Origin of the sequence: Morococcus cerebrosus, assembly GCF_022749515.1 — a bacterium.
GTDB classification, from domain to species: Bacteria; Pseudomonadota; Gammaproteobacteria; order Burkholderiales; family Neisseriaceae; genus Neisseria; species Neisseria cerebrosa.
In genome coordinates, this window is record NZ_CP094242.1 from 2,247,132 (window position 1) to 2,304,165 (window position 57,034).

At 52.2% G+C, this 57,034-nt stretch carries 56 protein-coding genes and 1 pseudogene (2 of these 57 only partly in view); 20 read left to right on the plus strand and 37 right to left on the minus strand.

Annotated features, from left to right (window positions below; translation table 11 throughout):
* A protein-coding gene (locus tag MON37_RS10590) for a tetratricopeptide repeat protein (protein ID WP_242883666.1) crosses the window boundary here: on the plus strand, positions 1 to 184 show its 3' portion. 1,100 nt of this gene lie to the left of the window's left edge; the window shows 184 of its 1,284 coding nt (coding positions 1,101–1,284); its start codon lies off the left edge, out of view; its stop codon occupies positions 182 to 184.
* Between the two features lie 89 nt (positions 185 to 273).
* Here MON37_RS10590 and MON37_RS10595 read toward each other — a convergent pair whose 3' ends face one another.
* From MON37_RS10595 to MON37_RS10715, 25 genes are all read right to left on the minus strand, one after another.
* Entirely contained in the window at positions 274 to 1,233 is a 960-nt protein-coding gene (locus MON37_RS10595; protein WP_039410597.1) for a bile acid:sodium symporter family protein, read from the minus strand.
* A gap of 198 nt (positions 1,234 to 1,431) precedes the next feature.
* A complete protein-coding gene (gene rnhB / locus MON37_RS10600; RefSeq protein ID WP_039410594.1) occupies positions 1,432 to 2,022 on the minus strand; it encodes a ribonuclease HII in 591 nt (196 codons plus the stop codon).
* A 549-nt stretch (positions 2,023 to 2,571) separates the two neighbouring features.
* Positions 2,572 to 3,720 (minus strand): lipid-A-disaccharide synthase, encoded by a 1,149-nt coding sequence (lpxB, locus tag MON37_RS10605; protein ID WP_372338597.1) that lies wholly within the window; start codon positions 3,718 to 3,720, stop codon positions 2,572 to 2,574.
* A 60-nt stretch (positions 3,721 to 3,780) separates the two neighbouring features.
* Positions 3,781 to 4,581: an MlaA family lipoprotein gene (locus MON37_RS10610; RefSeq protein ID WP_039410588.1), complete on the minus strand. Its 801-nt coding sequence runs from the start codon at positions 4,579 to 4,581 to the stop codon at positions 3,781 to 3,783.
* Positions 4,578 to 4,856 carry an STAS domain-containing protein gene (locus tag MON37_RS10615; protein WP_039410585.1) on the minus strand — a complete coding sequence of 93 codons (279 nt, stop codon included), beginning with the start codon at positions 4,854 to 4,856 and terminating at the stop codon, positions 4,578 to 4,580. The genes MON37_RS10610 and MON37_RS10615 overlap by 4 nt, the downstream gene beginning before the upstream one ends.
* 98 nt (positions 4,857 to 4,954) lie before the next feature.
* Positions 4,955 to 5,545: an MlaC/ttg2D family ABC transporter substrate-binding protein gene (locus MON37_RS10620; RefSeq protein WP_039410581.1), complete on the minus strand. Its 591-nt coding sequence runs from the start codon at positions 5,543 to 5,545 to the stop codon at positions 4,955 to 4,957.
* Positions 5,546 to 5,581: 36 nt separating this feature from the next.
* A complete protein-coding gene (gene mlaD, locus MON37_RS10625; protein WP_039410577.1) occupies positions 5,582 to 6,079 on the minus strand; it encodes an outer membrane lipid asymmetry maintenance protein MlaD in 498 nt (165 codons plus the stop codon).
* A gap of 50 nt (positions 6,080 to 6,129) precedes the next feature.
* Positions 6,130 to 6,906, minus strand: coding sequence for a lipid asymmetry maintenance ABC transporter permease subunit MlaE (gene mlaE / locus MON37_RS10630; RefSeq protein ID WP_003760565.1), 777 nt, complete (start codon positions 6,904 to 6,906; stop codon positions 6,130 to 6,132).
* A gap of 139 nt (positions 6,907 to 7,045) precedes the next feature.
* On the minus strand, positions 7,046 to 7,846 hold the full coding sequence (locus tag MON37_RS10635) for an ABC transporter ATP-binding protein (protein WP_039410574.1): 801 nt from the start codon (positions 7,844 to 7,846) through the stop codon (positions 7,046 to 7,048).
* 413 nt (positions 7,847 to 8,259) lie between these two features.
* Positions 8,260 to 8,715 carry a four-helix bundle copper-binding protein gene (locus tag MON37_RS10640; RefSeq protein ID WP_039410569.1) on the minus strand — a complete coding sequence of 152 codons (456 nt, stop codon included), beginning with the start codon at positions 8,713 to 8,715 and terminating at the stop codon, positions 8,260 to 8,262.
* 412 nt (positions 8,716 to 9,127) lie between these two features.
* A complete protein-coding gene (locus MON37_RS10645; RefSeq protein ID WP_242883552.1) occupies positions 9,128 to 10,135 on the minus strand; it encodes an IS5 family transposase in 1,008 nt (335 codons plus the stop codon).
* Between the two features lie 199 nt (positions 10,136 to 10,334).
* Positions 10,335 to 11,528 (minus strand): cell division protein FtsZ, encoded by a 1,194-nt coding sequence (ftsZ, locus tag MON37_RS10650; protein ID WP_039410425.1) that lies wholly within the window; start codon positions 11,526 to 11,528, stop codon positions 10,335 to 10,337.
* A gap of 228 nt (positions 11,529 to 11,756) precedes the next feature.
* Positions 11,757 to 13,001, minus strand: a complete 1,245-nt coding sequence (gene ftsA / locus MON37_RS10655) for a cell division protein FtsA (protein ID WP_039410422.1) — start codon at positions 12,999 to 13,001, stop codon at positions 11,757 to 11,759.
* 80 nt (positions 13,002 to 13,081) lie between these two features.
* Positions 13,082 to 13,807 (minus strand): cell division protein FtsQ/DivIB, encoded by a 726-nt coding sequence (locus MON37_RS10660; RefSeq protein WP_039410419.1) that lies wholly within the window; start codon positions 13,805 to 13,807, stop codon positions 13,082 to 13,084.
* Positions 13,797 to 14,711 (minus strand): D-alanine--D-alanine ligase, encoded by a 915-nt coding sequence (locus MON37_RS10665; RefSeq protein ID WP_039410416.1) that lies wholly within the window; start codon positions 14,709 to 14,711, stop codon positions 13,797 to 13,799. The genes MON37_RS10660 and MON37_RS10665 overlap by 11 nt, the downstream gene beginning before the upstream one ends.
* Before the next feature lie 149 nt (positions 14,712 to 14,860).
* Entirely contained in the window at positions 14,861 to 16,270 is a 1,410-nt protein-coding gene (gene murC, locus MON37_RS10670; RefSeq protein WP_039410413.1) for a UDP-N-acetylmuramate--L-alanine ligase, read from the minus strand.
* Between the two features lie 254 nt (positions 16,271 to 16,524).
* Complete coding sequence (locus MON37_RS10675; RefSeq protein WP_209323775.1) at positions 16,525 to 17,352, minus strand: class I SAM-dependent methyltransferase; 828 nt, start codon at positions 17,350 to 17,352, stop codon at positions 16,525 to 16,527.
* Between the two features lie 134 nt (positions 17,353 to 17,486).
* A complete protein-coding gene (gene murG, locus MON37_RS10680) occupies positions 17,487 to 18,554 on the minus strand; it encodes an undecaprenyldiphospho-muramoylpentapeptide beta-N-acetylglucosaminyltransferase (RefSeq protein ID WP_039410407.1) in 1,068 nt (355 codons plus the stop codon).
* 3 nt (positions 18,555 to 18,557) lie between these two features.
* Complete coding sequence (ftsW, locus tag MON37_RS10685) at positions 18,558 to 19,715, minus strand: putative lipid II flippase FtsW (protein WP_003742829.1); 1,158 nt, start codon at positions 19,713 to 19,715, stop codon at positions 18,558 to 18,560.
* 276 nt (positions 19,716 to 19,991) lie between these two features.
* Positions 19,992 to 21,488, minus strand: coding sequence for an amidase (locus tag MON37_RS10690; protein WP_039410404.1), 1,497 nt, complete (start codon positions 21,486 to 21,488; stop codon positions 19,992 to 19,994).
* Between the two features lie 249 nt (positions 21,489 to 21,737).
* Positions 21,738 to 23,075 carry a UDP-N-acetylmuramoyl-L-alanine--D-glutamate ligase gene (gene murD / locus MON37_RS10695; protein ID WP_039410401.1) on the minus strand — a complete coding sequence of 446 codons (1,338 nt, stop codon included), beginning with the start codon at positions 23,073 to 23,075 and terminating at the stop codon, positions 21,738 to 21,740.
* A gap of 34 nt (positions 23,076 to 23,109) precedes the next feature.
* Entirely contained in the window at positions 23,110 to 23,634 is a 525-nt protein-coding gene (locus MON37_RS10700; RefSeq protein WP_039410398.1) for a hypothetical protein, read from the minus strand.
* Positions 23,635 to 23,659: 25 nt separating this feature from the next.
* A complete protein-coding gene (locus MON37_RS10705; RefSeq protein ID WP_039410396.1) occupies positions 23,660 to 24,742 on the minus strand; it encodes a hypothetical protein in 1,083 nt (360 codons plus the stop codon).
* A gap of 22 nt (positions 24,743 to 24,764) precedes the next feature.
* Positions 24,765 to 25,364 carry a hypothetical protein gene (locus MON37_RS10710; protein WP_039410393.1) on the minus strand — a complete coding sequence of 200 codons (600 nt, stop codon included), beginning with the start codon at positions 25,362 to 25,364 and terminating at the stop codon, positions 24,765 to 24,767.
* Between the two features lie 262 nt (positions 25,365 to 25,626).
* Positions 25,627 to 26,106: a group II truncated hemoglobin gene (locus tag MON37_RS10715; protein ID WP_039410391.1), complete on the minus strand. Its 480-nt coding sequence runs from the start codon at positions 26,104 to 26,106 to the stop codon at positions 25,627 to 25,629.
* Positions 26,107 to 26,326: 220 nt separating this feature from the next.
* Here MON37_RS10715 and MON37_RS10720 point away from each other — a divergent pair, with 220 nt between their 5' ends.
* The 4 genes and pseudogenes from MON37_RS10720 (at position 26,327) to MON37_RS10735 (ending at position 30,023) form a co-directional block, all read left to right on the plus strand.
* Positions 26,327 to 26,671: a CidA/LrgA family protein gene (locus MON37_RS10720; RefSeq protein WP_003765612.1), complete on the plus strand. Its 345-nt coding sequence runs from the start codon at positions 26,327 to 26,329 to the stop codon at positions 26,669 to 26,671.
* Complete coding sequence (locus MON37_RS10725; protein WP_039410431.1) at positions 26,671 to 27,372, plus strand: LrgB family protein; 702 nt, start codon at positions 26,671 to 26,673, stop codon at positions 27,370 to 27,372. The genes MON37_RS10720 and MON37_RS10725 overlap by 1 nt, the downstream gene beginning before the upstream one ends.
* An 81-nt stretch (positions 27,373 to 27,453) precedes the next feature.
* Complete coding sequence (gene argJ, locus MON37_RS10730) at positions 27,454 to 28,674, plus strand: bifunctional glutamate N-acetyltransferase/amino-acid acetyltransferase ArgJ (RefSeq protein WP_039410386.1); 1,221 nt, start codon at positions 27,454 to 27,456, stop codon at positions 28,672 to 28,674.
* Between the two features lie 488 nt (positions 28,675 to 29,162).
* Positions 29,163 to 30,023 (plus strand): annotated as a pseudogene (locus tag MON37_RS10735) (IS630 family transposase).
* 366 nt (positions 30,024 to 30,389) lie between these two features.
* Here the strand turns inward: MON37_RS10735 and MON37_RS10740 are convergent.
* Genes MON37_RS10740 through tsaB form a run of 3 tightly spaced genes read right to left on the minus strand, consistent with a single transcriptional unit; the run spans position 30,390 to position 32,340 of the window.
* The gene (locus MON37_RS10740; RefSeq protein WP_039407785.1) at positions 30,390 to 31,229 is read right to left on the minus strand and encodes a uracil-DNA glycosylase family protein; all 840 of its coding nucleotides are present in this window, start codon (positions 31,227 to 31,229) and stop codon (positions 30,390 to 30,392) included.
* The gene (gene rimI, locus MON37_RS10745) at positions 31,223 to 31,666 is read right to left on the minus strand and encodes a ribosomal protein S18-alanine N-acetyltransferase (protein ID WP_039407784.1); all 444 of its coding nucleotides are present in this window, start codon (positions 31,664 to 31,666) and stop codon (positions 31,223 to 31,225) included. The genes MON37_RS10740 and rimI overlap by 7 nt, the downstream gene beginning before the upstream one ends.
* Positions 31,663 to 32,340, minus strand: a complete 678-nt coding sequence (gene tsaB, locus MON37_RS10750; protein ID WP_039407782.1) for a tRNA (adenosine(37)-N6)-threonylcarbamoyltransferase complex dimerization subunit type 1 TsaB — start codon at positions 32,338 to 32,340, stop codon at positions 31,663 to 31,665. Before tsaB ends, rimI begins: the two co-directional genes overlap by 4 nt.
* Positions 32,341 to 32,531: 191 nt before the next feature.
* On the opposite strand from tsaB, the gene gluQRS reads away from it, so the two are divergent.
* Positions 32,532 to 33,437, plus strand: a complete 906-nt coding sequence (gene gluQRS, locus MON37_RS10755; protein WP_039407780.1) for a tRNA glutamyl-Q(34) synthetase GluQRS — start codon at positions 32,532 to 32,534, stop codon at positions 33,435 to 33,437.
* A 185-nt stretch (positions 33,438 to 33,622) separates the two neighbouring features.
* Positions 33,623 to 34,351, plus strand: coding sequence for a LytR/AlgR family response regulator transcription factor (locus tag MON37_RS10760; protein WP_039407778.1), 729 nt, complete (start codon positions 33,623 to 33,625; stop codon positions 34,349 to 34,351).
* Positions 34,352 to 34,538: 187 nt separating this feature from the next.
* Here the strand turns inward: MON37_RS10760 and MON37_RS10765 are convergent.
* Together MON37_RS10765 and fba are read right to left on the minus strand one after the other, a co-directional pair.
* A protein-coding gene (locus MON37_RS10765; protein ID WP_242883669.1) for an IS5 family transposase occupies positions 34,539 to 35,331 on the minus strand; the annotation gives its coding sequence in 2 pieces (ribosomal slippage) (positions 34,539 to 35,066 and positions 35,068 to 35,331; 792 coding nt in all).
* 326 nt (positions 35,332 to 35,657) lie between these two features.
* Positions 35,658 to 36,722 (minus strand): class II fructose-bisphosphate aldolase, encoded by a 1,065-nt coding sequence (gene fba / locus MON37_RS10770; RefSeq protein WP_003761919.1) that lies wholly within the window; start codon positions 36,720 to 36,722, stop codon positions 35,658 to 35,660.
* Positions 36,723 to 36,933: 211 nt separating this feature from the next.
* Between fba and MON37_RS10775 the strand changes: the two genes are divergently transcribed.
* The 5 genes from MON37_RS10775 (at position 36,934) to MON37_RS10795 (ending at position 43,145) form a co-directional block, all read left to right on the plus strand.
* Positions 36,934 to 37,362 (plus strand): acyl-CoA thioesterase, encoded by a 429-nt coding sequence (locus MON37_RS10775; RefSeq protein ID WP_039410628.1) that lies wholly within the window; start codon positions 36,934 to 36,936, stop codon positions 37,360 to 37,362.
* Positions 37,363 to 37,364: 2 nt separating this feature from the next.
* Positions 37,365 to 38,264 carry a tyrosine recombinase XerC gene (gene xerC, locus MON37_RS10780; protein ID WP_039410631.1) on the plus strand — a complete coding sequence of 300 codons (900 nt, stop codon included), beginning with the start codon at positions 37,365 to 37,367 and terminating at the stop codon, positions 38,262 to 38,264.
* 25 nt (positions 38,265 to 38,289) lie between these two features.
* On the plus strand, positions 38,290 to 39,687 hold the full coding sequence (locus MON37_RS10785) for an L-serine ammonia-lyase (protein ID WP_039410634.1): 1,398 nt from the start codon (positions 38,290 to 38,292) through the stop codon (positions 39,685 to 39,687).
* Positions 39,688 to 39,904: 217 nt separating this feature from the next.
* Positions 39,905 to 42,295: a DNA topoisomerase (ATP-hydrolyzing) subunit B gene (gene gyrB / locus MON37_RS10790; RefSeq protein WP_039410637.1), complete on the plus strand. Its 2,391-nt coding sequence runs from the start codon at positions 39,905 to 39,907 to the stop codon at positions 42,293 to 42,295.
* Positions 42,296 to 42,701: 406 nt separating this feature from the next.
* A complete protein-coding gene (locus tag MON37_RS10795; protein ID WP_039410640.1) occupies positions 42,702 to 43,145 on the plus strand; it encodes an RpiB/LacA/LacB family sugar-phosphate isomerase in 444 nt (147 codons plus the stop codon).
* A 90-nt stretch (positions 43,146 to 43,235) separates the two neighbouring features.
* On the opposite strand, the gene MON37_RS10800 is transcribed toward MON37_RS10795, so the two are convergent.
* Positions 43,236 to 43,475 (minus strand): hypothetical protein, encoded by a 240-nt coding sequence (locus tag MON37_RS10800; RefSeq protein WP_039410642.1) that lies wholly within the window; start codon positions 43,473 to 43,475, stop codon positions 43,236 to 43,238.
* Positions 43,476 to 43,752: 277 nt separating this feature from the next.
* The gene (porB, locus tag MON37_RS10805) at positions 43,753 to 44,838 is read right to left on the minus strand and encodes a trimeric porin PorB (protein WP_039410646.1); all 1,086 of its coding nucleotides are present in this window, start codon (positions 44,836 to 44,838) and stop codon (positions 43,753 to 43,755) included.
* 357 nt (positions 44,839 to 45,195) lie between these two features.
* Here porB and MON37_RS10810 point away from each other — a divergent pair, with 357 nt between their 5' ends.
* Positions 45,196 to 46,203 carry an IS5 family transposase gene (locus tag MON37_RS10810; protein WP_242883552.1) on the plus strand — a complete coding sequence of 336 codons (1,008 nt, stop codon included), beginning with the start codon at positions 45,196 to 45,198 and terminating at the stop codon, positions 46,201 to 46,203.
* Between the two features lie 559 nt (positions 46,204 to 46,762).
* On the opposite strand, the gene truA is transcribed toward MON37_RS10810, so the two are convergent.
* Together truA and MON37_RS10820 are read right to left on the minus strand one after the other, a co-directional pair.
* Positions 46,763 to 47,575 carry a tRNA pseudouridine(38-40) synthase TruA gene (truA, locus tag MON37_RS10815; RefSeq protein ID WP_052242813.1) on the minus strand — a complete coding sequence of 271 codons (813 nt, stop codon included), beginning with the start codon at positions 47,573 to 47,575 and terminating at the stop codon, positions 46,763 to 46,765.
* A 131-nt stretch (positions 47,576 to 47,706) separates the two neighbouring features.
* Positions 47,707 to 50,172: a FimV/HubP family polar landmark protein gene (locus MON37_RS10820; protein WP_039406029.1), complete on the minus strand. Its 2,466-nt coding sequence runs from the start codon at positions 50,170 to 50,172 to the stop codon at positions 47,707 to 47,709.
* 344 nt (positions 50,173 to 50,516) lie between these two features.
* On the opposite strand from MON37_RS10820, the gene MON37_RS10825 reads away from it, so the two are divergent.
* The 5 genes from MON37_RS10825 (at position 50,517) to dtd (ending at position 53,175) form a co-directional block, all read left to right on the plus strand.
* Entirely contained in the window at positions 50,517 to 51,047 is a 531-nt protein-coding gene (locus MON37_RS10825; RefSeq protein WP_039406027.1) for a septation protein A, read from the plus strand.
* Between the two features lie 3 nt (positions 51,048 to 51,050).
* A complete protein-coding gene (locus MON37_RS10830) occupies positions 51,051 to 51,341 on the plus strand; it encodes a YciI family protein (protein ID WP_016686941.1) in 291 nt (96 codons plus the stop codon).
* Complete coding sequence (locus MON37_RS10835; RefSeq protein ID WP_003742784.1) at positions 51,341 to 51,610, plus strand: BolA family protein; 270 nt, start codon at positions 51,341 to 51,343, stop codon at positions 51,608 to 51,610. The genes MON37_RS10830 and MON37_RS10835 overlap by 1 nt, the downstream gene beginning before the upstream one ends.
* A 34-nt stretch (positions 51,611 to 51,644) precedes the next feature.
* Complete coding sequence (locus MON37_RS10840) at positions 51,645 to 52,517, plus strand: peptidyl-prolyl cis-trans isomerase (RefSeq protein ID WP_039406024.1); 873 nt, start codon at positions 51,645 to 51,647, stop codon at positions 52,515 to 52,517.
* A gap of 196 nt (positions 52,518 to 52,713) precedes the next feature.
* Positions 52,714 to 53,175, plus strand: a complete 462-nt coding sequence (gene dtd / locus MON37_RS10845; protein ID WP_039406022.1) for a D-aminoacyl-tRNA deacylase — start codon at positions 52,714 to 52,716, stop codon at positions 53,173 to 53,175.
* A 245-nt stretch (positions 53,176 to 53,420) separates the two neighbouring features.
* Here the strand turns inward: dtd and aat are convergent, their stop codons facing one another.
* Positions 53,421 to 54,146 carry a leucyl/phenylalanyl-tRNA--protein transferase gene (gene aat / locus MON37_RS10850; protein WP_039406020.1) on the minus strand — a complete coding sequence of 242 codons (726 nt, stop codon included), beginning with the start codon at positions 54,144 to 54,146 and terminating at the stop codon, positions 53,421 to 53,423.
* A gap of 192 nt (positions 54,147 to 54,338) precedes the next feature.
* Positions 54,339 to 54,836 carry a ferric iron uptake transcriptional regulator gene (gene fur, locus MON37_RS10855; protein WP_003766333.1) on the minus strand — a complete coding sequence of 166 codons (498 nt, stop codon included), beginning with the start codon at positions 54,834 to 54,836 and terminating at the stop codon, positions 54,339 to 54,341.
* 158 nt (positions 54,837 to 54,994) lie between these two features.
* On the opposite strand from fur, the gene MON37_RS10860 reads away from it, so the two are divergent.
* Positions 54,995 to 55,378 (plus strand): outer membrane protein assembly factor BamE, encoded by a 384-nt coding sequence (locus MON37_RS10860; protein ID WP_003757199.1) that lies wholly within the window; start codon positions 54,995 to 54,997, stop codon positions 55,376 to 55,378.
* 15 nt (positions 55,379 to 55,393) lie between these two features.
* Entirely contained in the window at positions 55,394 to 56,203 is an 810-nt protein-coding gene (gene dapB, locus MON37_RS10865) for a 4-hydroxy-tetrahydrodipicolinate reductase (protein WP_039406016.1), read from the plus strand.
* 105 nt (positions 56,204 to 56,308) lie between these two features.
* Here the strand turns inward: dapB and MON37_RS10870 are convergent, their stop codons facing one another.
* Positions 56,309 to 57,034: the 3' portion of a hydrogen peroxide-inducible genes activator gene (locus tag MON37_RS10870; RefSeq protein WP_003742769.1), read on the minus strand. Its footprint extends 195 nt past the window's final position; the window shows 726 of its 921 coding nt (coding positions 196–921); its start codon lies off the right edge, out of view; it ends in the stop codon at positions 56,309 to 56,311.

Genomic DNA, 57,034 nt, shown 5'->3' on the forward strand with positions numbered 1-57,034 from the left:
CATAGCGGCGGAACAAAACCATCCTGAAGCGCAATATTATTCTGCATTCCTCCTCTACCACGGACAAGGTACCGCCATGAATGTTCCCGCCGCCTACGATTACCTTCAGGCGGCAGCAGACAACGGATATGGCAACCCGCAGGAACTCAGGGCAATATTGGAGCAATGGCAGTGCGAACGTTGAAGATAAGCCGCCGTTGATTTCCATCCGGGAATAATAAAAGGTCGTCTGAAAAAGTTTTCAGACGACCTTTTGTCTTTTGCCGAACTCTTTTAATCGGATAATTCCGCTTTCGATTCTTTATCTGCTTTCGCCGACCAATAAGATGCAAGCAGCGAGCCGGAAATGTTGTGCCACACGCTGAACAGCGCGCTAGGTACGGCGACGACAGGGGCAGCGGCAAAATGCGCGGCCGCCAATGCCGCACCCAAACCGGAATTCTGCATACCGACTTCGATAGCGAGCGTTTTTTGCGCATCGTACGGCAGCTTGCAGATTTTGGCTGCAAAGAAGCCGAGCAGGTAGCCGATGCCGTTGTGCAATACCACGACACCGAAAATCAACAGCCCGCTCTCAATAATTTTACCTTTGCTCGCGCCGACGACCGCACCGATAATCAACACAATGGCAACCACAGAAACCAAAGGCAAGGCAGCGGCAGCGCGTTCGGTCTGTTTGCGGAACACAGTATGTGCAACCACGCCGAGCGCGATGGGCAACAACACCATTTGAACAATGGAAACAAACATCGCCTGCGCATTGATGTCGAGCATTTTACCTGCCAAAAGCAGGAAAATAGCAGGCGTCAGCAGCGGAGCCAGCAAGGTGGAAGCCGATGTAACTGCGACGGACAAGGCAACGTTGCCGCGCGCCAAAAAAGTCATCACATTGGAGGCCGTACCACCCGGACAGCAGCCGACCAAAATCACGCCCACGGCAACTTCAGCAGGCAAATTTAACAACTTGACCAAAAAATAGGCAGTCAGCGGCATAATGATAAACTGCGCTGCCACGCCGATAAGGACGGCTTTTGGATGACTGGCGACAATTTTAAAATCTGACGGCGTCAGCGTCAGCCCCATGCCGAACATAATGATGCCCAAAAGCCAAGTGATGTAAGGCAGTACCCACTTGAACAATTCGGGATCGAAGAAAGCAACGGCGGCGCACAATGCCGCCCAAAATGAGAAGGTTTTGCCGACAAAGTGGCTGATTCGTGCAATAGTGTTCATAAATAGTATGTGCGGTACGGTTGATAAGATTATTGATAAGGAGAACAGTGAAATAAAGCAACACACAAACATCAAAATCTGTTTGGCCGTTGATATTTGTTTCACATCCGTCTAAACGCGAAGCATACACGGCTTTGTAACGGGATGTAAAGAAAAGGTCGTCTGAAACGTTTCAGACGACCTTTAATCCATTCTGCCTCACTCAAACAACCTGCCCTGCGCCAGCAACGCCTTCACGGGTGCGAAATCGCGTCGGTGTTCAGGCAATACGCCGTATCGCTGCAAGGCTTCGAGGTGTTGCGCCGTGCCGTAGCCTTTGTGTTTGTCGAAACCGTATTGCGGATAACGTTCCGCCAACGCATACATCTCGGCATCGCGCGCGGTTTTGGCGAGGACGGAGGCGGCGGAGATTTCGATGATTTTGCTGTCGCCCTTGACGACGGCTTCGGCGGAAATGCCCAAATCTTTCGGAACGCGGTTGCCGTCTATCAATACCTTATCCGGCACGACCGCCAACCCGTGTACGGCACGGCTCATTGCCAGCATGGTGGCGTGCAGGATATTGAGTTCGGCGATTTCTTCGGGCGACGCGGAGGCGACGCTCCACGAAACGGCTTGTTCTTTGATCAACACCGCCAAAGCATCGCGCTTTTTCTCGCTGAGTTTTTTCGAATCGGTCAGGCCGGGCAAGTCGTAACGTTCGGGCAGGATGACGGCGGCGGCGAACACGCTGCCGACCAGCGGTCCGCGCCCTGCTTCGTCCACGCCCGCAAGGAGGATGGGAGACATATAGTTTCAGTGATACGGTTCGGTTAACGGGAGAGGTCGTCTGAAAAGGTTTTCAGACGACCTTTTAAATGATATGGCGGGTTCGAATAAAAAATAATGTCGGGTTTACTGCCATTATTTTTATCTGTACGGGAGCAGCGACAGTTTTGCATGGAACCAAAGCCCGCCCTGCCCTATTTTTATGCGGTGAAACGGTTTTCGTGGGCAAAGCCCACGCTACAAAAATGGGCCTGTCAGTTTCGGTCGGACAGACAAGCCATATAGCCAATTCACTTCATCTTTGATACGGCACCTATCGCCCGCCGTCATTCCCGCACAGGCGGGAATCCAGTCCTCAACTATTCAGAACTATTTAAAGATTGTCATCATTTCAAACTTCTAGATTCCCGCCTGTGCGGGAATGACGGCGCGTGGTTTTCTGATTTGAATTTACTGCAAAACCATCAGATTCAGCCCGCAGGTCGGACATGCTCTTTATCAGGCAATAAGTATCAGAGGTCGTCTGAAAGCGTAGCTTCAACGAAGTGAAAACGAGTGCAGCGGGTTTCGCTAAAAGCCTGCTTCGGACAATACGGCTTCTGCCGCCAACGCATCGGTATCCTTGCGCAGCAGCAAATGCAGTTCGCGAAAATCCTGTTTCAGGGCGGCGGCGGCTTCGGGGTGGTCGTACCAATAGGCAACGGCGGCGGCGAGTTTTTCCGGCTCAGCATCGTGTTGCAAAAGTTCCGGCACGGCGGCTTTGTCCAACAGGATATTGGGCAGGCCGACATGCGGCACTTTGACTTTACGTTTCACATAAAAATAGGTCAGCGGCGAAATTTTGTAGCTGATGACCATCGGCCGTTTGCACAAGGCGACTTCGAGGGTGGCGGTACCGCTGGTTACCAACACGACATCGGCGGCGGTGCAGACGGTATCGGACTGTTTGTCGGTGATGTTAACGGGAATGGCGGAAAATTCGGGCTGCGCCAAAATTTCACCGATGCGCCTGCGAGTAGCGGCGGTGGCGGCGGGAAGCAGGAATTGCGCCTGCGGATAGCGTTTGAGCAGCAATAAGGCCGTCTGAAAAAACAAAGGAGCCATATAGTCGATTTCGCTGACACGGCTGCCCGGCAGCAAGGCGAACACGACAGCTTCGGTTGCAACGCCCAACTTGGCGCGCGCGGCGGCACGGTCGTCGTCCAGCGGCATGGTTTGCGCCATCGGATGACCGACAAACTCGGCTCTGCCGCCCGCATCAAGGTAAAGCTGCGGCTCCATTGGGAACAGACACAGCACGCGGTTGACCTGATGCACGATTTTATTTACCCGTTCGCGCCGCCACGCCCACACCGACGGGCTGACATAATGGACGGTGGGGATGCCCGCCTTTTTGAGTTTTTCCGCCACGCCCAGATTGAAATCGGGCGCGTCGATGCCGACAAAGACATCAGGTTTGATGCGGATAAGGTCGTTCACCAGCCCTTTGCGGATTTTCAGGATTTCAGGCAGGCGTTTGACCACTTCGACAAAGCCGCGCACCGCCAGTTTTTCCTGGTCGTACAGGCTCTCAAATCCTTCCGCCTTCATGCGTTCGCCGCCGATGCCGATGAATTTCGCATCGGGGCGGCGTTGTTTGATAGCGCGGATAAGGTGCGCGCCGAGCAGGTCGCCGGATGCTTCGCCGACGCTAATGGCGATAAGTGGGGAATGGTTCATCATCGTTACAGGAAAATAGATTGAGGTCGTCTGAAAGGTTTTCAGACGACCTTATGGAGATTATTCGGCAGGAATCGGCTCAAATTCGGCAGCGGATTGCGGGAACGGTTCGGCAAAATCGGTTGCCGCGGGCGCATCGCTGTCCACCAGTTCGTCGATGTCGATATTGTCATCTTCGCCTTGCGGTAATGTCCCGCCGGTTTGGCGGCTGCGCACTTTCATGTAGAGGTCGCGGGTGTAGCTGTATTTGTCGATGGCGGCGTCTTCCAAACCGTCGGTCAGGTCAAGCAGGGCTTCGCGGGTGTTGACGATGTTCAAGCCGGTGGTGCTCCAGCGGCCTGCAGGGGTGTGGAACACGGCGCTTTTGACGGGATAGACGGTGGTAATGGCGTTGCCTGCGGTGTCGCGGACGGTGGAGGGGTCGAGCAGCGGGACGACGAAGTAGTTGCTGTTTTTCCAACCCCATGTAGCGAAGGTGTCGCCGAGGGTGTTTTTGTTGTCGGGAACGCCGCCTGCGCCTGCGACGTCAATCAGGCCGCCGAGTCCGAAGGTGGTGTTGATGCCGACGCGGACGAGGTCTTCGCTGGCGCGTTTGACATCGAGGCGCAAGACGTTGCTGCCGAAGCTGACGACGTCGCGCAGGTTGTTGAAGAAGTTGCTCACGCCGGTGCGGACGGGCTTGGGCGTTATTTTGCGGTAGCCGCGTGCGACGGGGGCGAGGACGTATTGGTCGGCCTTGTCGTTGAATTTGAAGACGGCGCGGTTGTAGCCTTCGTAGGGGTCGGCGGGGTTGTTCTCGGCAAATGCGGGGGGTGAGGTCAGGCCGATGAGGAATAGGAGTGAAGCGGTGGTTTTTTTCATGGGTTCAACCAGTCTTTGATTTCGTAAAGCTCGGACAGGGTGCGCACGGATTCGGGTATGCCTTGCAGGGTGACTTTCCCGTCCGGGCGGCGAAGTGCGTCAAGCAGCAGGGACACGCAGGCGGAATCGGCGCGTCCGACGCCGCTCAAATCGACCGCGCGGGTGTCTTTCAGACGACATTGCTGTCTGAAGCGGGTAAAGGCGGCGGCGGTCAGGGTTTTGACGGTTACGTCGCCGCTGATGTGCAGCGTACCGTCGCGGAGTTCGGTTTGCATGGCTGTCTTGTCAACTTAATCTTGGATGATAAAACCTGAAGGTCATGGTGTGCGAAAGCCATGTCGTCTGAAAACGGACGGCATGGCTTGTCTTTGCATTATTTGCTGCCGTTTTTGGCTTTCAGCTCGGCAATCAGTCCGTCTATGCCTTTGGCTTTGATGGTTTCGCCGAATTGGTTGCGGTACACGGTTACCAGGCTCGCGCCTTCGATGGCGACGTTGTAGGCACGGTATTTGTTGCCGCTTTGGTAGGTGGTGAAGTCCATGTTGACGGGTTTTTGACCGGGTACGCTAACTTCGGCGCGGACGATGATTTCTTTGCCGCCTTTATTGACAACGGGGTTGTCTTTGACGTTGACGCTGGCGTTTTTGAATTTCAACATAGTGCCGGAGTAGGTGCGGATCAGCAGTGTTTGAAATTCTTTGGTCAACGCTTGTTTTTGCGCGTCAGACGCGATACGCCAAGGGTTGCCGACTGCCAGCGCGGTCATGCGTTGGAAATCGAAATAGGGAATCGCGTAGGCTTCGGCTTTGTGGCGGGCGGTGTTGGCATCGCCGCTTTTTAAGATGCTCAATACTTGAGTGGCGTTTTGACGGATTTGGTTCACTGCGTCGGCAGGGGCGGCAACCGCCATGCTGATGCTCAAGATGCCGATGCTCAGTGCGCTGATGAAAGAGGTTTTTTTCATGATTAAGTGTCCTAGTATCAATATGATGGTGTACGTTTATTCGGTGGTTTTTGCTGCATCGTTGCCGCCCGCCGCGTTTTTCTCGGCGAAGCTGGTCATGAATTTACCGATCAGGTTTTCCAGAACCATGGCGGAGCTGGTAACGGAAATGGTATCGCCTGCGGCGAGGGGTTCAGTATCGCCGCCTTGTTGCAGGCCGATATATTGTTCGCCCAACAGGCCGGAAGTCAGGATTTGCGCGGAAACGTCGCTGCTGAACTGATATTTGCTGTCCAAATCGAGGCGGACTTTCGCCTGATAGGATTTCGGATCAAGCTCGATGGAACCGACGCGTCCGACCAATACGCCCGCGGATTTGATCGGCGCGTCGGCCTTCAAACCGCCGATGTCGCTGAAATCAGCATATACGGTATAAGTCTTGCCGGAATTGCCGAACGCCGCGCCGCCCGCCACGCGGAAAGCGAGAAAGCCGACCGCTGCCACGCCGAGCAGGACAAACAGTCCGACCCAAAATTCCAATACATTCTTTTTCATTAAAGTTCCTTGAATATCCAATGTTCTTTGTTTCGTTTTCAGACGACCTGTCAATCCGTAAACATCAATGCGGTCAACACAAAGTCAATCGCCAAAATCGTCAGGGCGGACGAAACCACCGTACGCGTGCTGGCGCGCAAAATACCTTCCGAGGTCGGTACGCAGTGGAAGCCCTGATGTACGGCAATCAGCGTTACCGCCACGCCGAACGCGGCGGATTTGATCAGACCGTTGATTACATCGTAATGGATCGTGATGTTGTTCTGCATTTGCGACCAGAAAATGCCGCTGTCCAAGCCCAGCCAGGTTACGCCGACCAAATACGCGCCGTAAATCCCCGCCACGTTGAAAATCGAAGCCAAAAGCGGCATGGAAAACACGCCTGCCCAAAAGCGCGGCGCAACCACGCGGGCGACAGGATTTACCGCCATCACGTTCATCGCTTCGAGCTGTTCGGTCGTTTTCATCAAACCGATTTCGCTGGTCATCGCACCGCCCGCGCTACTGGCAAACAGAATCGCCGCCAATACCGGACCCAGTTCGCGCAACAGCGAAGCCGCAACCATATAGCCCAAAATATCGGCGGATTTGAATTTCGACAACTGCGTATAGCCCTGCAAACCCAAAACCATGCCGACGAACAGCCCTGAAACGGCAACAATCAACACCGACAGCACGCCGGCAAAATACACTTGGCGCACGCTCAGGCGCGGACGGACGAAAGCCGTACCGGATTTCGCCAGAATGTTCAGCAGAAACAGCGTAATACTGCCGAGAGATTGAATAAAGCCGAGGGTTTTCGCCCCGACGGAACGGATAAAATTCATAGGTTTCCATTACGGATTAACGGGTTTCAGACGACCTTGTAGGATGATAGTGATGGGTCGTCTGAAAAATGATTTCGGCTTCAGGCAACAACGGTTCAAACGTTTCAGACGACGTCTGCAAACCGAGGTCGTCTGAAAACTACCCAAGCAAATCTTGCTGCAACGACGTTTGCGCGGGATAACGGTATGCGACGGGGCCGTCTGCCAAGCCGCCGACAAACTGGCGTACCCAAGGTGAATCCAGTTCGCGCATTTCCTGCGGCGAGCCGGAGAACATAATTTCGCCGTGTGCCAAGAAAATCACTTGATCGACGATTTCCAAAGATTTTTCAATGTCGTGTGTCACCATAATGCTGGTCGAACGCAAAGCCTTATTGACGCGGCTGATCAAGTGGGCAATCACGCCCAAGGAAATCGGATCGAGGCCGGTAAACGGCTCGTCATACAACATGATTTCAGGGTCGAGCGCAATCGTGCGGGCAAGCGCGACGCGGCGCGACATCCCGCCGGAGAGTTCGGACGGCATCAGGTTTTCCACACCGCGCAGACCGACTGCGTTCAATTTCAACAAAACCAAATCGCGGATAACTGCTTCCGGCAGGCGCGTCAGTTCTCGCATCGGAAAAGCGATATTGTCGAATACTGACAAATCGGTAAACAGCGCGCCATGCTGGAACAACACGCCCATGCGGCGGCGGTGTTCGTACAGTTCGTCAGCCGAAAAGCCCGCCAAATCACGTCCTTCAATCAAAACCCTACCCGACTGCGGATGAATCTGACCCGTAATCAGCCGCATCAGCGTGGTTTTGCCGCTGCCCGAACCGCCCATCACGGCGGCGAAGTTTCCTTGGGGAATGCTGAAATTGATATTGTTCAGAATCGGACGGTCGCCATACGCGAAGGCAACGTCTTTTATTTCGATGAAGGGTACGGAACTCATGAAAGGGAAGATAAGGCGGGATGTATTTTAATTACTTGCATTGTAAAGCTTATCAAGGTGTCGGGCAATTTTCAGACGACCTTATCAAGAAAACGTCTGTTAAGAAGCGTGAAAATCATGTGTTTGGCAGAAATTTTAAGACCATTGGAATGGTTAAGATTGAAGTCTTGCAACCTGTTGTCTTCATTTCAGAACGGGGCGCGTTACAGAACTTAATAATCCTAAACATACCGTTTTTCGCCAGCGCGTGAAATTTTAAATTTATGGCAAGATTTTGTAGGCAAAGACACAACATTCTACAAACAAAACTTACATTTCAAATAATTTTGTGAAAGTCCTCCCATTTAAAACAAACCGGTCTGCCTGCAAAACAAAGTTTGTTTCACAGGCAGACCGATAATTGACTGCGTCAATTAAGCAGCGATTTTTTCGCACTCTTTGATGCAGGCAAGGCAAGACTCATAGCATTGTTTGCATTCTGCGTGGTGGCCTGCGTGTTGTTTGCACGCTGCGGCACATTGTTTGCACGCCTCAACACAGACTTTTGCCAAAGATGGGGTCAGCGGAGAGTTTTGGGCGGCAAGGTTTTGCAGCGCGCCGCACAATGCCAGCATTTGGTTGACACCTGTTGCGCAATCTTTCATGGAAGTATCGCCTTGGCTCAGCAGTCTGATGCAGTGTGCCAAACAGATTTGACCTGCTTCAACACAGTGGGCAGCCGCTTTTCTGGCTGCTTCATAGGTTTTGGACGCAGCAGCAGGGGCAGCGTGGGAATGGCCTTTATGGTCATGATGTCCGTGGGCGCGGGCGAATGAAGCGGCGGCTGCCAAAGAAACGGCTGTACCACCCAAGAATTGACGACGGTTCATACTGTATTTCCTTATGTAATCATTGATATGAAGTGAAACATAACGAATCGCTAAAAATTGGATACGGCAGTTTTCTATACATCATTGATGTCGTCTGAAATCAGCCGTTTATGAAATTTTAAGCGATTGCACTACACTTACCGCCGCAATCCTATCACTCAACGGTTCGACAGACAATAAATCGAAAGTCGAGAATATACTTAATGAAGTATAGTGGATTAACTTTAAACCAGTACGGCGTTGCCTCGCCTTGCCGTACTATCTGAGACCTTTGCAAAAAAGCCCTTCCCCCCGACAGCCGAAACCCAAACACAGGTTTTCGTCTATTTCCGCCCCTAATTGCTCCTGATTTTACCCAAATATCCCCTTAATCCTCCCCGAATACCCGATAATCAGGCATCCGGGCCGCCTTTTAGGCGGCAACAGGCACACTTAGCCTGTTAGCCGCTTTCAACAGGTTTAAACACATCGCCTTCAGATGGCTTTGCGCACTCACTTTGAGCAGACCAAAATAGGCTGCCCGGGCGTAGCGGAATTTACGGTGCAGCGTACCAAAGCTTTGCTCGACCACATAACGGGTCTTCGACAAATATCGGTTGCGTTTGGTTTGCGCTTCCGTCAGCGGACGGTTGCGGTGGGCTTTGCGCATAATGCCGTCCAGCAACCGATGTTCTTTCAGATGTTGCCGGTTTTCCGCACTGTCGTAGCCTTTATCGGCATAGACGGTCGTACCTTCGGCAATGCCTTCCAGCAAAGGCGACAGGTGGTTGCACTCATGGGTATTGGCGGGGGTGATGTGCAGTTTCTCGATATAGCCTTCCTCATCGGTACGGGTATGTTGTTTGTAACCGAGTTTGTAGAGACCGTTTTTCTTTGTCCAGCGGGCATCTTTGTCTTTACTCGGTGTGGTTTGGCCGCTGACTTGTCCTTCTTCATCGACTTCTATGGCCTGACGCTGTTTGCTGCCGGCGGTCTGAATAATGGTGGCGTCAATGACGGCGGCGGATGCTTTCTCTACTTTTAGGTTTTTTTCGGTCAGTTGGCGGTTAATCAGTTCCAGCAATTCGGACAGGGTGTCGTCTTGCGCCAGCCAGTTGCGGTAGCGGCATAAGGTGCTGTAATCGGGGATGCTCAGTTCGTCAAAACGGCAAAATAGGTTGAAATCGATGCGGGTGATGAGACTGTGTTCGAGTTCGGGATCGGAGAGGCTGTGCCATTGTCCGAGCAGGACGGCTTTGAACATGGACAACAGTGGATAGGCGGGACGGCCGCGGTGGTCTCGAAGGTAACGGGCTCTTTGACGATTCAGGTATTGTTCGATCGGTTGCCAATCAATCACCTGATCCAACTTCAATAATGGGAAGCGGTCGATGTGTTTGGCGATCATGGCTTGTGCGGTTTGCCGGAAGAAGGTGCTCATGGAAAATCCCCTAAATGTCTTGGTGTGAATTTAGGGGATTTTGGGGAATTTTGCAAAGGTCTCTATCTGTACTGTCTGCGGCTTCGTCGCCTTGTCCTGATTTAAATTTAATCCACTATATAAAAATGTGAAGCCTCCATATATTCCAAACTATAAAAAAACCCGCCAACGATGTGGCAGGCTTTTTTAATAGAATGAATTATTTGTCCGAATTATTTTGACGACGTAAAATAGCCGGAATTTCAAAATCGTCCAAAACAGATTGATTACTGAAATCTGCGGCAGTCAAATTCATTGAGCGGATGCCTCTGTTGGTACGAACCAAGCCATCCACATTACCAGCTTGCGCAGACTGAACGGCTTCGGTATTTCCGCTAACCAATTTTTGTGTACGGACTGCCGCACGCATTTGGTTTTCGCTGCCGTTTTCTTTCAAACCGGTCGCAATAATGGTTACGCGGATAGCGTCTTCGCCCATATTGTCGTCTTCGGCAGTACCGTATTTGCATTCTGCTTCAGGATGCGCATTCTCGTTAACCACTTTCATGATTTCACGATATTCGGACATTTTCAGGCAATCCGGAGCGGTAGTGATGTTCACCAATACGCCGCGCGCGCCATCCAAAGTCACATTATCCAGCAATGGGCTGGAAATCGCTTGTTCGGTTGCCAAACGGGCGCGGTCGATGCCTTGAGCAAAACCGGAACCCATCATGGCGATACCTTTGATACCCATTACGTTTTTAACGTCGGCGAAGTCAAGGTTGATGAACCCGGGACGGGTAACTACTTCGGAAATACCGGCTACGGCATCGCGCAGGACGTTGTCCGCCGCACGGAACGCTTCACGCATAGTGACGTCTTCGCCCAATGCAGTCATCAGCTTGTCGTTCGGGATGATGATCAATGAATCGACCTGGCCTTTGAGCTGTTCCAAACCTTCTTGGGCGATGTGTACGCGTTTGCCTTCGTAGCCGAACGGACGGGTAACGACCGCAACGGTCAGGATACCCATTTCTTTGGCAATCTCGGCAACCACAGGAGCCGCACCGGTACCGGTACCGCCACCCATACCGGTGGTGATGAACAACATATTCGCGCCGCGAATAGCATCTTCGATGGCTTCGCGATCTTCTTGTGCCGCAGCACGGCCGATTTCAGGATTGGCACCCGCGCCCAAACCACGGGTCAGATTAGTACCCAATTGGATGCGTTTGGCCGCATTATTTTTACCTAAAGATTGCGCATCAGTATTGGCACTAATAAATTCAACACCTTGGATGATGTTGGCAATCATGTTATTGATAGCGTTGCAACCGCCGCCACCCAAGCCGATTACTTTAATGACCGCAGGGCTTGCGGCTGATTCAGCTACGTCGTAAACAAATTCCATTCAAATGACTCCTGCGCGCCCTGCATCGAGGACGGTCCAAAAATTAAATATTATCCGTATTATATAAGAAGTCTTCAGACACTGGCAAAATACTTCTTATTCATTCACCATTACCGTTATTTTTTTACTACATTTTTTAACGAAAGCATACAGGTTCTTAATTGTTGCAAGTAGTTTCATTCCGACCCAACAGCAACTCATTTTCCCTGTAAGCAAGTAACGGAACAATCAGAAATTGTCTTTAACGAATTTCATCAATCTTGCCCACAAACTGATTTTTTCAGCCTGGTCATGAACTACGATAGCGCCGGTCACCGGTGCGCCGTCTTCCTCTCCCCTTGCCGCCTGCAAAAGACCGATGGCGGTTGAGTAGCGCGGATTGCGGATCCGTTCGGATACGCCGCCCATTTCCTGAGGTACGCCGATGCGTGCAGGCAGGCCGAACACTTCTTCGGCAAGCTCAACAATGCCGGTCAGCATAGATGCGCCGCCAGTCAGAACGATACCTGATGTGAGGACTTCTTCAGGGAAGCCGGAACGGCGCAATTCGTTAAGGGTCAGCTCTAAGATTTCTTCGACGCGCGGACCGATGACGCTTGCCAAAACACGGCGGGAAATCTGACGGGGCTGGCGGTCGCCGACGCTGGGAACTTCAACCATTTCGTCCAAGCCGTCCATATCGGGAATCGCTACGCCGTAGTGGATTTTGATGTATTCGGCAGCGCTGTGCGGGGTGCGCAGTGCTTGTGCCAAGTCTTTGGTAATCAAATCGCCCGCCACGGGAATCACGGCAGTATGGCGGATGGCGCCGTTGGTATAAACGGCAATATCGGTCGTACCGCCGCCGATGTCGATGACGCATACGCCCAAATCTTTTTCGTCTTCAGTCAAAACGGCCTGACCGCTCGCTAAAGGCTGAAGCATGATTTGGTCCATTTGCAAACCGCAACGATGGATACATTTTTGGATGTTTTGCAGGGCGGTATTGGCACCGGTAATAATATGTACGCGGGTATCGAGTCGGACGCCGCTCATACCGATAGGTTCTTTGACGCCGGGCTGGTTGTCGATGATGTATTCTTGCACCACGGTATGCAGGATATTGTGATCCGGCGGGATGTTGATGGCTTTGGCGGTTTCGATGGCGCGGTCGATGTCGGCTTGCGAAACTTCGCCGTCTTTGATTTTGACAACCCCTTGCGAATTCAAGCTGCGGATATGGTTACCCGCGATACCGGTCGTAACGTGGCTGATTTTGGTGTCCGCCATCAATTCGGCTTCATTGACTGCCTGCTGAATGGCTTGGGCCGTCGCGTCAATGTTGGTTACCATGCCTGCTTTAAGGCCGCGAGACGGTGCCTGTCCGAGTCCGACGATGTGGATTTCGTTGTCGTCTTGTACTTCGCCAATCAGGGCGATGACTTTGGATGTGCCGATATCGAGGGCACTGATATATTTACCTTGTTGTTCCATTATATTTGCTCGTTATTTCGCTGGAGTTATAACTATTTGTCTGTATTGGCAATAGTTTGCTTCACGCCGTTTGCTTGGCTTTAGTCGTCTGAAACATTTTCAGATGGCGTCTCTGATGTGTAACGCACGGAAAATCCGTCTTTATACCGCATATCAACGTAGGATAACCGATTTTGATTTTTACGCAACAGCGTCGGCCAAATTTCGGCGAAAAGTTGTAAGCGTTTGATTTCGTTTTCCCTTCCCAGTCTGACGGTAATCCCGTTATCCAAGACCACCAACCAGGCGGAGCGCGGCGTATAAATCAGTTCTTTAATCGCCAGATTTTGCCGGCGGAGGATGCCGGAAAATTCTTCGTAGTGTTTGACCATGTCTTTGCCCGTACCCGGCTGTCCTTCAAAGACGGGCAGCTTGGCTTTGAGCTGGGCGTCAAACACATTGCCTTTGGAATCGACCAAACCGCCGCTGCGCCAATGGGCAACAGGCACGCGCTCGGTCAAATGGATTTCGACGGTATCGGGGAAGCGGCGGCGCACCATGGCAGAATCCACCCACGGCAGCTTTTGAAAGGCTGCCTGAATACCGTCCAAATCGGCACGGAAAATATTGCTGTGCGTGTGCTGTTGAGCGGCGCGCTGAAGTTCCTTCCCGTCCGAATAGGTCAGTTTGCCCTGTATGGACACTTGTTTGACGGGAAAATGATTGGAGTTGTATAGCCAGGCTATGCAGGTGCCGATGAGCAGCAATGCCATCAGCAGCAACAGCCAGCGGGTCAGCCGACCCAATGCGCTTGCGTCATCCCACATGTGCGGTTTTCAGAATTTCAATGCATAAATCGGCAAAATCCACGCCGGTATGGGCGGCGGATTTCGGTACTAAACTGTGGCTCGTCATGCCGGGCAGCGTGTTGATTTCCAAGAGGTACAGCTTACCGTCGGTATCTTTGAGGAAATCGACGCGCACACACCCATCTGCCCCAATTGCCTGCGCCCCGCGGACTGCCAGAAAGCGCATCAGGTTTTCTTCAGCCTCACTCAAGTCTTCGGACGGACATTGATAAACAGTGTCGTCGCGGTTGTATTTGGCTTCGTAGTCGTAAAACTCGGTCGCGGGGATGATGTGTATGCTGGGCAGGCCTTTGCCGTTCAACACGGGGCAGGAATATTCGCCGCCACCGATGAATCGCTCGGCAATGATTTCGCCTTGAAGGTGTTTCAATTCTTCGTAAACGCTTTTCAGACGACCTTTTTCTTTCACTTTTACAACACCGACGCTGCTGCCCTCCGCTGCCGGTTTGACGAACATGGGCAAGCCGAGTTGCTGTTCGACGGCATCGAAATCGGAATCTTCGTGCAAAACGGTAAACTCGGGAACGGGCAACCCCAAGGCTTGCCAAATCAGTTTGCAGCGGTATTTGTCCATGCCGATGGCTGAAGCGGCGACACCGCTGCCGGTATAAGGAATGCCCAACAATTCCAACGCGCCCTGAACGGCACCGTCTTCGCCGTAAGTACCGTGGAGGATATTAAAAGCAGTTTGGAAACCTTGGGTTTTCAATTCCGCCAAGGGCGTTTCTTTAGGATCGAAGGCGTGTGCGTCTATGCCTTTGCTTTTTAAGGCATTCAAAATGGCAGCACCGCTATCCAGCGAAATTTCGCGTTCGCTGGAAAAACCGCCCATCAATACGGCTACTTTGCCAAAATTCTGCATTGTTTTTGTGCTTTCTTGATTACTTCATTTTTTGATACAGGTCGTCTGAAAACGAATCGGGTTTTCAGACGACCTTAATCTTGCTTGCCCACCCGATGGGACATCGCTTCATCGGGCAGCTATCGCGGCATCACGATAAAATTTCCGCCTCAGGCTTTTTTCGACAACTCCAGCATCGCGGCAGGAACGCGGTTGATGCTGCCTGCGCCCATATTCAACACGATGTCGCCGTCCTGTAAAACGTTCAACAGCATTTCAGGCAAGTCGGCGACGTTTTCGCAGTAAATCGGCTCGAGTTTGCCCAATACGCGGATAGCGCGGGCAAGGGCGCGGGAGTCGGCGGCGGCAATCGGCTCTTCGCCGGCGGCATAAACTTCGGTCAACACCAGCGCGTCAACAGTATTGAGGACTTTGGTGAAGTCTTCGAACAAATCGCGCGTGCGGGTATATCGGTGCGGCTGGAAGGCGAGCACCAAACGTTTTTCCGGATACGCGCCGCGTGCGGCGGAGAGGGTCGCCGCCATTTCGACAGGATGGTGTCCGTAGTCGTCCACCAACAGCGCGGTTCCGCCGTTGGGCAGCTTGATGTCGCCGTATTTTTGGAAGCGGCGACCGACACCTTCAAAACCGAGCAAGCCGCGCTGAATCGCTTCGACGGATGCGCCGACTTCCAGCGCCACACCGATGGCTGCCAAGGCATTAAGGACGTTGTGTCTGCCGGGCATGTTCAACACGACTTCAAACGGCGCCTGCTCATGTCCTTTCATTTGGACATGAACGGTAAACTTCATTTGCGCGCCGACGCTTTCGATGTCGGTCGCGTAAATATCGGCGGCATCGTCCAAGCCGTAAGTCGCGTAGGGTTTGCTCACTTTGGGCAAAATCGCGCGGACGTGTTCGCTGTCGATACACAAAAACGCTTTGCCGTAGAACGGCATACGGTGGATAAAATCGACAAACGCCTGATGCAGTTTTTCGACGCTGTGTCCGTAAGTATCCATGTGGTCTTCGTCGATATTGGTGACGACGGACATAATCGGGGTCAAATGTAGGAAGGACGCATCGGACTCGTCGGCTTCGGCGACGATGTATTCGCCTTTGCCCAAGCGGGCGTTGGTACCTGCGGCATTGAGTTTGCCGCCGATAACGAAAGTGGGGTCTAGACCTGCCGCGCCGAGGATAGAGGCGGTCAGACTGGTGGTCGTGGTTTTGCCGTGCGTACCGGCAATGGCGATGCCGTCACGGAAGCGCATTAGTTCCGCCAGCATCAGGGCGCGCGGAATGACGGGGATTTGCTGCTCCAGCGCAGCGACGACTTCGGGATTGTCTTTTTTGACGGCGGTAGAGGTAACGACGACATCCGCGCCGTTGACGTGTTCGGCGGTATGGCCGGGATAAACTTGAATACCCAAGCTGCTCAAATGCTCGGTAACCGCATTTCGTGCCTGATCCGAACCGGAAACTTTAAAGCCCAAATTGTGTAAGACTTCGGCGATACCGCTCATGCCGACGCCGCCGATACCGACAAAATGGATGTTGGTAACTCGATTTTTCATCATGATGTTGCGTTCCGGTGGATTTTCGATGCGTAAAGGCGTTATTTTAAAGGGCTATCCGCTTCTGCGCCATAGTTTTCTTGTAAATTAAAGATGTTTCGGCATACAGGATTTCACATTGGTGGCAATACGGGTGAAAAAGAGGTTTCGTTCAGCGGCGAATTACCCATTTTTAAACTCGACTTCAGCTACCAAAATACCAGCAAAAACATAATATAAGGTCGTCTGAAAACCGTTTTCAGACGACCTCTCGTTTATCAACTTGACGGCACTTGTATCCTCATCAAGCGCATATCCAATTTGCACCGTCCCCACGCGGTCGCATATACAAGGCGCAAGAGCCACGGATAACGCGGTTTGCAGACGCTGCTCAAGCCCGCTTCTTCAATGATTTCCACACCCGATATCAGGCGTCGGATGTCGTCCGTTCCGCTTATCGCCCAGCGGAACTCGGGCGGCTTGTCCATTTTGCCGAGCGCGTCGTGGCGTTTGCTTTGTCCGATGTAGACTTTGGGAATGGTGTCGAAGGCAAGTTGGACGTTCGGCAGACGGCGGGCAACCTGTTTGAAAAAGTCCTGCACCTGCGCTTCTTCAAAATACATCAACACGCCTTCGATCACGAGCAACACGGGTTTGCCGTGCGCGGCAACGGTGTTCATCCACGCTTCGTCGAACATGGACGCGCCCAGATAATGATTGTTCGACTCGGGCAGCAGCATACGCCGCACTTCAATCACTTCCGGCAAATCCAAATCATACCAAGCGGTAATGCGCGGCTTGCCCAAGCGTTCGTAACGCGCATCCAGCCCCGCGCCGATTTGCACGACGACGGCATCGGGATGTTCGGCGATAAAGTGCCGGGTCATATCGTCCAACAGCTTCGCCCGCCCGCAACAGCCGACCTGCGATGCTTTGGCTTTGGCAAACTTGCCGAAGTCGTAGTCAATCTTGTCCAACATCCGCACGGCTTCGTCATCGCGCAAAAGCGGCTGCGCCCTACTCTGCTCCACCGCCTTCGCCCACAGGGGAATCAGCATGGTACTGGACAAGACGGAAACGGTTTCGGGAGAGATTTTTTCGGACATGGCAGCCTCCATTGAGAGAGATTCCTATTTACATCATACTCCCGCACAATACGGCTGCCAAGTTGCAAAAAGGTCGTCTGAAACCTGTTTCTTGGTTTTCAGACGACCTCTGTTTCATTCATCACATCATGTCATCATGCCGTACACGCAATGGCGGCTTCTGCCACATCGTCCGCGCTGTGCGGCAGTGCCAATGTGCGGGCGTTTTCCGCCCATTTGAGGCATTTTTCGCGGTTTAAGCCGCCGAGGATTTCGGCGAGCTTTTCCGCTGTCAACTGGGTTTGCGGCAACAGCAGCCCTGCCTCCGCCTGCACCATAAAACGCGCGTTGGCAGTTTGGTGGTCATCGACGGCGTAAGGATACGGCACCAGCAGCGCGCCCAGCCCCGCTGCCGTCAACTCGGCAATTGTCAGCGCGCCGGCACGGCAAATCACCAAGTCGGCATCGCGGTAAGCGGACACCATGTCGGTAATAAATTCCACGCATTCGGCTTTCACGCCCAGCGCGTCGTAATCCGCCTGCAAGCTGCCCAGCTTGCCCCGACCCGATTGGTGATACATCTGCGGGCGCGTATCGTCAGGCAGCAAAGCCAATGCCTGCGGAACGGTTTTGTTCAATACGTCCGCCCCCAAACTGCCGCCGACCACCAAGATTTTCAGATGGCCTTCGCGCTCTGCAAAACGTTCGGCAGGCGCGGGCAGGTTGGCAATATCGGCGCGGACGGGGTTGCCGACCAAACCGCCTTCGTGGCTGAACGCTTTCGGAAAAGCGTACAACACCCGCTTCGCCCAGCGCGACAGTTGGCGGTTGGACAAACCAGCCACGGCGTTTTGTTCGTGAATCACAATCGGCACGCCCAAGAGCTTCGCCGCCAAGCCGCCGGGGAAGGTAACGAAGCCGCCGAAACCGATGACACACTCGACGCGGTGTTTCCGGATAATCCGCTGCGCTTCGCGGACGGTTTTATACAAAGTAAACGGCAGCATCAGCTTGCGTTTGATACCGTTGCCGCGCACGCCTTTAATCGCCAGCGTTTCGAGCAGGATGTCGTATTGCGGCACGATGCGTTCTTCCATCGAGCCTTCGCTGCCCAGCCAAATCACATGATGGCCGCGCGCGCGCAATGAGTCCGCCACCGCCAGCGCAGGGAAAATATGGCCGCCGGTACCGCCCGCCATCAACATGAAAGTTTTACCGCCCATGATTTACTCCACTTGGTAACCGCGCATTTTTTTGCGGTTTTCATAATCGACGCGCAACAACAAAGTAATGCACACCAGCATGACCACAACCGCCGAACCGCCGTAAGACATCAACGGCAACGGCAGCCCCTTGGTCGGCAAAATACCGATGTTGACGCCGATATTGAAGAAACTTTGAATACCTATCCAAACACCGATGCCGTTGGCGACATACGCGCCGAACGTCAAATCCAAATCGCGCGCCTGCCGTCCGATGGAAAAGGCGCGGACGACCAGCCAAACATAGCACGCAACCAAAATACACATACCCAAAAAACCGAATTCCTCGCCGATGACGGCAAAGATAAAGTCGGTATGCGCCTCGGGCAGGTAGAAGCGTTTTTCCAAACTCGCGCCCAAACCCTGACCGAACCATTCGCCGCGCGCAATCGCCATCAACGAATGCGTCAACTGGTAGCCTTTGCCCAAAGGGTCCGCCCACGGATTCAAAAACGCCGACACGCGCGCCATGCGGTAAGGCGCGAGCATAATCGCCGCCGTCATGAATGAAGCCAGAATCATCCCCATCATGATGAAATACTTGGCAGGGAAACCCGCCAAAAACACCATAGCCATCGTAACGCCGACAATGACGACGAACGAACCGAAGTCAGGCTGGAACATAATCAACACCAAACCCGCGGCAATCAGCCCGCCCGGGAACATAATCTTCTTCACGCTCTGCAACACTTCCGCCTTGCGCGTGAACAGGCTGGACAAATACAAAACGACGGCAAGCTTGAACAACTCCGTCGGCTGGATATTGACCGGTCCCGCGTGAATCCAGCGGGTTGCCCCGTTAATCTCCCGCCCCAAAAACAAAACCAGCAGCAGCAAAAGCCCCGAGAAGCCGAAATACCAGGGCATAAGCTTTTTCCAAGTGTTCATACTGATAAAAGACAGGCCGATGCACACAGAAACGCCGACCGCGACAAACAAAGCCTGCTTGCCGACAAAAGAAAACTGCGTACCGCCCTCCGCCGCCGCGTACGCAATCGAAGCGGAATAAATCATCACCAGGCTGAACACGGTCATCAACACCGTCATCCACAAAAGCGATGTATCGAATTTCTGACCGCTGCGGGAAATCGGGCGGTCGAGAATCTTGGAAAGACTAATCATGAACAAACATCCGTTACGGAACAAACGTTTCAGACGACCTTTTGGATATACGGGTCGTCTGAAAATATCGAAAATCAGAAAAACGTCATTCTAAAGGTTTCTTGGCAAAGCAACAATTCAGATTCTTTAAAGACAGTCGGATTCCGGCGTTCTTTGCGCCCTCCCCTACCCATCACACACGCAAAAAAGGTCGTCTGAAACGTTTTGATGTTTTCAGACGACCTTATCTCAATCTTTTCTTCGGGCAAACAGACCGCTTCTTATCCAATGCAAACCCTAAGCCAACTGCGGTATTTCCGCCCACGGCTGTATCTGTTCCAACTGCGCGGCGAGGCGGAGCAGCGTGTCTTCGCGCCCGTGTGCGGCGGCGAACTGGGTGCCGACAGGCAGCCCGTGATGCCGGTAAAGCGGCACACTCATGGCGGGGTTGCCGCTCATGTTCAGCGGCGACGTATAGCCGACATATTGCAGCGCGGCAACGGCTTCTTTTTCCAAAAACGGGTTGTTTTTCAACAGGAAACCCAAGCGCAGCGTGCCGCACAGCAGGCGCATGGCTTTTTGTGCGGCGGGTGGCGGCATCATCTCGCCGATTTTCGGCGTGGTGCGCGGGCAGACGGGCGTCATCAGCACATCGTAGCGCGTAAAAAATGCTTTGGCGGCACGTTCCTGCGCCAGCATCACGTCGCGCGCCCAAGCCATTTCACCCGCGCTGATTTGCCGCCCCTGCACAATCATTGCCCACGTTGTCGGCTCAAGCAGGCGGTGCGGCAGTTTTTGTCCGGTTTCGTATTGATATTGGTAGAACAGTTTTGCCGTTTCGCCCATAACGATGACGCGGGCGGCGCGTTTGAGCTGTTCGGGCGGTGCAAAATCGGGCGTGGCTTCTTCCAATTCGTGTCCCGCGTCTTGCATCAGTTTCAAACTATGGGCGAACGCGCCTTCCGTGCCTTCGTCGTTGCCGCCGCCAAACCATGTCTGTTTCCAAAAAGCGATTTTCAGACGACCTGTTTCTTGTTTCAGGCTGTCTGCAAAACCGTTTTCGGGCGGCGGCGGGCAGGCATACAGGGCGCGCTCTTGGGTTTGGGCGGCGATGTCCAGCAAAACCGCGCTGTCGCGTACGCTGCGGGTCAACACATGATCGCATACCAAGCCTTGCCACGCTTCCGATGCGTTCGGCGCGTAACTGCTGCGGCCGCGCGTGGGTTTCAGCCCGAACACGCCGCAGTTGTGCGCGGGTAAGCGGATAGAGCCGCCGCCGTCGCTGCCGTGCGCTGCGGGGACGACGCCCGAAGCCACTGCCGCCGCCGCACCTCCGCTGCTGCCGCCTGCGGTGTAATCCAAATGCCACGGATTGCGCGTGATGCCGTAAATTTCGGTTTCGGTAACGGCATACGCGCCCCATTCGGGCGTGGTGGTTTTGCCGAATACGCGCAGCCCCGCATCGAGATAGGCTTGAGTCAAATCGCTGTTTTGCTTGGCAATGTAATGCTGCATCATGCGCGAACCCGACCATGTCGGCGCGCCTTCCCAATCCGCCAGCAGGTCTTTGAGCAAAAACGGCACGCCCGCCAGCGGCGTATCGGCATTTTCAGACGACCCCTGCCACGCCGCCGCACATTCGCGCAAATCGTGCGCCAACAGATTGAGCTTGGGGTTGACTTCGTCCAAGCGGTTTAAAGCAGCCTGCAACACTTCATCGGCGGAGACTTCTTTTTTGCGGATCAACTCTGCCAAACCGACGGCATCGTAACGGATGTAGTCTTGAAAATTCATGGGTTTTCCTTTCGGATTGATGAACACACGTTTTTTCGGTCAGGCATGGCTGCCCGCGCCCGCCGCCTCGCCGTTTGCCCGCATAGGCAAATTTTAAGAAACAGTCACACCGGATAAAGGCAAAGAACAAGTTTGCCGCTGCTGCAAAAAGGTCGTCTGAAACCGCCTTGACGTTTTCAGACGACCTTTGAGGCGATGGCGCACAAGGCTTACGGCAAAAACAACCCTCTTTTCATGTTTCAGACGACCTCACAAAGCCTTAAACGCTTCGATAAATACTTCCGAACGGTGCGCATAGCCTTTGAACATGTCGAAGCTCGCGCAGGCGGGGCTGAGCAGTATGATATCGCCCGCTTCGGCTTGGGCGTATGCCGTCTGAACCGCTTCTTCCAAAGTGGCGCAGTCGGTCATATTCAGACCGCAGCCGTCCAAATCGCGGCGGATTTGCGGCGCATCGACGCCGATCAGGAACACGCCTTTTGCCTTGCCGGCAAGCGCGTCGCGCAGGGGCGTGAAGTCCTGCCCTTTGCCCATGCCGCCCAAAATCACGAAGAGCGGATTTTGCAAACCGGCAATTGCGGCGGCGGTCGCGCCGACGTTCGTGCCTTTGCTGTCGTCGATAAACACCACGCCGTTTTTCTCGCCGATTTTTTCCACGCGGTGCGGCAGGCCTTGGAAGGTTTTGACGTGTTCGAGCAATGCTTCGCGCGGCAAACCGACGGCTTCGCATAAGGCGACAGCAGCCATGACGTTGGCGGCGTTGTGCAGGCCTTGCAGCGGGATGTCTTGAGTGGCAATCAAATCTTCATTGCCTTGTTTCAGACGACCCGTCTCGCGTTCCAACCAAAAATCGGCCTCGTGTTCCAACGAAAACCATTTCACCTCGCGCCCGGCCCGTTTCATGGCGCGGCAGAACACGTCGTCTGAATTCAAAACCTGCACGCCATCGCCACGGAAAATCTTGGCTTTGGTATGCGCATAGTCGAGCAAATCGTCGTAGCGGTCGAGATGGTCTTCGGAAATGTTCAGCACCGTCGCCGCAGTCGGGCGCAGGCTTTCGGTGTTTTCCAGTTGGAAGCTGGAAAGCTCCAACACCCACACATCTGCCTTCTTGCCTTCACGCTGCAATTCCGCCTCCAAAACCGGCGTGCCGATATTGCCCGCGATAACGGTATCCAGCCCGCACTTGATGCAGAGATAGCCGACTAGGCTCGTTACCGTGGTTTTACCGTTGCTGCCGGTAATCGCAATCACCTTGTCGCCGCGGCGGTTCACAATGTCCGCCAGCAATTCGATGTCGCCCAACACGCATCCGCCGTTTTGCTTGAACGCCTCGATATCCGGCTGCCGCTCGCTGATGCCGGGACTGAGCGCCAAAATATCGAAACCGTTGTCCAGCGCATCTTTCAGACGACCCGTGTAAAACACCAGCCCGTCAAACATCTTACCGATTTGCGACACGCGCTCCGGTTTCAGCTCCGCATCATAAGCGGCCACCTCCGCGCCGTTTTTGCGCAGATAGGCAATCATGGAAATACCCGTGCCGCCGAGTCCGGCGACGAGGATTTTTTTGTTTTGGAAAGTCATTTTGGTTTTGTCCTAAGTTTTTTCAGACGACGTTTTATTTCTTTCTCGGTTTTGCCTGACGATAGCCGTTACCGACATTTTTACCCGCATTGATACAAATGCGCCCTTCACATATGTAGGCATCCGACTCAGCAAATGCTTTGGCAGTTTCAATGGCATGTTCATAACTCTCCAATTCCTCACGCCTATCAGCCAAATCAACAACCGTATATCGCACCACCACAAACAATATAATGGCAGCAATAGCTAATACTACACCAATGCCGATATACCAGCTTTTGATGATTTTATTGAATTTCCCCACTTCACGATTTAATTCATCAACCGCCCTTCTATACCCCTCGCTTGCCGAATCCAGCGACTGTACGGTTTCTTGGCGGATGGTTTTCCCTGCATTGTCAACTATATTGCCGACCTGTCGTCTGAACCGTTCTGACTCCTCCGACAAAGCACGCTGTTGCTCGTTGATTCGGTCATCGATTTTTCGCCCGTGTTCAATAACGTCCGCCCGCAACATTATCAACACCTTTATAGCCTCATCAAATTTCTTATCGTCCATTTAAACCTTCCCGAATATACGGATTTCAAAGCGTTCTGACCATTGCACGGCTTGAATGTGCCAACTCCTGTTGCCGCTCCAATTCCTGCTGCTCTTTATATTCAGTATATTCAGTCAACAGGTTTTCTCCCTGCCTCAGGATACGCTGACCTTCTTCCGACTGCGCCAGACTTTTACCCAACGCATCCAACTGACTGCTGTCCGCAGACAAAACTGCAGCGTATAAATCACTGCTGTTCAAATTGTTCCAGTCAGGCAAATTATAGTTGAAAGAGGACTTATCTTGAATTTGTTTGACAGGCTCTCCATTTATATCAGTGACCGTCTCACTTTCCACTGGCAAACCACGCTCATCTTGACGCAAATAATCAGTATTTACCGTCTTGATAGTTTCAGTTTTTTCATCGTAAGTTTTGACAGTTTTACCTATAAGGTTGCCAGCTTTGTCGTAATGATTGGTTTGAGAATTGATAGGATTGGGTACAGAAACATCACCTGGTGTGGTAATGTAATCAGGTCTTATTGGTTCATTATGAAACTTACTGACCATTTCGTTGGACATTGTTACAGCCAAATGTTCGGGAGCATTATAAAATTTATATTTCAAGTCATTTAATGCAAAAAGCTTGCTATAACTGTCTATTTCAATATCAGATTTTGCCAAATTAGGATCAGTCGCATGAACCAACTCATGAAACAGAACATTAGCAGCAGATTGGATACCCAATGAAACTTTTTTCCCATTAATTTCAGAAAAAATCTCTGCCGATTGATTAGGGTTCCAAAAGATAATCCCATCAGTATTATTGGGTCTTAGTGGATGAAAAGAGTTATCTCCCTCTTTAAGGATTACGATATGAATACCCATAGCAGAAGCCTTTTGAAGCAGGGAATCAGCTTTTGTATTTTGCTGCAAATATTGCAAAGCCAAGTCTAATTTTTTAACATCATCCGAATCCGCAGGCATTAAAGCATTGACTTTTATTTTATCAAACTCTTTCAATTCATTACTGTAAGCGCTATTTGCTATTAAAACTCTCCCAAAAGTTTCCTTATTTTGCACACTGGCAACAAAACCTTTTTTATTAAAATCCACACTGCTTGTCATAAATAGCTCCAACCTAAATTAATCATTTCAGGATATTTTGATTTGGATCGATCGTATCAAATAACTCTTTTAATTCTTTTGAATCCAATAAAATCAAAAAACTCTCATTATTTTTAATAATTTTACTGAATAAAAAAGCTTCTCCCTCTGCTGCCTCTCGAGTAAGTATTTGAACAGAATGGGTGTTATACTTAACTTCAATCAATATCAAATACACTGAATTAACTTTATCATTAGGATTTAATGTACTTTTAATTCTATTAAAATTAGAGAAAAAACGAGAAAAGTCTTTTGGCTCTAAACGATAATGAACAGATTTCGTACCAAATAAGTCTTTATGACCCAAACTTTCCCCTACTCTTTGTTTAATTTGTTCAGCAGTAGAAATTGGCGAAAATGACTCAACAAATCCATAAAGGGCATATACATCAATGGATTTAATGCCTTCACTAGGAATCTGTATTACCTCATTTAATTTTTTTGCATTTTCAGCAAAATAAGTATTCATATTCATATTATGTAGCTCCTGTTTTTTCGAAATATTCACATCTTTTACCAAAGTTTCTGTTTGGCAGGCTGATAATGTTATACAAAAACTAATTCCAAGTAGGAATCTCAACATAACTATCCTTTCTCATATCTTTTCCAAAATCTTAAAAATATAAATAACTGTAGCTTTAAAAATTTACCATTTTACCTACTAAAAATTCTTAGACAACAATGATTTCACTTTCATTTTCACAGTATTAATAACGATATTAATAAAGAATAATTTCACCTTTATACAAAGTAGGTATTGAAAGAATAGAAAGTCTGAAATATTAGATATTTATTTAATTGAATGCAAATATTCAGACTACATCGCAGATACTTTCCAGACGACCTCAAGCTTCAAAATACCCGTCCACACCATATTGCTTCAAGACGTTTTTCAGCTCGGGAATTCGGATTGCGGGATCGACTGCCATCGGCGGCATGGGCGGGTCTACGCCTTCTTCGTTTTGGTTGCGCATCCAGTCCGCCATCGCAAAAATGCGGATAAGGACGGGCTCGGCAAGGTCTTTGCCGATTTCCAATTCGTTCATGGCTTGGGCGAAGCAGGCGACCCATTCGTCGCGCACCTGCATATTCACGGCAAAGGGCATGTGCCGCGCGCGCAGCATGGGATGGCCGTATTTCTGCTCGAACAAGGGCGGGCCGCCGAGCCAGCCGCTGAAAAATTCGTAGAGTTTTTCGCGAATCAGCGTCATGTCTTCGCCGTGCATCTGGCGCAGGGCGCGGTATGGCGGCTCGAGTTCCATCAAGTCGTAAAAGCGGTCGGTCAGGTTGCGTACGCCTGCCGCGCCGCCGAATGCGTGATACATGTAATTCTTTCTTTAAAGGTCGTCTGAAACGAGGATTTTAATATACTGCGCCGATTGTGTCATACAGGATAAAGAGAGGTCGTCTGAAAACGCGGCTTGGGTAAAATCAAACCGGCGGACGGGTTTTCAGACGACCCCAAGGGCGTTATGATTCAATTATTAACAAAGATTCATAAACCGCCCGTCTACAAAGCGGCAAACCATAGAGGAAACCCGACCCATGCACACCATCCGCGCCTTGCTCGTCCTGCTCGGCTGCCTTGCGCTCGGCGAAACCGCCGCCTACCTTACGGGCATCAAATTGCCCGGCAGCATCATCGGCATGGGCATTCTGTTTGCCCTGCTTCAGGCGGGGTGGGTGAAAGCCGAGTGGTTGCAGCAGCTTACCGACGCACTGATGGCAAACCTGACGCTTTTCCTCGTGCCGCCTTGCGTCGCCGTCATCAGTTATTTGGATTTGATTGCCGACAGTTGGCTGTCGATACTCGTCTCCGCCGCCGCCAGCACTGTGTGCGTCCTGTTGGTTACGGGTAAGGTGCACCAATGGATACGGGAGAAAATCTGATGGACGGCATCCTTTCCCTGTGGCAGCAGCCCAGCGTCCTGCTTTTCCTGACGCTGGCGGTTTACGCACTGGCACTCATCCTCCGCGCGCGGACGGGCTATCTGCTGCTCAACCCCGTCTTAATCAGCACCGTTACCCTGATTGCCTACCTCAAAATCCTCGACATCGATTATTCCGTGTACCACGATGCCGCGCAGTTTATCGACTTCTGGCTCAAGCCCGCCGTCGTCGCACTTGCCGTCCCACTCTATCAAAACCGTCAAAAAATCTTCAGCCAGTGGCTGCCCGTCATCGTCTCGCAGCTCGCCGGCAGCGTGACCGGCATCATCACAGGCATGTATTTCGCCAAATGGCTGGGCGCGGAACGCGAAGTCGTCCTCTCGCTCGCCGCCAAATCCGTGACCAACCCCATTGCCATCGAAATCACCCGCACCATAGGCGGCATCCCCGCCATCACCGCCGCCACCGTCATCGTTGCCGGACTGGTCGGGCAGATAGCCGGTTATACCGTGCTTAAAAACACCGTCGGCATGCCCTCGTCAGTCGGCATGTCGCTCGGCACCGCCTCACACGCCATGGGCATCGCCGCCTCACTCGAGCGCAGCCGGCGCATGGCGGCATACGCAGGGCTGGGACTGACCCTCAACGGCGTACTGACCGCCGCCATCGCCCCGATTATCATCCCCGTATTAGGATTCTGAACACTTTTCAGACGACCCCGATGAACCAAAAGGTCGTCTGAAAACCAAATCAACAACAACCCCAAACAAAGGAGCAGCAAAATGGCAGTCAACCTCACAGAAAAAACCGCAGACCAACTGCTGAACATCGACGGCATCCAACTCTTCACCGCCCGCGCAGGCATCAAACAAACCGACCGCGCCGACCTCACCCTGATGGTACTTTCCGGCGGCAACACCGTCGGTGCCGTGTTTACCACCAACCGCTTCTGCGCCGCCCCCGTCCACATCGCCAAATCACACCTCTTCGACGAAGACGGCGTGCGCGCCATCATCATCAACACTGGCAACGCCAACGCCGGCACAGGCGCGCAAGGCAGAATCGACGCCATCGAAACCTGCGCCGCCACCGCCGAACAAACCGGCTGCAAACCCTCCCAAGTCCTCCCGTTCTCCACAGGTGTCATCCTCGAGCCCCTGCCCGTCGGCAAAATCGTCGCCGCCCTGCCAAAAATGCAGCCCGCCGACTGGGCGGATGCCGCACGCGCCATCATGACCACCGACACCGTGCCCAAATCCGCCTCGCGCGAAGGCAGCGTCGGCGAAAAACACACCGTCCGCGCCACCGGCATCGCCAAAGGCTCCGGCATGATCCATCCCAACATGGCGACCATGCTCTCCTTCATCGCCACCGATGCCAAAGTTTCCCAACCCGTCCTCCAACTGATGACCCAAGAAATCGCCGACGAAACCTTCAACACCATCACCGTTGACGGCGACACCAGCACCAACGACAGCTTCGTCATCATCGCCACCGGCAAAAACAGCCAAAGCGAAATCGACAACATCGCCGACCCGCGCTACAAACAGCTCAAAGACCTGCTCGGCAGCCTCGCCCTCGAACTCGCCCAAGCCATCGTCCGCGACGGCGAAGGCGCGACCAAATTCATCACCGTCCGCGTCGAAAACGCCAAAACCCGCGACGAAGCCCGCCAAGTCGCCTACGCCGTCGCCCACTCGCCCCTTGTTAAAACCGCCTTCTTCGCCTCCGACCCCAACCTCGGCAGACTGCTCGCCGCCATCGGCTACGCCGGCATCGCCGATTTGGACGCCGACATCCTCGAAATGTATCTGGACGACGTATTGGTTGCCGAAAACGGCGGCCGCGCCGCAAGCTACACCGAAGAACAAGGACAGGCAGTGATGGCGAAAGACGAAATCACCGTCCGCATCAAACTCCACCGCGGACAAGCCGCCGCCACCGTCTATACCTGCGACCTGTCGCACGACTACGTCTCCATCAACGCAGACTACCGCTCGTAAGGACAGATTGTATAGTGGATTAAATTTAAATCAGGACAAGGCGACGAAGCCGCAGACAGTACAGATAGTACGGAACCGATTCACTTGGTGCTTCAGCACCTTAGAGAATCGTTCTCTTTGAGCTAAGGCGAGGCAACGCCGTACTGGTTTAAAGTTAATCCACTATAAGTTTTGGGTTTTCAGACGACGTCTGAGGTCGTCTGAAAGTTTGAAACAATGGTTTGAGAACGGCAAAAAACGCGTGCGCGCATACTGCATACACCCTACACCTCGGTTTTAAAGTTTGTGCCGTCCGCAGGTAGGGTGAGTGGCGTAGCCATGCACGCGGTTAGTAGAGATTCAGGCTACGGCTTACTCCCCATGCCGTCATTCCCGCGCAGGCGGAAATCCATTTTTGAATCTCGGCAACCGTTTTGCAAACATTTGATCTCAGACTTATAGTCAATTAAAAATAAAATAGTACAATACTCAACTTTGAAGGTCTAACCATGGCATACTCTGCGGACTTGAGAAACAAAGCTTTAAACTTTTACGAACAATGCAAAAACATCAGCCAAACCGCAGCAACATTTAACTTGTCAAGAAACACGCTTTACCTGTGGATTCACCTTAAAAAACAAACAGGCAGCCTAAAACATCAAGTTACCGGTCTAAATGCCGTCAAATTGGATAGGCAAAAACTGGCTCAATATGTTGGGCAACACCCGGATGCCTATCTGCATGAAATCGCCAAACATTTTGATTGTACGGCCGCCGCCGTTTGCTATGCACTCAAACAGATGGGAATGACGCGCAAAAAAAGACCACCACTTACAAAGAACAAGATCCGGCCAAAGTAACGCATTATTTGACACAGCTGGCCGAATTTTCCGACTACCAACGCGTTTATTTGGATGAAACAGGATTTGACCGCTACCTGTTCCGTCCCTATGCCCGCAGCCCGAAAGGGCAAATAGTGAAAGCGCAGATAAGTGGAAAAAGATACCGACGCTTATCTCTGGTGTCCGCATAAGTCGGCAACCGGCTGATTGCTCCGATGGTTTATCAAAATACGATGACCGGAGTCTTTTTTGAAGCGTGGTTTCAGCAATGCCTACTGCCTGCATTGACTCAAAAATCGGTGATTATTTTAGATAATGCACGATTTCACCGTATGGGTGTCTTACGGGAAATGGCGGAAAAATGGGGACATAAGGTATTGCCTCTTGCACCTTATTCACCTGAGCTCAACCCGATTGAGAAGGTTTGGGCGAATATTAAGCGGTATCTGCGAACCGTATTGTCTGATTACGCCCGATTTGACGATGCGCTACTGTCCTATTTTGATTTTAATTGACTATACAACGTAGCGTGGGCTTTGCCCGCGGATGAAGATAGCGAAAAAACACCCTTTAGAGCAGGCTCTATGTTTCACTACCGCCCGTAAAAACAAGGTTTTCAGACGACCTTTGTGATGCAAATAAAGCGGTTATTTTTACACCGGCGTGTCGTCAAACCCTGTTCGTGGGCAAAGCCCACGCTACGGCCGGCTGTTTTGCAAACACCCGTTGCATAGGGTTTCCAGTGGATTCCCGCCTGCGCGGGAATGACGGAATTGTAATCTTTACCATCATCTCGGCGCGTGTGTTGTCCGCAAACGCCTTCGCTGAAAAAATGCAAAAAGGTCGTCTGAAACTCTATTTGCAAGTTTCAGACGACCTTTGTTCCAATCAACCCTACAACACAGCCGCCGCTTTCTTCAACACCTGCCAGGCATATGCCTTCAGGCGCGGTTGGCGCAGCAGGCGGGCGGGGTGCGGGATAGTGAAATACGGTATGCCGCCGCACAATTCTTCCATGACCGCCATCATTTCTTTCTGTTCGAAAACCTGCCCTAAAAACAATACCGCACGGGCTTGGGACGATTCCAATTCATGCTTCAGTGCAGGCAATTCGGCGTGGATTTGCGCTTCCGAAGGATGCGGGCTGAACACGGGGGCGGCTTTCACCCAACTGGTTTTGTGCGCCTGCTGCGGGCTGAGGCGGATGGCGGCGAGCATATTGTCCAGCAGGATGCCGGTTTCGCCGTGGAACAATTCGCCATGCAGCGTATCTTCGGTCGACGGGCAGATGCTGACCACCATCAGGCGCGCGGTTTTGACTGTGGCGAACAGGCGCGGGAGGTCGTCTGAAAGGTGCGTGGCGGCAGGCAAATCTGCCGTGTTTCGGATGCTGCGGGCTTGTTTGTCCGCAGGCGTTTCCTGTTTGGGTTTCGCCTCGGGCTGACGGGCCGCTTCGACAGCCGCGGTTTGCAGGGATAGCATTTCGCGCTCGGGTACGTCCTGTCGGTTTCCGCCGTGTACAGCTGCCATTGCCGACAGACGCGCCTGATGCGCCCCTGCCGACAGGGTGCGTTCCTGACGGGGGATGGTCGTCTGAACCGGCGCTGCCGCGGGTTTGGGCATACCGGCTTTGGGAGCGGCCAAAGCAGCGGGAACGGTTTTTGCCCCGCGCTTGAGCCACATCGGCCCCAGTCCCAAGGCTTCGTGCAAATGGAGGTAACGGCTGCTTAACATGGTTTTTCCATCAAAATTGCGTCTTCATATCCGCCCTCGGGCAGGGGGTAATAATTTTTCCGCCGGCCTGTTTCGATAAAACCGTATTTGCGGTAGAGGCCGATGGCGGCGGCATTGCCTGCGCGGACTTCCAACAACAGGCGAGATACGCCTTGGCTTGAGGTCGTCTGAAACCAATATGCCAAAAGTTTTGAAGCGATGCCTTGTCGGCGGTACTCGGGAATAGTGGCAATCAGGTGCAACTCGGACTCTCCGCAGATTTCACGCCAGACGGCAAAACCGCAGATTTCGCCTCCACATTCGCAGACGCAAACGGTATCTGCAGGATTTGCCACCGCTTCGAGAAACTGCCGTTCCGACCAAGGCGAGGGATTGCCCGCCGCATCGATTGCGGTCAGTGCGGCACAGTCATCAGAGCTTGCACGGCGGATGTTCATGGTTTCGCCTTCCTTTCCGCCTGCTCTTTCGCCGTCAGGGCGATCTTGTCGCGGACGTATAACAATTCGGCATGCGCGGCGTCTGCCGCCGGATAACGCCCGCTCAGTGCCAGCTCGAGAAAATAGGCAGCAGTCGGCATGGACGGTATGCCGTCGAAAGGCGGCTTGTCAGCCAAAGCAAAGGCGTTGCCCACACCCGCTCCGAAGGTTTGCCCTTGCGGCAAAACGATTTCCGAAGCCTTGCCGACATGATAATCGCCCAAACGCGTATGGGATTGCGTATCAAACCACGCATAAAACACTTCGCCCATACGCGCATCGGTCGCCGCCAATACGCAAGGGCAGTCGGGAACCAGATAAGCCGCCGCGTCCAGACTCGGCACGCCGATAACGGGCGTGTCGAAAGGGGTTGCCAAACCCTGCACGACACCCGCCCCGATACGCAATCCGGTGAACGCGCCCGGCCCTTGCGCATAAACGATGCCGCCCAAATCCGACGCTCCTATGCCCGCCTGTTCGAACAACACGCGAATCTGCGGCAGGATGAGTTCTGACTGGCGCGTACCGACGTTTTCATGATACAGGCGCACCTCTCCGTCCGCACGCAAAGCGAGTGAAAGAAAAGACGTACCGGTATCGACGGCAAGGATGGGACGTGAAGTATCAATGAGCATGGAATCTGTCCGTAATGTGTTGAAACGGCATTATAACATTGCCCGCAGAAGCAGTTGCTTGATATAGTTTGCCCGTTTTCAGACGACCTTTCCCCAAAGGTCGTCTGAAAACCCTGCCGCAACGCAGTTAAAACGGACACGAAAAGTCCCGCCCAAACCGATTTCCATCAACCCGCTCCAATCCCAAAACCATGACGGCAACCCTACCAACAGACTACATCGGACGCTTCGCCCCCAGCCCCACCGGCCTGCTCCACATCGGCTCGCTGCTGACCGCGCTTGCATCCTACGCCGATGCACGCGCAAACCGGGGCAAATGGCTGGTCCGCATGGAAGATCTCGACCCGCCACGCGAAATGCCCGGTGCCGCCGCGCATATCCTGCACACGCTCGAAGCCTTCGGTTTCGAATGGGACGGCGAAGTCGTTTGGCAGAGCCGCCGCCATTCGCTGTACAGGGACGCCTTGGGTCGTCTGAAAGAAAAAGGCCTGCTCTATCCCTGCTATTGCAGCCGCAAAGACTGGCAGGCGGCAGCCGCCCAAGGTGCCGACGGATTCGTTTACAACGGACGCTGCCTCCGACCCGAAGACCGCCCGCACACCGACAAACCGCCCGCATGGCGCATCCGCGTCAACGACGAAACCATCGGTTTTGACGACGGTATCGTCGGGCATTACGCCCAAAACCTCGCCCGCGACATCGGCGACTTCGTCCTCTTGCGTGCCGACGGATTTTGGGCGTACCAGCTTGCCGTCGTCGCCGACGATGCCGACCAAGGCATCACACACATCGTACGCGGGCAAGACCTGCTCGTTTCCACCCCGCGCCAAATCTACCTGCAACGCTGCCTCGGCTTCGCTACCCCGCATTACGCCCACCTCCCGCTTTTAGTCAACAAACACGGGCAGAAATGGTCAAAGCAGACGCTTGCCCCCGCCTTGGACGAAAACCATAAAGAACAATTACTCCGCCAAGTCCTGCAATACCTCAACCTTCCGCCCGCACCCGAAGTTTCCCGCCCGCAGGCACTTTTATCTTGGGCGATAGAACACTGGCAGCCGCATAAAATACCGATACGTGATATAGTTACGGAGTAGATTGGCGAGATTGCAACAAATTACTCGAGATATTATTCGAATGTAATTATTTTTTACATAACCCGCACATTAATACTTCATATTTACTATAATCGCCGTAACCAAATACATAACGGGAAGACGGCTATCCGTGCCGACTTTTCACCCGACTGTCAAAAACTTAAAAATAACAAAAGTAAATCATTATGTTAAGTGTCATTATTGTTGAAGACGAAGTGCTCGCCGCAGAACGCCTGCGCATCTTGCTGGAAGAGTGCAACGTCGTGATTCTCAACGTATTCCACCACGCACAACCCGCTTTGGACTGGTTGAGTATGCACGAAGTCGATATCGTATTTGCCGACATCGGGCTGCCCGAAATTACCGGACTCGAGCTGGTCGAACGCATCAAACGCGTCGCCAAACGCCAACCTGAAATCATCTTCACCACCGCCTACGAAGAACATGCCTTGCGCGCCTTCGAACTGGCGGCAGCCGACTATCTGCTCAAACCCATCCGCTCAACCCGCCTACAGGCGGCATTGGACCGGGTCAGCGAAAAATACCGCGAAAAAGCCGACGACTTTACCCATTTCCAAGTCTTCAGCCGCGACCGCATGATCGAAATCCCGTGGCAGCAGGCGCGTTATCTGATGGCGGAACACAAAACCGTCTTTCTGGTTACCGGCGACAGACAAAGCTACGAACTGCCCAAAACCCTAGTCTATTGGGAAGAATTGTTGGGCGAAAAAATCATCCGCCTCCACCGCAACGCCCTTGCCTTCCGCCACACATTAGACTACCTGATACGGTTGGACGACGACGATGACAGCGATTCCGCCTGGGGCGCGCAGATATTGGACATCCCCAAACCCCTGCCCGTCAGCCGCCGCCAGCTTTCCGCCATCCGCAAAATCCTCAAAAGCAAGGTGTAGATTTGCCGATAAAGCCCGAACCCTGCCTTTCATACGCAGGGTTTTGTTTTTCGGGTTCAACCTGCTGTTCATCAGGTGCATTAAAGTAAAAAAAATCGCAAGCCAAAATGAAAACAGGACATTTGTCAGCCACCTTTGCCGACTGCGCAGGAATGACGGCATTATCAGATCATCCTTTAGAGCGTGTTCATAGTCTTCGTAGCAGGACTCCCAAGAAAGCCAAAGCTACCATTTGCAGACTGGTACTCAACTTACGCTCGCAGTTTTTCCAAAGCCGCCTGTTCTTTTCCAACCAGGAAAAGCTGCGCTCTACTACCCATCGCTTCGGCAATACTGCAAAACGGTGAAATTCGTTTCGTTTGGCAATCTCTACCTCCGCACCAATCAACTCCTGTACCGACGAAGCAAATGCCTTACCCGTGTAACCACCGTCAGCAAGGATTTTTTGTATCGCACCAAGATTATCCCGCCCACGTTCCAATGCCACCAGGCAGCCTTTTCTATCCGTAACATCCGCCGTCGTTACCGCAAGGGCATGCGGCAAACCTTGCGTGTCAACCGCTATATGTCGCTTGATACCGCTAACCTTCTTGCCCGCATCGTAGCCTTTTTCCATGGCGGTATCCGTGTTCTTCACACTCTGCGCATCAATAATCAGGAAAGTAGTTGCTTCATGGCGCCCCTGCTTGCGGTGCTCCGCAACTACCTGATTTTTTTAATGCTTCCTCAAGGATGCTGATGCCACTCTCGCGTGGTTCGGTCCATCTCTGGAAGTAGGAATGCACGGTGCGCCATTTGGGGAAGTCGCCCGGCAAAGCGCGCCAGGAGCAGCCAGTGCGTTGCAGGTAGAGAATGGCACAAAAGACATCGTACAAGTCCACCTGGCGTGGCGCTGTGCGTTTACGGGCACTTTCCAGCAGGGGAAGGAGAGGCGCAAATTGCTCGCGACTGATATCGCTTGGGTAGGTTTTTCTGTTCATGCCGATAGTTTACAGCAGAGGCTGAGACAATGAACACGTTCTTAGGACTTGGCGACAAATAATCGCCGCCCGTCATCGAATCCCACGCTAGTCAGGGAATAGGAAAAGTTCGCCTCTTCGGCAAACAAGGTCGTCTGAAAACAAACGCCGCAGGTTGTGTTCAACCTGAAGCCGTTTTCAGACGACCTTTTGTCTGGTTTGGAAAGTCGGCGGGTTGAATTTAAATCAGGACTGGCAGTGCCGTGCCGTATGGATTTGAACTTAACCCATACCCTTCAAAACAAAACAGGCGGCTTGGATGGCCGCCCGTTGGATTGTCCCGTTGTTTATTTGATGATTTGGTTCAGCTCGCCTTTGGCGTAGCGGTTTGCCATTTTTTCAAGGGAAACGGGTTTGATTTTGCCTGCCTGCCCTTCGCAGCCGAATGCGAGGTAACGGTCGAGACAGATTTGTTTCATGGCTTCGACGGTTTTGCTCAGGTATTTGCGCGGGTCGAATTCGGACGGGTTTTCTGCCATGAAGCGGCGGATGGCGCCGGTGGAGGCGAGGCGCAGGTCGGTGTCGATATTGACTTTGCGCACGCCGTGTTTGATGCCTTCGACGATTTCTTCTACGGGTACGCCGTAGGTTTCGCCGATTTTGCCGCCGTATTCGTTGATGACTTTCAGCCATTCTTGCGGAACGGAGCTGGAGCCGTGCATGACGATGTGGGTGTTGGGCAGGGCTTGGTGGATTTCTTTGATGCGGTCGATGCGCAATACGTCGCCGGTGGGCGGACGGGTGAATTTGTACGCGCCGTGGCTGGTGCCGACGGCGATGGCGAGCGCGTCCACGCCGGTGTCTTTGACGAAGCGTACGGCATCTTCGACGCTGGTCAGCATTTGATCGTGGGAGAGTTTGCCTGCCGCGCCTACGCCGTCTTCTTCGCCGGCTTCGCCGGTTTCGAGGTTGCCCAAGACGCCGATTTCGCCTTCGACGGATACGCCGCAGGCGTGGGAGAAGTTAACGACGGTACGGGTGGCGTTGACGTTGTATTCATAGGTGGACGGGGTTTTGCCGTCTTCGAGCAGCGAGCCGTCCATCATGACGGAGGAGAAGCCCAGTTGGATGGAGCGTTGGCACACGTCGGGCGATGCGCCGTGGTCTTGGTGCATGACGACGGGGATGTGCGGGAATTCTTCAACGGCTGCCAAAATCAGGTGGCGTAAAAACGGCGCGCCTGCATATTTACGCGCGCCGGCGGATGCTTGAACGATAACGGGGGCGTTGACTTGGTCTGCGGCTTCCATGATGGCGCGCATTTGTTCGAGGTTGTTGACGTTGAATGCGGGCAGGCCGTAGCTGTTTTCGGCGGCATGGTCGAGCAGTTGGCGCATGGATACGAGTGCCATTTAAATCTCCTTGGTGAGGTAGCGGGATGGTGATGTGGGAAATTATAATGTTTTTCTTATTAAAAAACTACACAGGGCTACATCAGTTTTATATATTAATGAGATTTTGGGCGGCGGCGGCGGGCAAACGGTGCGGTCGGCATTTATCTGACATGGTTTATAATAACGGTTTGTTTTCGGGGTCGTCTGAAACGGCGGTGGGAGGTGTGTGATGGCTAAGTTGGCAGTGGCGGATGTGGATGCGGTGTTGTTTCAGACGACCTTGCGCGTGCAGGTGGGCGATGTGAATTACGGCGGCCATCTGGCGAACGATGCCGTTTTGCGCTTGTGCCATGAGGTGCGGATGCGTTGGCTGGCAGGTTTGGGCTGGAGTGAAACGGACGCGGGCGGCGCGGGGCTGATTATGGCGGACGCGGCGGTGCAATATTTGGCACAAGGCTTTTACGGCGATGAATTGTCGGCGGAAATGGGCGTCGAGGACATCGGCAAGGGCGGGTTCGCGCTGCTGTTCCGCCTGACGCGCATCGCGGACGGCAAGGTGCTGGCGCGGGCGCGCACGGGCATGGTGTGTTTCGATTATGCGTGCCAAAAGGTTTGCCGGTTGCCGCAGGCTTTGAAAACCGTGTTGGAGGTCGTCTGAAAATGTTGGCACGCGATTTCGGACTGTCTTTGGACGGCTATTTGAAAATGTTGGGGCAACAGGGCAAGTCGGCACACACGCTGTCTGCCTACGGGCGCGATTTGACCGAACTCGTGCGGCTTTTGACGGAAGGGTCGTCTGAAACGGCGCAGGATTTGAAACGGCGCGATTTCGTGGCGGCGTTGAAACGGTTGTCGCAACAAGGCTTGAGCGAACGGACGCTGGCGCGCAAATTGTCGGCGTGGCGGCAATATTGCGGCTGGCTCGTGCAGTCGGGCATGATGGACAACGATCCGACCTTCAACCTGAAAGCCCCGCGCCTGCCCGAACGCCTGCCCAAGGCCTTGCCGCAGGAAGAGTTGAACCATATGCTCGACAGCGCGCCTGCCGACGACGGTTTGGCAGTGCGTGACCACGCCTTGTTTGAACTGATGTACGGCAGCGGCCTGCGCCTGAGCGAGATACACGGCTTGGATTTGGGCGATGTGTTGCTGGACGAAGGCTGGGTGAGCGTAACCGGCAAAGGCAGGAAAGAGCGGCAAGTCCCGTTGTCGGGCAAAAGCGTCGAAGCCTTGCGCGCCTACCTGTCCGAACGCGTGGCGGCAGACGGAGAAACCGCGCTCTTTACCGGCAAAAACGGCACGCGGCTCGGGCAGCGGCAAATCCAAAAACGCCTTCAGGCATGGGCGGTGCAGCAGGGCAGCGGGCAACACATTTCCCCGCACATGATGCGCCACAGCTACGCCAGCCACCTTTTGCAATCCTCACGCGACATCCGCGCTGTGCAAGAACTGTTGGGACACAGCAACCTCTCAACCACGCAGATTTACACCAAGCTGGATTTCGACCATCTGGCCAAGGTTTACGACGAGGGGCATCCGCGGGCGAAACGGAAAAAGTAATTCAATAAAATCAACGGAAAACATCATGATCAGCATTTTCGACATTTTCAAAATCGGCATCGGCCCTTCCAGCTCCCACACCGTCGGCCCCATGAAAGCCGCCGCCTTTTCAGACGACCTCAAACAATCGGGGCTGGACGCGCAAACCGAGCGCATCGTCATCGACATTTACGGCTCTCTGGCGCTGACAGGACGCGGACACGGCACATTCGACGCCCTTCTGCTTGGCTTGGAAGGCAGCCTGCCGCACGACATCCCCCTCGCCGATATCCCCGACCGCCTCGAACGCATCCGCATGCAACACATCCTCCGCCTCAACGGACGCGAAATCAGCTTCAACCCCGACAGCGACCTGAATATACGCGGCGACCAAGTGTTGCCCAAACACCCGAACGGACTGAATTTCACCGCCTACGGCAAAGACGGCGGCAAACTCAAAGAACAAATTTACTACTCCGTCGGCGGCGGCTTTATCGTTACCGATCAAGAGTTTGACAAACAAGCCGAACAAACGCGCCCAGTCCCCTACCCTTATACCAGCTGCGCCGAACTGCTCGCCCAATGCCGCATGAACCAGCTCGACATCTCCGAAGCCGTATTGGCAAACGAAGCCGCGCTTGCCGGTTGCAGCGAAGCCGAAATCCGCCGCCGCGTCGCCGGCGTTGCCGACGTTATGGAAGGCTGCATCAAACGCGGGCTGGCGGCAGACGGCGAACTGCCCGGCGGCTTGAACGTCCGCCGCCGCGCCCCGCAGCTCGCCGCCAAACTCAAAGCCCTGCGCGAAACCGAAATCGTCAACACCCAACTTTGGCCTATGGTTTACGCCATGGCGGTCAACGAAGAAAACGCCGCCGGCGGACGCGTCGTGACCGCCCCGACCAACGGCGCCGCCGGCATCATCCCCGCCGTCCTGCACTACTTCCGCAAGTTCAACCCGCACGCCACACAAGGGCGCGTCGAAAACTTCCTGCTCACCGCAGGCGCCATCGGCATCCTCTACAAAACCAACGCCTCCATCTCCGGCGCGGACGTCGGCTGCCAAGGCGAAGTCGGCGTCGCCTGCTCCATGGCGGCGGGCGCATACGCCGAAGTCATCGGCGGCACGCCCAAACAAGTGGAAAACGCCGCCGAAATGGCAATGGAACACCATTTGGGCCTGACCTGCGATCCCGTCGGCGGATTGGTGCAAATCCCCTGCATCGAACGCAACGGCATCGCCGCCGAAAAAGCCCTCAAACTCGGCACCCTCGCCCTGCTGGAAGACGGCACGGACAAAAAAGTCTCGCTCGACGAAGTCATCCAAACCATGCTGCAAACAGGGCGCGACATGAAGTCCACCTACAAAGAAACCTCGCTTGCCGGACTCGCCATCACCCTCCAGAAAAAAGCCGTCCCCGTATCCGTCCGCGTTGTGGAATGTTGAAAACGGAAAAATATGAAAAAGGTCGTCTGAAACCGAGTACGAACAGGTTTCAGACGACCTTTCCGCCCACCCGAAACGCTGAATTTTCCAGCAAAATCAGGTATAATAACGGTCTATTTCCGTCCGTCGGACAGCTTGACCGTCCGGGTGGCGCGCCCAACTGTCGTTCAGACGACCTCAGCAGAAATTCTTTTAAAAAATCTTACAGATAAAGACCATGACTGACCAAAAACACGAAGAATACGGCGCCGACAGCATACAAGTGCTGGAAGGCTTGGAAGCGGTACGCAAACGCCCCGGTATGTATATCGGCGACACGCAGGACGGCAGCGGCCTGCACCACATGGTGTTCGAAGTATTGGACAACGCCATCGACGAAGCACTGGCGGGACATTGCGACAAAATCACCGTAACCATCCATGCCGACAATTCCGTCAGCGTGGCCGACAACGGGCGCGGTATGCCCACCGGCATCCACCCGAAAGAAGGACGCTCCGCCGCCGAAGTCATCATGACCGTGTTGCACGCGGGCGGCAAGTTCGACAACAACAGCTACAAAATCTCCGGCGGTCTTCACGGCGTGGGCGTGTCCGTCGTCAACGCGCTGTCCGACTGGGTAACGCTGACCATCTACCGCGACGGCAAAGAACACTTCGTCCGCTTCGTGCGCGGCGAAACCGAAGAGCCGTTGAAAGTTGTCGGCGATTCCGACAAAAAAGGTACGACCGTGCGCTTCCTCGCCAGCGCGGAAACCTTCGGCAACGTCGAATACAGCTTCGACATCCTCGCCAAACGCATCCGCGAACTTTCCTTCCTGAACAACGGCGTGGACATCGAATTGATTGACGAGCGCGACGGCAAACACGAAAGCTTCGCTCTTTCCGGCGGCGTGGCAGGTTTCGTGCAATACATGAACCGCAAAAAAACGCCGTTGCACGAAAAAATCTTCTATGCGTTCGGCGAGAAAGACGGCATGAGCGTCGAATGCGCGATGCAGTGGAACGACAGCTATCAGGAAAGCGTGCAGTGCTTCACCAACAACATCCCGCAGCGCGACGGCGGTACGCATTTGACCGCATTGCGCCAAGTGATGACGCGCACCATCAACAGCTACATCGAAGCCAACGAAGTCGCCAAAAAAGCCAAAGTTGAAACCGCCGGCGACGATATGCGCGAAGGTTTGACCTGCGTGTTGTCCGTCAAACTGCCCGACCCCAAATTCTCGTCCCAAACCAAAGACAAACTGGTTTCCAGCGAAATCGGCCCCGTCGTCAATGAAGTCATCAACCAAGCCCTGACCGACTTCCTCGAAGAAAATCCGAACGAAGCCAAAATCATTACCAGCAAAATCGTCGATGCCGCCCGTGCGCGCGAAGCCGCCCGCAAAGCCCGCGAAATCACCCGCCGCAAAGGCGTGATGGACGGCTTGGGACTGCCCGGCAAACTCGCCGACTGCCAAGAAAAAGACCCCGCCTTGTCAGAACTTTATCTGGTCGAGGGCGATTCCGCAGGCGGTTCTGCCAAACAAGGCCGCGACCGTAAATTCCAAGCCATTTTGCCGCTCAAAGGCAAAATCTTGAACGTCGAAAAAGCCCGTTTTGAAAAAATGCTCGCCAGCCAAGAGGTCGCCACCCTGATTACCGCACTGGGCGCAGGCATCGGCAAAGAAGAGTTCAACCCCGAAAAACTGCGTTACCACCGCATCATCATCATGACCGATGCCGACGTGGACGGTGCGCACATCCGCACCCTGCTCCTGACCTTCTTCTACCGCCAAATGCCCGAACTGGTCGAACGCGGCTACATCTACATCGCCCAACCGCCGCTCTACAAAGCCAAATATGGCAAGCAAGAGCGTTACCTCAAAGACGAACTTGAAAAAGACCAATGGCTGCTCGGTCTTGCCTTGGAAAAAGCCAAAATCGTTTCAGACGGCCGCACCATCGAAGGCGCAGAACTTGCCGACACCGCCAAACAATTCCTGTTGGCGAAAACCGTCATCGAACAGGAAAGCCGCTTCGTGGACGAACTCGTCCTGCGCGCCATGCTGCACGCGTCACCCGTCGATTTGACGTCGTCTGAAAACGCCGATAAAGCCGTTGCCGAACTTTCCGGTTTGCTCGACGAAAAAGAAGTCGCCCTCGAACGCATCGAAGGACACGAAGGCAACCGCTTCATCAAAATCACCCGTAAGCTGCACGGCAACGTCATGGTCAGCTACATCGAACCCAAGTTCCTCAACAGCAAAGCCTACCAAACCCTCACCCAAACCGCCGCCGCGCTCAAAGGCTTGGTCGGCGAGGGCGCCAAGCTTTACAAAGGCGAGAACGAATATGATGTGGACAGCTTTGAAACCGCGCTGAACATCCTGCTCCAAAACGCCCAAAAAGGCATGTCCATCCAGCGATACAAAGGTTTGGGCGAGATGAATCCCGAGCAGCTTTGGGAAACCACGATGGATCCCGCCGTGCGCCGTCTGTTGAAAGTGCGTATCGAAGACGCCATCGCCGCCGACGAAGTATTCGTTACCCTGATGGGCGATGAAGTCGAACCGCGCCGCGCCTTCATCGAAAACAACGCCCTGATTGCGCAAAATATTGACGCTTGATAGGGGCTGAAACATGAAAAGGTCGTTTGAAAATGGGGATTTCCGGTTTTCAGACGACCTTTTTTGATTGGTGGGAACCAAGACAGATAAAACAAATACGGCAGATTCATTTATTTTTTGATACGACACCTGCCGTCATTCCCTGTGCGGACAAGAAATGACGACAATAAGCATTTCAGACGACCTTCAGACAGGTTTGGCGGCAATACCGTAGGGGCAAATCAAGACCCAACGAATTCTTTTCGCCCCAATGCCTTGTCGGGTTTACCAACCCGCCCTGCTCCACCCGTAAGCCGAAAATTCCTGCCCGACACCCCCAACAAAAAACAAACCCTGTTGCAATATCATAAATTACGGTAAATTCGCAAAGGAAACCCCTTACCTTCCAACCATCAAGGAGTAAGCCATGCGTTTGATTATCGCCGCCCCCGCCAACGGGACAACATTAAAAAACACGCTCAAGGCGCATTTGCAAAACGATCCGCGAGTTGACAGCCTAACCGATTTATCCTCATCGGATGGCACCTATCCGCAGCTTTCGTTTGCTGCGGCGCAAGAGGTAGCGGCAGGGAGAGCCGACCGCGCTATTTTAATTTGCGGCACAGGAGTCGGGACGGCGATCGCCGCAAATAAAGTCCGCGGCATACGGGCAGCAACGGCGCATGATTTAATCACATTGCGCGGCTCGGTAGAAAACTACGATGCACAGGTATTGTGCATGGGACAAAACGTCATCGCCGCCCCCGCTGCCTGGGCATTGGTGGACATTTGGCTGAATTTGCGCCACAACACGGCTAGCGGATACGCACCGAAAGTCGGAGAAATCGAAGCCTACGAATGCGGTAAATAGTACGGTTTTTGCAAAAGGTTAGTCTAGACTCGCCATTCCCGTCCCGCTTGTATGAGGATGGCCCGTCGTAGCATGAGCTTTACCCGCAGATTATTTTTGAGGTGAGGTCGCCTGAAATTCCCTCCTACCGCCGTCATTCCCGCGCAGGCGGGAATCTAGAAATGTGAAGTTGCGGCATCCTTGAAATCTTCCCAAAATACCGAGGCCTGGATTCCCGCCTGCGCAGGAATGACAAAATTGCAGCCCTATTTTTTTGATCTGCCATATTTCGCGGGCAAAGCCCACGCTACGGTTGCCTGCCTGAAAGTTTGCAGCCTGGGCTTTTCCCATGGATTAAGTTTTATCCCAAAAACGGTCGTCTGAAAAGCCTGCCTGCGTACACAGGGATTCAGACGACCTTTTATTTAACGGATTAAAATAAACAGGATATTTTCAACAGCTACTTCCGTGCAGAGAGAAGCAAAAATGGCAGCATGGACGGAGCTTTTTGTCAGACATAAATGAGAACCGGCCTGAAACCAGCATACTGACGTATCCTGCATTTTATCCAAACAGACAAAAAGAGCCTGCATAAAGCAGGCTCTTTATTTAGACTAATCGTATCAGATTAGAATTTGTGACGCAGACCAACTGTACCAGCAGTTTTCTCGTATTTGTTGTCGCCTTTGCCTTCTCTCAACCAACCGGCAGAAATCAGGGCAGAAGTGCGTTTAGAGAAGTCGTAATCAGCACCAACGATAACTTGGTTGTATTGGCTGTTAGCTTGTTTCTCACCGTTTTCTTTAGCTTTGAAGCCGTGAGCATAAGAAACGCGAGGCATTACGTTACCCATACGGTAGCCACCAGTTACAGCAACTTCAGTACGTTCGTTTTTCTTAGCATTAGCTTTGTCAGCTTTGAAACCTTCGTATTGACCTGCAACAGAAACCAATACATTGTTTGCATCGTAACCAGCTACCAAACGGTGTACTTGGTGATCTTTATAAGTATCAGCAACCAAAGTAGTATTTCTGTTGAACGAATTCAAGTAATCTTTGTCCAGAACAGAATGTTTAGCAAAAGAACCAGCATAGCGACCGAAGAAGCCGGCATTCTCATAGTTCAGACCCAAACCGTAAGAGTCACGGCTTTTCACATCGTGAGTATACTTGTCATCAGGATTAGCATTGTCACGTGGTTGGTATTGTACGCTTGCGCTGAAACCGGACAATACAGGTGAATCGTAGCGTGCAGACACTTTACGATCTTCTACACGTTCTAATTTGCCTAATGCCAAAACATCTGAGTTTGCCTCGCTGGCTTCCCAAGGATCGATGCTGTCGCTGCTGTCTTTCAGAGGAGTATTGAGTTTACCTGCACGGATTTTACCGAAGCCGCCTTCCAAACCGATGAAGGACTCGCGAGTTCCCCAACCTTTGTCAGTACCGGCAACAGAAGTATTTTGCTCTACTTGCCAAATAGCGTTCAGGTTATTGCTCAGGTGCTCATGGCCTTTGAAACCGATGCGTGAACCGTAGTCAGCAATTTCAGTAGCAGTTTTGGTTGTATCCTTGGTAGTTACACCGTTAACTGTAGTTTTTTCTTTAACTCGGGAAATGTCAACACCGGCTTTAACTTGACCGTACAAGGTAACGTCAGCCATAGCTGCAACAGGCAAAGCTGCCAAAGTCAGAGCAATCAGAGATTTTTTCATTGCTGTATTCCTTTTTCTATCGTGAAGAAATAACTTAAGCAGACCCGGACAGAGTCCGCTTAGGCTTTACATTATCGCTGGAATCAGCGATTCCATGACTCTCACTATAATTGTTCCTTTCTAAAAAAACAAACTTTATTCACTTCCCCTTCTTCCCCCCTTACGCCACACCACCCTATCAACAACATAAGATTCTAAATATTTCCTTTATAAATCATATGGTAATACCGATTTTCCTATTGTTTGCATTTTTACAACACAGATTTCCCGAACGGTAGTTTTTTAGGACTGGCTGAGACCTTTGCAAAATTCCCCAAAATCCCCTAAATTCACACCAAGACATTTAGGGGATTTTCCATGAGCACCTTCTTCCGGCAAACCGCACAAGCCATGATCGCCAAACACATCGACCGCTTCCCATTATTGAAGTTGGATCAGGTGATTGATTGGCAACCGATCGAACAATACCTGAATCGTCAAAGAGCCCGTTACCTTCGAGACCACCGCGGCCGTCCCGCCTATCCACTGTTGTCCATGTTCAAAGCCGTCCTGCTCGGACAATGGCACAGCCTCTCCGATCCCGAACTCGAACACAGTCTCATCACCCGCATCGATTTCAACCTATTTTGCCGTTTTGACGAACTGAGCATCCCCGATTACAGCACCTTATGCCGCTACCGCAACTGGCTGGCGCAAGACGACACCCTGTCCGAATTGCTGGAACTGATTAACCGCCAACTGACCGAAAAAAACCTAAAAGTAGAGAAAGCATCCGCCGCCGTCATTGACGCCACCATTATTCAGACCGCCGGCAGCAAACAGCGTCAGGCCATAGAAGTCGATGAAGAAGGACAAGTCAGCGGCCAAACCACACCGAGTAAAGACAAAGATGCCCGCTGGACAAAGAAAAACGGTCTCTACAAACTCGGTTACAAACAACATACCCGTACCGATGAGGAAGGCTATATCGAGAAACTGCACATCACCCCCGCCAATACCCATGAGTGCAACCACCTGTCGCCTTTGCTGGAAGGCATTGCCGAAGGTACGACCGTCTATGCCGATAAAGGCTACGACAGTGCGGAAAACCGGCAACATCTGAAAGAACATCGGTTGCTGGACGGCATTATGCGCAAAGCCCACCGCAACCGTCCGCTGACGGAAGCGCAAACCAAACGCAACCGATATTTGTCGAAGACCCGTTATGTGGTCGAGCAAAGCTTTGGTACGCTGCACCGTAAATTCCGCTACGCCCGGGCAGCCTATTTTGGTCTGCTCAAAGTGAGTGCGCAAAGCCATCTGAAGGCGATGTGTTTAAACCTGTTGAAAGCGGCTAACAGGCTAAGTGTGCCTGTTGCCGCCTAAAAGGCGGCCCGGATGCCTGATTATCGGGTATTCGGGGAGGATTAAGGGGATATTTGGGTAAAATCAGGAGCAATTAGGGGCGGAAATAGACGAAAACCTGTGTTTGGGTTTCGGCTGTCGGGGGGAAGGGCTTTTTTGCAAAGGTCTCTGGCTGTTGTTTTTTGGCTAATTCAGGCAAGCGAGGAAACTGGAAACATCGTTCAGGTATTCATGCCTGTTTGACCCTGATAGGGCTTGCCGAGCATAAATATCTCCTGATCTGAGGTGGCTCTTATTCCAGCTCCGTAGTACAGGCTTTATCTGTGGGTTGGTTTATCGAAAAGAGAAAGGGTCGTCTGAAAAGAATGCGTACAGATTTCAAACAATTTTTTATAGTGTATGAAAATAAAAACAGGATATTTCAAATCTTCATTCCTGATTCGAAAGAAATATAAAAGCTTGAGTACGGTAATTTTTGAATATTTCTAAAAATCAATGCTTGGATTCCTGTTGGCGCGGGAATAGCCAGGCCTTTCTTTATTGAAGGGGAAAATAAGGCTTGACAGTATTTCAGACGACCTCACAGCCATTCGGGCATTTCGGGACGGATGATGCCAAACTCGGGCGGATAATCCACGCCGGTTAAGTACAATCCGTCAGGCATAAAGGTCGGCGGGGCTTTGAGGCGGCTGCGTTCTCCAATTAAGGTTTGAAATCCGGAAACACTAAGCCTGCCGCTGCCGACATAAACCAATGCGCCCATAATATTACGCACCATATGGTGCAGAAAGGCATTGCCGTGCAAATCCAGTTTGAGGAATTGCGGCGTACCGCTGATTTTTGCACTGTATAGGGTTTTGATGGGGGATTTTGCTTGGCATCCGGCAGCGCGAAAGCTGGAGAAATCATGTTCGCCTTCTAATAATAAGGCCGCCTGCTGCATTTTGTCAGGATCGAGCTTGAGATGCGTCCACCCTACCCTGCCTTGCAATATCGGGGAACGGACGGGAGATGATTCTAAAAGGTAACGATACCTTCTACCGTATGCGTCAAAGCGGGCGTTAAAATGGGAGGCCACTTGCTGTGCGAACAATACAGCCACACCTTCGGGAAGATGGGCATTGACGCCCCGCACCCATGCCTGCTCGGGACGGACTACTGTGGTATCGAAATGGACGACTTGTGCAGTGGCGTGTACGCCTGTGTCGGTACGCCCGGCAACTATGGTTCGGATGTTTTCACTCGCAATTTGACTGAGTGCATATTCTAAGGTCGTCTGAACAGTAGGCAAGTCGCCGGCTTGTTTTTGCCAGCCGTAAAATCGGCTGCCATCATAAGACAGGATTAATGCCCAACGGCAAACTGCGGGCTGCTTTGAAGAAGGAAACATCATAATCGGTGAAGGCTCGATATTCGAACAAAATCATACGAAAATTGCTTATCCGACAGTATAGCAATAAAAAAGATGCCGCTTTTAGAAACGGCATCTTTATTTTTCTTTCCCCAAAGGGATTGTCAGATTAATCAGCCTAACTCTGCCAACAAGGCTTTGGTTTTATCCAAGATATCGCCGGTAGCCTCTTCCATCAGCTCTTGCAAAGTTTCACGGGCTGCACCGGGGTCTCCAATTTCGACATACATTTTTGCCAATTCGTATTTGGCTTCTAAAGGAGCGGTCATTCCGACGGATTCGGAAATAAAGCCTGAGTCAAATGCCGACTTGCTTACTTCTTCATCAACTGTTAGGTTTTCCCATTCGATGGTCTCTTCTACTCCGTTACCTTGGGAATCAGCCAATCCGAAATCTTCGTCGCTTTCTTGGAAGGTAATGCCTTCATCTTGTTTGATTTCAAAAGGCTCTTCGGCTACGGCTTCATCGGCTGAGGTATCAACGGAAGCAAACTCTAAAGCCTCGTCCCCATTTAATTTTTCAGACGATGTTTGCTCAGATGTTGTGAACTCAGGCAGCGGCTCGATAGGCTGGGATTCGGTTTTTTCCGAGAAGAAGTCCCATCCTTCTTCTACTTCTTCAAAGTCTTTGACATTTTCTGCGCCAACAGTCTGCTCCTGCTGTTGAACCTCAGAAGCGTCGGAGGCTTCGTAGTCAAACTCCAAATCAGAAACTTCTTCCTCAACGGCGGATTCGGTATAAGAATACTCTTCCTCACCTACTGAGGCATCCGCCTCTTTGGTTTCTTCACTAGCGTCATGGAAAGACGTGTCAAAGTTTGATTGAACCTCATCAAATTGCTGAATATGAGCTGTATTATCAGGCTCTTCTACTGATTCCTCTTGATGTCTGCTTTCTATAACTACTGAAACCGGTTGATACGGATTCTCCGGCTCGGGCTCATAGACACTTTCTGTCGATTCAACAGAGTCCCAATCCAAATCACGGCGTTTTTCCGTTTCCTCATCCACGGTAACTGCGCTGGATACGATACCGACGTGCTTATCGTCAATATCATCGATATTGATATTGATCTCATCTTCAGCGGCTTCTTTGGCTGCATTGGGCTGTACAAAAAAAGCCTCGTCGTCAAAATCATCCTCGATAGACAGTCCGTCAGGCTCTTCTGTCGGAACAGCTTTCGCTTGAACAAACTGTTCGGGCTTCGCCTCGTCAGCTATCACGGTTTCTGCAAAGCTAATGTCGTCATCTTCTTCGTCATATCCTGCAGAAGGAACAGGTACGACAGGCGCGACAGCAGCTGCTTTTCGTTTGCCCAAAGCTTTCAGCAACAGCAACAATGCCAGCAGAGCACCGCCGCCGATTAACAGCCAGCACCACAATCCGCCATCTTCAGACGACTCTTCTACTGCTTCGTTTTGAGTATCGGAATTTTGCTGGGCAGCCAAAGCTTCTTCAACTTGGGCTTCCTGCGTAGATTTTGCCGTTTCACTTGCAGCGGTTTGTTCTGCGATGCCGGGTTGCAATACTTCCTCAGTGCCTACGGATGAAGCAGCTTGTTCTTGTGTTGCACCCTGTGGGGCGGAAGTGGCTGCTTGCGCCGGCTGTTGTTCAAGCTTGGCTTCTTTATTTGATTTGACCCCTTCGCCAGCCTTATCTTCACCTGCCTTATTTTCCGCAGATGCATTAGTTTTGGCGGCTTCTGGTTTTTCAGACGATGCCTTAGATGCTGCTGCGGTTTGCGGCTGCTGGTTGTCAGAAACAAGAGGTTTCTCGGCAGCCTGTTTGGCGGCTGCCTGTTTCATGTCGAATTGGGTCGGGATATTCAATACTTTTCCAGCCAACATATGGTCGGCATTTTTATTGATGAACACACCGGGGTTGGCTTTTACCAATGCCTGTATTGCCTGCTCGACCGTCATACCTTGAGGACGGATACGGGTCGCAATTTCAGTTAGGGTTTCACCTTGTTTGACTAAATGTCGTTTGCCATAGCGCGGCTCGCCCTGTACAGAAGGGGCTGCATTTTGCGTCTGTTTAGGCTGCACTTGGACATTTTTTGTTTTTTTATTGTCGATTCCTTCTTTACGCGTATTATTCGCAACATCTGCAGATGCATTTCCACTACGCAGCGCACGGTTAATCCGTTCGCGCGCGGCTTGACGGTCTATCTGCTGGGAAGCATATGCGGGAGGCGGCTCCTGACGAACGCGGGGCGTACTGTCGCCCTTGACCGAGTAATCAGCCGGATCGATGATTGCGGTATATTCTCGAGATTGAGAGCCGGTACTGACTTGGAAAATCAGCACAGGGTCTTTGATGGCTTTAGCCGAACGGATATTGATGACGGCACGATCGCCCGCTCTGTGGACGCTGGTTCTGAGGTTGGCATTGGATACGGAAGCTTTGCCGCCGTTAAACAATGCCTGTGCTTCTTCTCCAGTTACGGTGATGTTGCCGGAAAACGGCTCACCTAAATGCGATTGAACATTTAAACCGCCCAATCCTGCGTTTGCACCCACCGAAACCGCCAAGGCAACGGAGGCTGCGATAAGTTTGATTTTGTAATGTTTTTTCAAAACTTGTCCCCTATGAAATGAATCCTGCAGTACTGCCGAGTACTTAACCGTCTATTACGATATATTACGTTATGATATAGTCTAAGTCCCTAATCTGCCAAGTAACACTGTCATTTATGTTATCAAAAATGTCATAAACCGTTACTGTTTGCATCGGTGTGTTTCTTTTTTGCAAATCTATCGGGAACTTATTTTATCATTCCGTTTGCATTTTTAAAACCCTACAACAAACTGATGGCATATCAAACAAACCAAAGTTTCAGATTTGCGGTAATGCAAAAAACCGCAGCTGCCTGTATGATTGCCGTTTGATTGTTTGGTTTCCTCATTTTTGTTTTTTATATATGAAAATTCTGAGTGATTTATTGGCGGTAATTTTGTTTTTTCTGACTTATACGGTTACGAAAGACATGATTGCCGCGACAGCCGTAGCTTTGGTAGTCGGTGTTTTGCAGGCGGCCTTTACCTATTGGAAATTTAAAAAGCTGGATACGATGCAGTGGGTCGGATTGGTTTTAATCGTGGTATTCGGTGGGGCGACCATCCTGCTGAAAGATCCGCGATTCATCATGTGGAAACCGACCGTATTGTTTTGGATAGGTGCACTGGTCTTGCTTTTCAGCCACCTTGCCGGAAAAAACGGACTTAAGGCTACAATGGGCAAAGAACTCGAATTGTCCGATACCGTCTGGAATAATCTGACCTATGCTTGGATAGCGTTTCTCGTATTTATGGGCATAGCCAACTGGTTTGTATTCACTCATTTTGAAAGTCATTGGGTGAATTACAAGATGTTCGGTTCGACCGGACTGATGTTCGCTTTTTTTATCGCTCAAGGTATTTATTTGGGCAAACATTTACCGAAGGAGAATTAAGCAATGGAATTTTATATGCTTTTGGCCACTGATGCAGACGACGTGCATGAAGCCCGTATGGCTGCACGTCCTGATCATCTGAAACGTTTGGAAGCCCTGCAAGCCGAAGGGCGCCTTCTGACAGCCGGACCGAATCCTCTGCCCGACAATCCCGAACGCGTCTCCGGCAGCCTTATCGTCGCCAAATTCGCATCGCTTGACGAAGCCCAAGAATGGGCGGAACAAGATCCTTATGTCGCTGCGGGCGTATATGAGGAAGTTTTGATTAAGCCCTACAAAGCTGTTTTTAAATAATGGATATGCGTTCAGCAATAGAAGGTCGTCTGAAAACTCTAAACCCTCAGATATTCGAGTTTCAAGACGACAGCCATTTGCACAAAGGACACGCAGGCAATAAAGGCGGGGGGCATTATGCTGTAACCGTCGTCAGCGAGGCTTTCACCGGGATGAAACGTATCGAACGCCAACGCATGGTTCAAAACCTGCTCCAAGACCTGTTTGCCGGCGGTTTCATCCATGCCTTGAGCATTAAGGCGGCAACGCCCGACGAATATTTCCATTGAATTATCCGCAGTGTTTCAAATTAAAGAGAAGATTATGAGAAAAACCCATTTTACAGCCGCATTGGTTATGGCCGCCCTATCCGGCAGCCTGTTTGCCCAAACCCTGGTTACCGTCAACGGACAAGCCATCGACAGCAGCGTGATTGACGGACAAGTTGCCGCCTTGCGTGCTGAAAACAAACAAATCCAGGATTTGCCACAACTGCGACAAGAATTGACCAACCGCCAAGTTATCAGCACGGTTATCGCGCAAGAAGCCAGACGCCGCAAACTGGACCAAAGTGCGGAATTCAAAAAAGCCCTCGAACAAGCCCGTGCAGATGCGAAGAAACAAGGTGCGGACAAAAAACCGTCCTTCAAAACAGAATGGGCGGCATTTGAAGACGACCTGCTCGGACAAGCTCTGGCCATCGACGTATTGCGCAAAAATCCTGTCAACGAACAAGAAATTAAAAAATCCTACGATGAATTTGCCAAATTCTACCAAGGCAGTCAGGAAGTACGCCTAGGGGAAATCGTTACCCGAACTAAAGCCGACGGACAAAAAGCTGCTGCCGATTTGAAGGCGAAGAAGGCTTTTGCCGCAGTATTGAAACAATATTCGATTGATGAAGAAGCCAAAAAAGCAGGCGGTATTCCTCAAGCTTATGTTCCGCTGAAAGACTTGCAAGAAGCCGCACCGCCTCTGTACGCAGCAGTCAAAGACCTGAAAAAAGGTGAAGCGACATCCGAACCGCTGCAAGACGGTAATTCTTACGCCGTGTTTTACGTTGACGACCGCCGCGATGTCAAAGTTCCTGCCTTTAACGAAATCAAAGGCAACATAGCCCGCGACCTGAGTACTGCCCGCATTGACGACACTATGCGTGCGCTCTTGCAAAAAGCCGACATCAAACCTGCCAAATAACCTTTAAGCTTCCTATAACGGATAAGTAAAGGAAATTAAGCCGGATTCTTTTTGCGGCATTGATGCAATCCACCTAAAGGTCGTCTGAAACTATAACGTTTTTCAGACGACCTTTTCTACCTGCATTGCTGTCGAAACACTTTTGTATTTGAATCTGCCGTCAACCAATCTTTTGAAATAGAGATAAAGAACCGCTATGCGAGCCGTCATTCAAAAAGTGAGTTGTTCCCGTGTCGATGTATTGGACGGAAATCATAAGGAAACCTGCGCCGAAATCGATAACGGATTGATGATATTGCTCGGCGTTACCCACGACGATACCGAATTAGATGCGCGCTACATTGCCGACAAAGCCGCCAATCTGCGTATTTTCGAAGACGATGCCGGCAAATTGAACCTGTCCGTCAAAGATGTCGGCGGCTCAATCCTGCTGGTCTCCCAATTCACATTGTATGCCGATGCACGAAATGGCCGCCGCCCGTCTTTCTCGGCAGCCGCCCCTGCCGAACAGGCGCAAACGCTCTATCTGCATACCGCAGAACTATTGCGCGGACATGGTTTGAACGTACAAACCGGCCGCTTCCAAATGCATATGCAGGTCAGCCTGTGCAACGACGGCCCCGTTACCCTGCTGCTGGACTCGCAAAAACTGTTTTGACGAAAATCCTGCTGCAAGATATAGTGGATTAAAATAAAAATGAGACAAAGCGCCAACGTCCGCCGTGTACAAGGTAGTACATAAGGGCGTTGGCAACGCCGTATCATTGCAATTTTAATCCACTATAAAACAAGTATTGCCCTTGCCTAATATAATCCAAAGGTCGTCTGAAAAACCAAAAATTGGGTTTTCAGACGACCTTTTTCTATTCGCTTCTGACTCGAAGCCGACTCTATATCTTGCCGCTATTCCAACGTTCCACCCACTACCCGCGCGCCCAACGCTTCCTTCAAAGGCAAAGCGTTCAAGCGTTGCAAGGTCGTCTGAAATTCGGCGAACGGTATCGGTTCCGAACCGAAACGATGCATATGCAGGGTATCTTGCTGACAGTCAATCAACTCGATGCCCAATCCGGCAAGAAACGGGACGGCTCGCGCGAAGGCGATTTTGGAGGCATCCGGCTCAAGGGCGAACATGGATTCTCCGTAAAACACCCGTCCGATTTGTACGCCGTAAAAGCCGCCCGCCAGTTTCAGACGACCTGTTTCATCGGGATAGAAACATTCAAACGAATGCGCGTGCCCCAAGCGGTGCAGCTCGGTATAAGCGGCTTGGAATTCGGGAACAATCCATGTGCCGTCCTGACCGGGGCGCGGAAAGGCGGCGCAATGCGCAATGACGGTTTCGAAACATTGGTTGACCGTTACCCGATAGGGTTTGTTGCGCAAGGTTTTCGCCAACGAACGCCCGATATGCAGATTTTCAGGCACGATGACGGCGCGCGGATCTATGGTATGCCAAAAAAACCAGCCGTCTTCGCTGAACCACGGGAAAATCCCCTGCCGATACGCCGACAGCAGCCGTCCCGTGTCCAAATCGCGGCTGATACCGACCACGCCGTCGCATTCTTCCAGCGCGTAAAACGGGTCAGGAAAAGTGTAATCATTAGGGTAAAGCAAGGGGATACTCATTAAAAATCCTAAGGTATAGTGGATTAACTTTAAACCGGTACGGCGTTGCCTCGCTTTGTCCTGATTCAAATTTAATCCACTATATTATTCTGATTTGCAGCGGCATGATGTTCATGTTCCGCAAAAAATTTCAGACGACCCCAAATTTTCATCCGAGGTCGTCTGAACATCAAACATCTTTTAAAACGGGAATCAGCGTTTGCTCTTCGCTTGGCATTCGCCGCACACGCCGTACATATAAAGCGCGTGGTCAACGATGCGGTAGCCGTTTTCTTCCGCGATTTTGTCTTGCAAGGCTTCGATTTCAGGATTGTGGAATTCCGTTACCTCGCCGCATTTCACACAGACGATATGGTCGTGGTGGTCGCCTTTGTCCAATTCGTAAACCGCCTTGCCGGTTTCAAAATGGTGGCGCTGCAAAATGCCTGCCTGCTCGAACTGGGTCAACACGCGGTAAATCGTCGCTACGCCGATTTCCACACCCTCTTCCAGCAAAATACGGTACACATCTTCGGCACTCAAATGCTCTTCAGCATGCGACTCAAACAAATCCAAGATTTTCAAACGCGGACCGGTAACCTTCAAACCGCTGTCTTTCAATTGCGCAATATTGCTGAATTTTTCCATAATATTCAATATCCCTGTGAAGTAATAGACGTTATAATACGCAATTTCAGCCCGCTTGCCCACTATTACGCCATAGCGGTTTGCAATAAAACCTCAAGTTTTGTTTGCATACAAACGATAGCCGGCTGAAATTATAATCAAAGAGATGATTATCGTTTGCTTTTTCAAAAAATTCAAGCAATGATACCCTTCCACCCGAATTCGAACAGAAAGGCATATCCGTGAACAAACCCCTCTGTCTTGCCCTCGCCGCCCTCATCGGACTTTCCGCATGCAGCGCCGAACGCGTTTCCCTGTTCCCCTCCTACAAACTCAAAGTCATCCAAGGCAACGAACTTGATCCCCGCGCCGTCGTCTCCCTCCAAGCAGGCATGAGCCGCGACCAAGTCCAACTCCTGCTTGGCACCCCGCTGCTGCGCGACGCATTCCATGCCGACCGCTGGGACTACACCTTCAATACCAGCCGCAACGGCATCATCAAAGACCGCAGCAACCTCACCGTTTATTTTGAAAACGACGTCCTTGTCCGCGCAGAAGGCGATGCCATCCAAAAATCCATCGAAACCCTCCAAGCCGAACAAAAAGCAGCCCAAACTGCACAATAATCATAAGGAAAACGCATGAGCGCATTGAAAATCGCCATCGCCGGCGTCAACGGCCGCATGGGGCGCGTATTGGTTGAAGCCGTCAACAACCATCCCGACACCGTCCTCTCCGGCGCACTCGAACATTCAGGTTCCGAAGTCTTAGGCTTGGACGCAGGTTTCGCCTCCGGCATCAAAACCGGCATCGCCATTTCAGACGACGTTGATACCGTCCTCGCCCAAAGCGACGTACTCATCGACTTCACCCGCCCCGAGCCGACCCTCAAACATCTGCAAAAATGCGTTGAAAAAGGCGTCAACATCATCATCGGCACCACCGGTTTCGACGACGCAGGCAAAGCCGCCATCCGAGCCGCAGGCGAAAAAACAGGCGTCGTCTTCGCCGCCAACTTCAGCGTCGGCGTCAACCTCACCTTCCACATCCTCGACACCGTCGCCCGCGTCCTCAACGAAGGCTACGACATCGAAATCATCGAAGGCCACCACCGCCACAAAGTCGACGCCCCCAGCGGCACCGCCCTGCGCATGGGCGAAGTCATCGCCGACGCACTCGGCCGCGACCTCAAACAATGCGCCGTTTACGGCCGCGAAGGCCACACCGGCCCACGCGATCCCTCTACCATCGGCTTCGCCACCGTCCGCGCAGGCGACATCGTCGGCGACCACACCGTCCTCTTTGCCACCGACGGCGAACGCGTCGAAATCACCCACAAAGCCAGCAGCCGCATGACCTTCGCCGCCGGCGCCGTCCGCGCCGCAGTTTGGGTCAACGGCAAAACAGGTTTGTACGATATGCAGGACGTTTTGGGATTGAAAAACCGCTAAAGCCGTTTTCATCCGCATGACACAAAAAGGTCGTCTGAAAAATGTTTTTCAGACGACCCTTTTGATTATTTACAGCAATCAGTTTACACCGATACGTCAACCTTTTTATTCCTTCACAAAACTTACGCCGTGAAGATGGGAATTGAGGATGGCAGTCCGTAAGGCAGTCAATGCTTTGGGGCGGACGAAGTTCCGACGGTATGCCAAAACGACGCGACGGTGCGGTACGGAGCCTGAAAACGGGATGATGCTGAAGAGCAAATGGTCGTTTTCGGTCAGTGCGGTAGCGGGCATGACGCTGATGGCGAGACCGCTGGCAACCATGTGTCGGATGGTGTTGATGGAGCTGCCTTGCAGGGTGTTGGTCAGACCTTGGATTTTCTGCTTGGCGGCAAGCTCGGAACAGCTTGATAAAACTTGGTCGCGCATACAGTTGCCTTCCGTCAGCAACAAGACCTGCTCTTCGCCCAACATCTGCGGGGTAACGGCATCGAGTTCTTCGAAATGGTGTCCTTTGGGGACGATGACGAAGAAAGGCTCGTCATACAGCGGCTCGGTGACGATACCCGGCTCTTGGAAGGGTTCTGCGACTACGATGGCATCGACGTCGCCGCGTTTGAGCGATTCGGTCAGGATGTGCGTGTAGTTCTCTTCAAGCATCAGGGGCATTTTCGGCGCGGTTTCGCGCAGGGAAATGATGAGCTTGGGCAGAAGGTAGGGGGCGACGGTAAAAATCAGACCGAGTTTGAATGCGCCTTCCAATTCGTTTTGCTCTTCGCTGGCAAGGTGCTTGATCAGCTCGGCTTCTTCCAGCACGCGGCGGGCTTGGGC

Bases quoted from the DNA above. Each gene is read 5' to 3' on its own strand.
- MON37_RS10595 (WP_039410597.1), bottom strand. From the start codon at position 1,233: ATGAACACTATTGCACGAATCAGCCACTTTGTCGGCAAAACCTTCTCA.
- rnhB (WP_039410594.1), bottom strand. From the start codon at position 2,022: ATGTCTCCCATCCTCCTTGCGGGCGTGGACGAAGCAGGGCGCGGACCG.
- lpxB (WP_372338597.1), bottom strand. From the start codon at position 3,720: ATGAACCATTCCCCACTTATCGCCATTAGCGTCGGCGAAGCATCCGGC.
- MON37_RS10610 (WP_039410588.1), bottom strand. From the start codon at position 4,581: ATGAAAAAAACCACCGCTTCACTCCTATTCCTCATCGGCCTGACCTCA.
- MON37_RS10615 (WP_039410585.1), bottom strand. From the start codon at position 4,856: ATGCAAACCGAACTCCGCGACGGTACGCTGCACATCAGCGGCGACGTA.
- MON37_RS10620 (WP_039410581.1), bottom strand. From the start codon at position 5,545: ATGAAAAAAACCTCTTTCATCAGCGCACTGAGCATCGGCATCTTGAGC.
- mlaD (WP_039410577.1), bottom strand. From the start codon at position 6,079: ATGAAAAAGAATGTATTGGAATTTTGGGTCGGACTGTTTGTCCTGCTC.
- mlaE (WP_003760565.1), bottom strand. From the start codon at position 6,906: ATGAATTTTATCCGTTCCGTCGGGGCGAAAACCCTCGGCTTTATTCAA.
- MON37_RS10635 (WP_039410574.1), bottom strand. From the start codon at position 7,846: ATGAGTTCCGTACCCTTCATCGAAATAAAAGACGTTGCCTTCGCGTAT.
- MON37_RS10640 (WP_039410569.1), bottom strand. From the start codon at position 8,715: ATGAACCGTCGTCAATTCTTGGGTGGTACAGCCGTTTCTTTGGCAGCC.
- MON37_RS10645 (WP_242883552.1), bottom strand. From the start codon at position 10,135: ATGAGCACCTTCTTCCGGCAAACCGCACAAGCCATGATCGCCAAACAC.
- ftsZ (WP_039410425.1), bottom strand. From the start codon at position 11,528: ATGGAATTTGTTTACGACGTAGCTGAATCAGCCGCAAGCCCTGCGGTC.
- ftsA (WP_039410422.1), bottom strand. From the start codon at position 13,001: ATGGAACAACAAGGTAAATATATCAGTGCCCTCGATATCGGCACATCC.
- MON37_RS10660 (WP_039410419.1), bottom strand. From the start codon at position 13,807: ATGTGGGATGACGCAAGCGCATTGGGTCGGCTGACCCGCTGGCTGTTG.
- MON37_RS10665 (WP_039410416.1), bottom strand. From the start codon at position 14,711: ATGCAGAATTTTGGCAAAGTAGCCGTATTGATGGGCGGTTTTTCCAGC.
- murC (WP_039410413.1), bottom strand. From the start codon at position 16,270: ATGATGAAAAATCGAGTTACCAACATCCATTTTGTCGGTATCGGCGGC.
- MON37_RS10675 (WP_209323775.1), bottom strand. From the start codon at position 17,352: ATGTCCGAAAAAATCTCTCCCGAAACCGTTTCCGTCTTGTCCAGTACC.
- murG (WP_039410407.1), bottom strand. From the start codon at position 18,554: ATGGGCGGTAAAACTTTCATGTTGATGGCGGGCGGTACCGGCGGCCAT.
- ftsW (WP_003742829.1), bottom strand. From the start codon at position 19,715: ATGATTAGTCTTTCCAAGATTCTCGACCGCCCGATTTCCCGCAGCGGT.
- MON37_RS10690 (WP_039410404.1), bottom strand. From the start codon at position 21,488: ATGAATTTTCAAGACTACATCCGTTACGATGCCGTCGGTTTGGCAGAG.
- murD (WP_039410401.1), bottom strand. From the start codon at position 23,075: ATGACTTTCCAAAACAAAAAAATCCTCGTCGCCGGACTCGGCGGCACG.
- MON37_RS10700 (WP_039410398.1), bottom strand. From the start codon at position 23,634: ATGGACGATAAGAAATTTGATGAGGCTATAAAGGTGTTGATAATGTTG.
- MON37_RS10705 (WP_039410396.1), bottom strand. From the start codon at position 24,742: ATGACAAGCAGTGTGGATTTTAATAAAAAAGGTTTTGTTGCCAGTGTG.
- MON37_RS10710 (WP_039410393.1), bottom strand. From the start codon at position 25,364: ATGTTGAGATTCCTACTTGGAATTAGTTTTTGTATAACATTATCAGCC.
- MON37_RS10715 (WP_039410391.1), bottom strand. From the start codon at position 26,106: ATGTATCACGCATTCGGCGGCGCGGCAGGCGTACGCAACCTGACCGAC.
- MON37_RS10720 (WP_003765612.1), top strand. From the start codon at position 26,327: ATGCACACCATCCGCGCCTTGCTCGTCCTGCTCGGCTGCCTTGCGCTC.
- MON37_RS10725 (WP_039410431.1), top strand. From the start codon at position 26,671: ATGGACGGCATCCTTTCCCTGTGGCAGCAGCCCAGCGTCCTGCTTTTC.
- argJ (WP_039410386.1), top strand. From the start codon at position 27,454: ATGGCAGTCAACCTCACAGAAAAAACCGCAGACCAACTGCTGAACATC.
- MON37_RS10740 (WP_039407785.1), bottom strand. From the start codon at position 31,229: ATGTTAAGCAGCCGTTACCTCCATTTGCACGAAGCCTTGGGACTGGGG.
- rimI (WP_039407784.1), bottom strand. From the start codon at position 31,666: ATGAACATCCGCCGTGCAAGCTCTGATGACTGTGCCGCACTGACCGCA.
- tsaB (WP_039407782.1), bottom strand. From the start codon at position 32,340: ATGCTCATTGATACTTCACGTCCCATCCTTGCCGTCGATACCGGTACG.
- gluQRS (WP_039407780.1), top strand. From the start codon at position 32,532: ATGACGGCAACCCTACCAACAGACTACATCGGACGCTTCGCCCCCAGC.
- MON37_RS10760 (WP_039407778.1), top strand. From the start codon at position 33,623: ATGTTAAGTGTCATTATTGTTGAAGACGAAGTGCTCGCCGCAGAACGC.
- fba (WP_003761919.1), bottom strand. From the start codon at position 36,722: ATGGCACTCGTATCCATGCGCCAACTGCTCGACCATGCCGCCGAAAAC.
- MON37_RS10775 (WP_039410628.1), top strand. From the start codon at position 36,934: ATGGCTAAGTTGGCAGTGGCGGATGTGGATGCGGTGTTGTTTCAGACG.
- xerC (WP_039410631.1), top strand. From the start codon at position 37,365: ATGTTGGCACGCGATTTCGGACTGTCTTTGGACGGCTATTTGAAAATG.
- MON37_RS10785 (WP_039410634.1), top strand. From the start codon at position 38,290: ATGATCAGCATTTTCGACATTTTCAAAATCGGCATCGGCCCTTCCAGC.
- gyrB (WP_039410637.1), top strand. From the start codon at position 39,905: ATGACTGACCAAAAACACGAAGAATACGGCGCCGACAGCATACAAGTG.
- MON37_RS10795 (WP_039410640.1), top strand. From the start codon at position 42,702: ATGCGTTTGATTATCGCCGCCCCCGCCAACGGGACAACATTAAAAAAC.
- MON37_RS10800 (WP_039410642.1), bottom strand. From the start codon at position 43,475: ATGGGAAAAGCCCAGGCTGCAAACTTTCAGGCAGGCAACCGTAGCGTG.
- porB (WP_039410646.1), bottom strand. From the start codon at position 44,838: ATGAAAAAATCTCTGATTGCTCTGACTTTGGCAGCTTTGCCTGTTGCA.
- MON37_RS10810 (WP_242883552.1), top strand. From the start codon at position 45,196: ATGAGCACCTTCTTCCGGCAAACCGCACAAGCCATGATCGCCAAACAC.
- truA (WP_052242813.1), bottom strand. From the start codon at position 47,575: ATGATGTTTCCTTCTTCAAAGCAGCCCGCAGTTTGCCGTTGGGCATTA.
- MON37_RS10825 (WP_039406027.1), top strand. From the start codon at position 50,517: ATGAAAATTCTGAGTGATTTATTGGCGGTAATTTTGTTTTTTCTGACT.
- MON37_RS10830 (WP_016686941.1), top strand. From the start codon at position 51,051: ATGGAATTTTATATGCTTTTGGCCACTGATGCAGACGACGTGCATGAA.
- MON37_RS10835 (WP_003742784.1), top strand. From the start codon at position 51,341: ATGGATATGCGTTCAGCAATAGAAGGTCGTCTGAAAACTCTAAACCCT.
- MON37_RS10840 (WP_039406024.1), top strand. From the start codon at position 51,645: ATGAGAAAAACCCATTTTACAGCCGCATTGGTTATGGCCGCCCTATCC.
- dtd (WP_039406022.1), top strand. From the start codon at position 52,714: ATGCGAGCCGTCATTCAAAAAGTGAGTTGTTCCCGTGTCGATGTATTG.
- aat (WP_039406020.1), bottom strand. From the start codon at position 54,146: ATGAGTATCCCCTTGCTTTACCCTAATGATTACACTTTTCCTGACCCG.
- dapB (WP_039406016.1), top strand. From the start codon at position 55,394: ATGAGCGCATTGAAAATCGCCATCGCCGGCGTCAACGGCCGCATGGGG.